The organism is Dialister micraerophilus DSM 19965 (genome assembly GCF_000194985.1).
Taxonomy (GTDB): Bacteria; Bacillota; Negativicutes; order Veillonellales; family Dialisteraceae; genus Dialister; species Dialister micraerophilus.
Genome location: NZ_GL878519.1, coordinates 259,468 through 302,518, shown reverse-complemented (window position 1 = coordinate 302,518; position 43,051 = coordinate 259,468). Strand labels below are relative to the sequence as shown.

General features: G+C 34.1%; 41 protein-coding genes, 1 tRNA gene and 1 other RNA gene. 37 read left to right on the top strand and 6 right to left on the bottom strand.

From position 1 onward, the window contains the following. Nucleotides 1-236: 236 nt before the first annotated feature. Nucleotides 237-1,193 carry a hypothetical protein gene (locus HMPREF9083_RS01450; RefSeq protein WP_256998175.1) on the bottom strand — a complete coding sequence of 319 codons (957 nt, stop codon included), beginning with the start codon at nucleotides 1,191-1,193 and terminating at the stop codon, nucleotides 237-239. 418 nt (nucleotides 1,194-1,611) lie between these two features. Between HMPREF9083_RS01450 and HMPREF9083_RS01445 the strand changes: the two genes are divergently transcribed. From HMPREF9083_RS01445 to dnaJ, 15 genes are all read left to right on the top strand, one after another. Continuing rightward, entirely contained in the window at nucleotides 1,612-2,172 is a 561-nt protein-coding gene (locus HMPREF9083_RS01445; protein WP_007555603.1) for an isochorismatase family protein, read from the top strand. After that, on the top strand, nucleotides 2,172-2,723 hold the full coding sequence (locus HMPREF9083_RS06640) for a thiamine-phosphate kinase (RefSeq protein ID WP_007555602.1): 552 nt from the start codon (nucleotides 2,172-2,174) through the stop codon (nucleotides 2,721-2,723). The genes HMPREF9083_RS01445 and HMPREF9083_RS06640 overlap by 1 nt, the downstream gene beginning before the upstream one ends. Continuing rightward, nucleotides 2,704-3,171, top strand: coding sequence for a thiamine-phosphate kinase (locus tag HMPREF9083_RS06635; RefSeq protein WP_256998174.1), 468 nt, complete (start codon nucleotides 2,704-2,706; stop codon nucleotides 3,169-3,171). The genes HMPREF9083_RS06640 and HMPREF9083_RS06635 overlap by 20 nt, the downstream gene beginning before the upstream one ends. Before the next feature lie 23 nt (nucleotides 3,172-3,194). Then, nucleotides 3,195-3,941: a 2,3-diphosphoglycerate-dependent phosphoglycerate mutase gene (gene gpmA, locus HMPREF9083_RS01435; protein WP_007555600.1), complete on the top strand. Its 747-nt coding sequence runs from the start codon at nucleotides 3,195-3,197 to the stop codon at nucleotides 3,939-3,941. 19 nt (nucleotides 3,942-3,960) lie between these two features. After that, nucleotides 3,961-4,854 (top strand): patatin-like phospholipase family protein, encoded by an 894-nt coding sequence (locus HMPREF9083_RS01430; protein ID WP_256998173.1) that lies wholly within the window; start codon nucleotides 3,961-3,963, stop codon nucleotides 4,852-4,854. Beyond that, nucleotides 4,844-5,320 carry a bifunctional tRNA (adenosine(37)-N6)-threonylcarbamoyltransferase complex ATPase subunit type 1 TsaE/phosphotransferase gene (locus HMPREF9083_RS01425; RefSeq protein ID WP_007555598.1) on the top strand — a complete coding sequence of 159 codons (477 nt, stop codon included), beginning with the start codon at nucleotides 4,844-4,846 and terminating at the stop codon, nucleotides 5,318-5,320. The genes HMPREF9083_RS01430 and HMPREF9083_RS01425 overlap by 11 nt, the downstream gene beginning before the upstream one ends. Then, a complete protein-coding gene (tsaB, locus tag HMPREF9083_RS01420) occupies nucleotides 5,304-5,996 on the top strand; it encodes a tRNA (adenosine(37)-N6)-threonylcarbamoyltransferase complex dimerization subunit type 1 TsaB (RefSeq protein ID WP_007555596.1) in 693 nt (230 codons plus the stop codon). Before HMPREF9083_RS01425 ends, tsaB begins: the two co-directional genes overlap by 17 nt. After that, a complete protein-coding gene (gene rimI / locus HMPREF9083_RS01415; protein WP_007555595.1) occupies nucleotides 5,969-6,451 on the top strand; it encodes a ribosomal protein S18-alanine N-acetyltransferase in 483 nt (160 codons plus the stop codon). Before tsaB ends, rimI begins: the two co-directional genes overlap by 28 nt. Beyond that, nucleotides 6,448-7,464 (top strand): tRNA (adenosine(37)-N6)-threonylcarbamoyltransferase complex transferase subunit TsaD, encoded by a 1,017-nt coding sequence (gene tsaD, locus HMPREF9083_RS01410; protein ID WP_007555594.1) that lies wholly within the window; start codon nucleotides 6,448-6,450, stop codon nucleotides 7,462-7,464. The genes rimI and tsaD overlap by 4 nt, the downstream gene beginning before the upstream one ends. Then, nucleotides 7,461-8,852, top strand: a complete 1,392-nt coding sequence (locus HMPREF9083_RS01405; protein WP_007555592.1) for a sensor histidine kinase — start codon at nucleotides 7,461-7,463, stop codon at nucleotides 8,850-8,852. Before tsaD ends, HMPREF9083_RS01405 begins: the two co-directional genes overlap by 4 nt. A gap of 3 nt (nucleotides 8,853-8,855) precedes the next feature. Beyond that, entirely contained in the window at nucleotides 8,856-9,443 is a 588-nt protein-coding gene (locus HMPREF9083_RS01400) for an ANTAR domain-containing response regulator (protein ID WP_007555591.1), read from the top strand. A gap of 442 nt (nucleotides 9,444-9,885) precedes the next feature. Next, on the top strand, nucleotides 9,886-10,941 hold the full coding sequence (hrcA, locus tag HMPREF9083_RS01395; protein WP_007555589.1) for a heat-inducible transcriptional repressor HrcA: 1,056 nt from the start codon (nucleotides 9,886-9,888) through the stop codon (nucleotides 10,939-10,941). An 8-nt stretch (nucleotides 10,942-10,949) separates the two neighbouring features. Beyond that, nucleotides 10,950-11,579 (top strand): nucleotide exchange factor GrpE, encoded by a 630-nt coding sequence (locus HMPREF9083_RS01390; protein ID WP_007555588.1) that lies wholly within the window; start codon nucleotides 10,950-10,952, stop codon nucleotides 11,577-11,579. 40 nt (nucleotides 11,580-11,619) lie between these two features. Further along, entirely contained in the window at nucleotides 11,620-13,491 is a 1,872-nt protein-coding gene (gene dnaK, locus HMPREF9083_RS01385; protein WP_007555587.1) for a molecular chaperone DnaK, read from the top strand. Nucleotides 13,492-13,510: 19 nt separating this feature from the next. Beyond that, the gene (gene dnaJ / locus HMPREF9083_RS01380; RefSeq protein ID WP_007555586.1) at nucleotides 13,511-14,656 is read left to right on the top strand and encodes a molecular chaperone DnaJ; all 1,146 of its coding nucleotides are present in this window, start codon (nucleotides 13,511-13,513) and stop codon (nucleotides 14,654-14,656) included. Between the two features lie 46 nt (nucleotides 14,657-14,702). Here the strand turns inward: dnaJ and HMPREF9083_RS01375 are convergent, their stop codons facing one another. From HMPREF9083_RS01375 to ffs, 5 genes are all read right to left on the bottom strand, one after another. Continuing rightward, entirely contained in the window at nucleotides 14,703-14,954 is a 252-nt protein-coding gene (locus HMPREF9083_RS01375) for a hypothetical protein (RefSeq protein ID WP_007555585.1), read from the bottom strand. 6 nt (nucleotides 14,955-14,960) lie between these two features. Beyond that, a complete protein-coding gene (gene recR, locus HMPREF9083_RS01370) occupies nucleotides 14,961-15,551 on the bottom strand; it encodes a recombination mediator RecR (RefSeq protein ID WP_007555584.1) in 591 nt (196 codons plus the stop codon). Next, nucleotides 15,551-15,877, bottom strand: a complete 327-nt coding sequence (locus HMPREF9083_RS01365) for a YbaB/EbfC family nucleoid-associated protein (RefSeq protein WP_007555200.1) — start codon at nucleotides 15,875-15,877, stop codon at nucleotides 15,551-15,553. Before HMPREF9083_RS01365 ends, recR begins: the two co-directional genes overlap by 1 nt. A 20-nt stretch (nucleotides 15,878-15,897) precedes the next feature. After that, nucleotides 15,898-17,646 (bottom strand): DNA polymerase III subunit gamma/tau, encoded by a 1,749-nt coding sequence (gene dnaX / locus HMPREF9083_RS01360; RefSeq protein ID WP_007555583.1) that lies wholly within the window; start codon nucleotides 17,644-17,646, stop codon nucleotides 15,898-15,900. Between the two features lie 44 nt (nucleotides 17,647-17,690). Then, nucleotides 17,691-17,789, bottom strand: an RNA gene (gene ffs, locus HMPREF9083_RS06815) — signal recognition particle sRNA small type. Nucleotides 17,790-17,990: 201 nt separating this feature from the next. Here ffs and fumC point away from each other — a divergent pair. The 22 genes from fumC to alr all read left to right on the top strand — a co-directional run bounded on the left by fumC (nucleotide 17,991) and on the right by alr (nucleotide 43,029). Then, nucleotides 17,991-19,376, top strand: a complete 1,386-nt coding sequence (gene fumC / locus HMPREF9083_RS01355) for a class II fumarate hydratase (RefSeq protein ID WP_007555582.1) — start codon at nucleotides 17,991-17,993, stop codon at nucleotides 19,374-19,376. Between the two features lie 27 nt (nucleotides 19,377-19,403). Further along, the gene (rbsK, locus tag HMPREF9083_RS01350) at nucleotides 19,404-20,294 is read left to right on the top strand and encodes a ribokinase (protein WP_035062549.1); all 891 of its coding nucleotides are present in this window, start codon (nucleotides 19,404-19,406) and stop codon (nucleotides 20,292-20,294) included. Continuing rightward, nucleotides 20,282-20,686, top strand: a complete 405-nt coding sequence (gene rbsD / locus HMPREF9083_RS01345; protein ID WP_007555580.1) for a D-ribose pyranase — start codon at nucleotides 20,282-20,284, stop codon at nucleotides 20,684-20,686. The genes rbsK and rbsD overlap by 13 nt, the downstream gene beginning before the upstream one ends. A 36-nt stretch (nucleotides 20,687-20,722) precedes the next feature. Then, on the top strand, nucleotides 20,723-22,201 hold the full coding sequence (locus HMPREF9083_RS01340; RefSeq protein WP_007555579.1) for a sugar ABC transporter ATP-binding protein: 1,479 nt from the start codon (nucleotides 20,723-20,725) through the stop codon (nucleotides 22,199-22,201). 1 nt (nucleotide 22,202) lies between these two features. After that, nucleotides 22,203-23,141 (top strand): ABC transporter permease subunit, encoded by a 939-nt coding sequence (locus tag HMPREF9083_RS01335; RefSeq protein ID WP_007555232.1) that lies wholly within the window; start codon nucleotides 22,203-22,205, stop codon nucleotides 23,139-23,141. 11 nt (nucleotides 23,142-23,152) lie between these two features. Continuing rightward, nucleotides 23,153-24,061, top strand: coding sequence for a ribose ABC transporter substrate-binding protein RbsB (gene rbsB / locus HMPREF9083_RS01330; RefSeq protein WP_007555577.1), 909 nt, complete (start codon nucleotides 23,153-23,155; stop codon nucleotides 24,059-24,061). A 117-nt stretch (nucleotides 24,062-24,178) separates the two neighbouring features. Beyond that, entirely contained in the window at nucleotides 24,179-25,081 is a 903-nt protein-coding gene (murB, locus tag HMPREF9083_RS01325) for a UDP-N-acetylmuramate dehydrogenase (protein ID WP_007555575.1), read from the top strand. 23 nt (nucleotides 25,082-25,104) lie between these two features. Continuing rightward, the gene (locus HMPREF9083_RS01320; protein ID WP_007555574.1) at nucleotides 25,105-25,941 is read left to right on the top strand and encodes an isopentenyl transferase family protein; all 837 of its coding nucleotides are present in this window, start codon (nucleotides 25,105-25,107) and stop codon (nucleotides 25,939-25,941) included. A gap of 97 nt (nucleotides 25,942-26,038) precedes the next feature. Continuing rightward, nucleotides 26,039-26,452 (top strand): DUF4418 family protein, encoded by a 414-nt coding sequence (locus tag HMPREF9083_RS01315; RefSeq protein ID WP_007555573.1) that lies wholly within the window; start codon nucleotides 26,039-26,041, stop codon nucleotides 26,450-26,452. Next, a complete protein-coding gene (locus HMPREF9083_RS01310; RefSeq protein ID WP_007555244.1) occupies nucleotides 26,449-27,651 on the top strand; it encodes an ABC transporter permease in 1,203 nt (400 codons plus the stop codon). The genes HMPREF9083_RS01315 and HMPREF9083_RS01310 overlap by 4 nt, the downstream gene beginning before the upstream one ends. Beyond that, the gene (locus HMPREF9083_RS01305; protein WP_007555572.1) at nucleotides 27,651-28,319 is read left to right on the top strand and encodes an ABC transporter ATP-binding protein; all 669 of its coding nucleotides are present in this window, start codon (nucleotides 27,651-27,653) and stop codon (nucleotides 28,317-28,319) included. The genes HMPREF9083_RS01310 and HMPREF9083_RS01305 overlap by 1 nt, the downstream gene beginning before the upstream one ends. 88 nt (nucleotides 28,320-28,407) lie before the next feature. Next, on the top strand, nucleotides 28,408-29,751 hold the full coding sequence (miaB, locus tag HMPREF9083_RS01300; protein ID WP_007555570.1) for a tRNA (N6-isopentenyl adenosine(37)-C2)-methylthiotransferase MiaB: 1,344 nt from the start codon (nucleotides 28,408-28,410) through the stop codon (nucleotides 29,749-29,751). A 29-nt stretch (nucleotides 29,752-29,780) separates the two neighbouring features. Beyond that, nucleotides 29,781-32,339: a DNA mismatch repair protein MutS gene (mutS, locus tag HMPREF9083_RS01295; protein ID WP_007555569.1), complete on the top strand. Its 2,559-nt coding sequence runs from the start codon at nucleotides 29,781-29,783 to the stop codon at nucleotides 32,337-32,339. Then, on the top strand, nucleotides 32,339-34,207 hold the full coding sequence (gene mutL, locus HMPREF9083_RS01290) for a DNA mismatch repair endonuclease MutL (RefSeq protein WP_007555568.1): 1,869 nt from the start codon (nucleotides 32,339-32,341) through the stop codon (nucleotides 34,205-34,207). The genes mutS and mutL overlap by 1 nt, the downstream gene beginning before the upstream one ends. Beyond that, nucleotides 34,204-34,971, top strand: a complete 768-nt coding sequence (locus HMPREF9083_RS01285; RefSeq protein ID WP_007555567.1) for a class I SAM-dependent methyltransferase — start codon at nucleotides 34,204-34,206, stop codon at nucleotides 34,969-34,971. The genes mutL and HMPREF9083_RS01285 overlap by 4 nt, the downstream gene beginning before the upstream one ends. Next, the gene (gene miaA / locus HMPREF9083_RS01280; RefSeq protein WP_007555566.1) at nucleotides 34,968-35,885 is read left to right on the top strand and encodes a tRNA (adenosine(37)-N6)-dimethylallyltransferase MiaA; all 918 of its coding nucleotides are present in this window, start codon (nucleotides 34,968-34,970) and stop codon (nucleotides 35,883-35,885) included. Before HMPREF9083_RS01285 ends, miaA begins: the two co-directional genes overlap by 4 nt. After that, entirely contained in the window at nucleotides 35,886-37,118 is a 1,233-nt protein-coding gene (locus HMPREF9083_RS01275; RefSeq protein ID WP_007555565.1) for a methionine gamma-lyase family protein, read from the top strand. A 30-nt stretch (nucleotides 37,119-37,148) separates the two neighbouring features. After that, a tRNA-Val gene (locus HMPREF9083_RS01270) sits at nucleotides 37,149-37,225 on the top strand. A gap of 205 nt (nucleotides 37,226-37,430) precedes the next feature. Further along, nucleotides 37,431-38,867 carry an APC family permease gene (locus tag HMPREF9083_RS01265; RefSeq protein ID WP_007555272.1) on the top strand — a complete coding sequence of 479 codons (1,437 nt, stop codon included), beginning with the start codon at nucleotides 37,431-37,433 and terminating at the stop codon, nucleotides 38,865-38,867. A 54-nt stretch (nucleotides 38,868-38,921) separates the two neighbouring features. Further along, nucleotides 38,922-40,718 (top strand): translation elongation factor 4, encoded by a 1,797-nt coding sequence (lepA, locus tag HMPREF9083_RS01260; RefSeq protein WP_007555563.1) that lies wholly within the window; start codon nucleotides 38,922-38,924, stop codon nucleotides 40,716-40,718. Beyond that, a complete protein-coding gene (gene hemW, locus HMPREF9083_RS01255) occupies nucleotides 40,711-41,847 on the top strand; it encodes a radical SAM family heme chaperone HemW (RefSeq protein WP_007555562.1) in 1,137 nt (378 codons plus the stop codon). The genes lepA and hemW overlap by 8 nt, the downstream gene beginning before the upstream one ends. 84 nt (nucleotides 41,848-41,931) lie before the next feature. Then, nucleotides 41,932-43,029 carry an alanine racemase gene (gene alr, locus HMPREF9083_RS01250; RefSeq protein ID WP_007555561.1) on the top strand — a complete coding sequence of 366 codons (1,098 nt, stop codon included), beginning with the start codon at nucleotides 41,932-41,934 and terminating at the stop codon, nucleotides 43,027-43,029. Nucleotides 43,030-43,051: the final 22 nt, after the last annotated feature.

Sequence of the window (43,051 nt, the reverse complement as noted above, 5' to 3'; positions counted from 1 at the left end):
CTTGGTAGTAGGAGAAATGCAACCGATTTTGGACAGATACAAAGAACTTAAAGGAAGTCCGGAATTGGATGCTATATTGGACGAAGGAAGAGAAAAGGCACATAAAAAAGCAAATGCAACATATGTAAAAGCCATTGAAGCAATGGGCTTATACAGAAAATAAATGCAATATTAAAAGCGGAGATTGAAACTCCGCTTTTAAGTTGTATAAAATCAGATATTTTATCGAACCTTACTTACATATTCAACAAGCCTTCAAAATGGAAATTACTTTGCAGTAATGAATCTACAATTTTTGCAGCATTTGTAGGATGAGGATTTGCAAGGAAAAGTATTAAAATTGCAAGTACGGTAATTGCAAGTGCGATAATATTGAATTTTCCTTTTTCTGACATTTCATAATATCCGAAGAAACGTATTCCCATTGCAGTGAAAAATGTAGTGCAAAGTCCTGACAAAGAAAACATTCCGAACAGTACATTTGACATTATAAGTGTTATGAAAAAAGTAGGGAAAACTATGAGAGATAAATTTTTATGAAAACGTGTTGATTTCAAGCGTTTCATATCCTTGAACCAATTTGTAAAATCAAATCCGAACAGTCCGGATAATATGAATGAAATAATAATTATTTTATCCCAAATATTTTGTAATCTTGTACGATTGTCACCGATCCATTTGAAAAATGCACAAGCCATAAGAGCTATAATTCCGCCTGTTATATAGTAGATGTTGTATGGAATATACTTTGTAAGCGCAAATGGAACAATCATTAAAATGCTTGAAATTGTTGTGTAAAGTACAATTTCTTTTATAGAAAATCTTTCATGCACTGGTATTTGTTCATAAGTTTGAGTCATTATTTCCAACATAAATGTAAGAATGAAAATTATAAGAGCAGCAAACGGATAAATTATCAAACTGAAAAGTATAAGAAATATAGGAAGAAGTATCAAAATCCCTTTGAATGCTCTCAAACGTTTGAAACTTATGGGATATTTTTGTGTATGAAGTGTAAGCTTTGTAAATATAAGATATGTAATCATTATGCTTGCGGTTTCCACCGGACTTGTTCCCGTATATATAAGAGCGCAAAAAACGAGAATGCTTAAATTTGCTCCGCTGAAGCGTGAAACTATGGAACTGAAAAGACCGATGCTTATGAAAGGTGCAATTGCATTAAGTATTTCCAATTTATTCATCTCCTTAATCGGTTAATTATAATTTTTTAGTTATTCGATATTATATAAATATAATACAACATAATACAACAAACAGGAAAGTAAAAGAAAATATAAATTTAAAGTAGCAAAATATGCATTTACATGCAGTGATTTGACAGTAAGATAGTTTAAGTGAATATGATTTTTTTATTTTTACGTATTTACTAAAGCAATACATGGAATAAAGTAAGAAATATATTTGCAGAAATAATATTTATAATATAGAAATATTTTGTTACAGCATTTTCGGTTTGAAGTATTCGGTAATTTAAGAAATAAAATTTATTTTCATGGAAAGCTTATTGGAAAAATACTTGTAAAATTATATCTGCAAATAAACTTTATAGATGAATAAAAAACTGATAAAATAAAAATGTGGAGGGGCAAAATGAAAAATTTAATAGTTGTTGATTGTCAATATGATTTTATTGACGGTTCTTTAGCGTGTATTCATGGATATGAAGCTGTAAAAAATATTGTTTCCTATATTAATAGTAATGATTTGAGTGTGTTTTATACATCTGATTGGCATGGTAGTAATCATTGCTCTTTTAAGGTGAACGGAGGTATTTGGCCTGTTCATTGCGTGCAAAATTCAAAGGGCGCAAAAATACATGAAGATTTTTTTTGTAAAGTTAAAAATGAATTTTGCAGACCTTCGAAGGAAAATGTTTTTTTGAAGGGGTATAAAGATGACAAGGAAGAATACTCCGGATTTTACGGTATAAATTCTAAAAAAGAAATGCTTGGAAATTCAGTTGGTAAAAAAGTATATGTTTGCGGGATTGCTACGGAATATTGCGTAAAAGAAACCGTATTGTCATTAATTGATTCGGGTAGAGAAGTTGTTTTGCTTACAGATTGCTTGGGTTATGTGAATGAAGAAAATCATAAAAATGTACTTGACGAATTGAAAGATAAAGGCGTGGTCATGTCGAGGAGTATTTGATGGAAATCAAAACCGTAAAAGATTTAGGTGAATTTGAATGTATAAAAAAAATAAGTAAAGATTTTATTTATAATCCGAAGTTCGTAAAACTCGGCAGCGGTGATGACGGTGCGGTATACATTGTACCGGAAGGTTTCGATCAAGTTATTTCTACAGATACTATGGTTGAGGGAATACATTTTTTAAAATCCACAATGAGTCCGTCAGATGTAGGATATCGTATATGTGCAGTAAATTTCAGTGATATGGCAGCTATGGGAGCTTTACCTACAGGTATAGTTTTTTCTTTAGCGTTACCGGATGATTTACCTGTAAATTGGTTGGAATTTTGTTATGACGGTATAAGAGAAGCGTGTAAAAAATATAAAGTGAATATTCTCGGCGGAGATATTACCGGCAGCAAACAAGGTGTTGTTCTGACAGGTACTGTAGTAGGTATTGTGAAAAAAAGATTCATATATTACACGTTCGGGAGCAAAAGAAGGGGATATAGTTTTTGTAACCGGAACGGTAGGCGATTCCGCTGCAGGATTGATATCTTTGTTACATAATTGTGAAAATGATTATTTGAAAAAGAGACATATAAGACCTGAACCTCAAATTGAGTGGGGTCAATATTTTTCTGAAGTAGGTGTAAACTCATTAAATGATATCTCGGACGGATTATCACGTGAATTAAATGAGATTGCAGCGGCTTCAAATGTTGTTATACAAATTGATTCAACTAAAATTCCTATCTCAAAAGAAACGTGTGAAATAAGTGAAAAATTAGGCAAAAACAGTCTTGAACTTGCACTTGACGGCGGAGAAGATTACGAATTGGTAGGCACCGCATCAAAGGAAATTTGGGAAAAAATCAAATTAAAAAAAGGTATAACTGCTATAGGAACAGTGAAAAAAGGAATAAAAAGTTCGGTAGAAATTTTACATAAAGGCAAAATAAAAAAAGTAGCGGCAAAAGGTTATGATCATTTCATAAAAAATGATTTGTATAAATAATTCGGTTAAATCTGGAGGTAAGTATGTATACGTTAGTTGTTATAAGACATGGAGAAAGTCAGTGGAATAAAAAAAATCTTTTTTGCGGTTGGACAGATGTTGATTTGACACAGCAAGGATTTGCTGAAGCAAAACAAGCAGGTAAACTTTTAAAAGACGCAGGAATAACTTTTGACTTATGTTACACGTCTGTGCTTAAGCGTGCAATACATACTGCGTATACCGTTCTTGATGAAATGGATCTGACATGGATACCTGTAATTAAAGATTATCATTTGAATGAACGTCATTACGGTAAATTGCAAGGTCTAAATAAGCGTGAAACTACTGAAAAATACGGAGAAAAACAAGTGCATTTATGGAGACGCTCATATGATGTGAGACCGCCGAGTTTGGATAAAGACGATGAAAGAAATCCCGCATTTAAAATGCCGTATTTAAAAATAAAGGCGGATAAAAATTTTCCGCTTTCAGAATGTCTGAAAGATACTGTTGAACGTGTTACTCCATACTTTGAAAGTGTAATAAAACCGCGTATTTTAAAAGGTGAAAAAGTTTTGATAACCGCACATGGTAATTCAATTCGTGCACTTATGAAACATTTGGAAAATATTTCAGACGAAGAAATTTCAAAAATAAACGTTCCTACAGGAATACCGCTGGTTTATAAAATAGATAAAGATTTTAATGTAGTAAAAAAAGAATATTTGGGAAATCAAGAAGAAATACAAAAAAAGATTAATGCAGTAAAAAATCAATCTAAAGCTTAATATGATTGAAGGTGAAAGTGTGCAAAATATAAAAATTTTCAAAGAAAATAAACCTGCTCTTATGCTTGAGGGCGGTGCCATGCGAGGTCTTTTTACAGCTGGCGTGTTGGATGCATTTATGGAGCATAAATTGTATTTTGCCAAGACTGTAGCGATATCTGCAGGCACAATGCAAGGACTGGGATATCTATCAAGACAAAAAGGAAGAAATTATAAAGCCAATGTAGTATATTCTTCAGATCGAAGGTATATGGGCTTGGAGCATTTAATATGTGAAGGAAGTTATTTTAATTTTAACTTCATATATGGAGATCTTACACATAAATTAATACCTTATGATTTTGACGAGTTTAATAATACAGATATGGAAATGCTTGCCGTTATAACACGTTGTGATACAGGAGAATGCGTTTATATATCAAATTTGGACATGGATGAAAAAAAGTATTTGAATGCATGTCGTGCAAGTTGTGCAATGCCGTTGTTTTCCAAAGCTGTAAATGTAGAAGGGATACCCTGTGTAGATGGAGGTGTAGCTATGCCGCTTGCACCTTTACCTGATGAGCTTCCGTTTGAATGTATAAAACCGGTATATATACTTACCAGAGATATTAAATATAGGAAAAAAGAAATATCATCTTTGTATTGCTCAATTATAAAAAAATTTTACGGGTCTGAATACCCCAAAATTGCTGAAATGATATGTTCTATTCCGGAGATTTATAATGAAAAAGTTGAAAAATTGTTGCAACTTGAAAAAGAAGGTAAAGCTTTCGTAATACGACCCGAACATGAAGTCGAGGTAAGTCGTGTTGAAAGAAATCGTACAAAGTTAAAAATTTTATATAAAGAAGGATATAAAATAGGTATGGACAGATTTGATGAGATGATGAGGTGGATTCGTGAAATCTGAAATAAAAATAATTTCCAAAAGTGTAGAAGAAACAATCACTTTAGGAAATATAATAGGTGAAAATGCTGTAGATGATTTATTTATTGCGATGAGTGGAGATCTCGGTGCAGGTAAAACTCATTTTGTACAAGGAATAGCAAAGGGAATGAAAATACAAGATGTTGTAACAAGTCCTACATTTACAATTATGAATTATTATGAGGGGAAATTGCCGTTAAAGCATTTTGATTTTTACAGACTCGAAAGTGAATATGATTTGTATAATATAGGTTGGGAAGAATACAGTGTTGGAGGAGTTACTGTAGTTGAATGGTCGGAATTGTTTCCTTCACTTATACCTCATGGAAGTCTTTGTGTACGAATAGAGAATGTTTCACTTACGGAAAGAAATATTTTTATAAAATGGGATGAAAAAACTCCTGAAAATATTATAAAGGAGATAAGAAAGTATGCTCTTGGCGATTGATACGTCTTCATATGTATTAAGCTGTGCTTTGGCACAAGAAGATAAATTAATTTCAGAGTGGACAGTTCAAAGAAGACTGACACACTCTGAACAACTTATTCCGCATATAGACGAAATGATGAAAGTAAGCGGAGTTTTGAGAAAAGATATAAAATATATTGCAATATCGAACGGTCCAGGATCATTTACAGGCCTTCGTATAGGATTGGCAAGTGCAAAAATGATGGCATATATATGGGATATACCTTTAATTGCCGTAGATACTTTACAAGCACTTGCATATAATTTAAAATCTGCACAAGCTTTTATTTTACCGTTAATAGATGCACAACGTAATAATGTTTATGCTTCTTTATACAGTTCGTTTAAAGATTTATGGCAAGTTTGGGAAAACAAAGCGGATTCTATTGATAATATAATAAATGAAGCCGTAAAGCACGGCGGACCTATAATAGCAACCGGTGAAGCAGCAGATTTGTATAAAGACAAATTAATATCTGCAGGTATACAAATTGCTCCGTTTCATATGAGATGTTGCAGAGCGGGGAGTGTAGCTTCTGCAGCATTTGAAAAAATTAAGAATAAACAGTTTGAAAATCCTTTGCAAATTCTTCCAAACTATATACGTCGAAGTGAGGCTGAAGTTCAGTGGGAAAAGAAACACAATCAGAAATAAAAATTCGTAAAGCTTTAAAAAAAGATGTAAATTCTATTTATGAAATAGGTAAACACAGTTTTTTTGATGCATGGAGAAAAGAAACTGTTGAATCCGATTTAGTAAAATCACATAGCTGTTACTTTGTGGCGGAATTTGAAGGACGTATAATAGGTTATGCTTGTTATTGGTTTATATTGGATGAAGCACAATTGGTAAATTTAGCAGTAGAACCTGAATACAGACGAAAAGGAACGGCAAAAGCATTGATGAATGCCGGTGAAACTGAAGCGGTAAATCGTAATATGAGATTTATATTTCTCGAAGTCAGAGTCGGAAATATTAACGCACAGGAATTATATAGAAAAATGGGATTTATCGTAGGCAGTTTGCGTAAAGGTGTATATGAAAATCCGAAAGAAGACGGATACATTATGATGAAAAAGCTTACCGATCCTATGGGGAGAAAATTATGAGAATTTTGGCATTTGAAACAAGTTGTGATGAAACCTCATGCGCAGTTATAGAAAACGGAAGAAGTATTCTGTCAAATATTATTTCAACTCAAGTACCTATACATAAAAAATTCGGAGGTGTAGTACCTGAAGTTGCATCACGTCATCATATAGAGGATGTTTTACCGGTGGCAATAGAAGCACTTGAAAAAGCCTCATGCACTTGGAACGATATAGATGCAGTTGCAGTAACAAAAGGTCCGGGGCTTGTAGGTGCCTTGCTTGTAGGAGTATCTGCAGCTAAATCTGTTGCATGGGCATTGGATAAACCTCTTATAGGTGTAAATCATATGGAAGGGCATATATTTGCAAATCTTTTGCAATATCCGGATTTGGAACCTCCTTTTTTGGCACTTGTAGTTTCAGGCGGACATACAATGCTTGTAGAAGTTAAAGGCTACAATGAATTTAATCTCATGGGTCAAACACGAGATGATGCGGCAGGAGAAGCTTTTGATAAAATTGCAAGAATTATGGGTTATCCGTACCCTGGAGGCCCTTATATAGATAAATTGGCGCAAAAAGGAAATCCAGAAGCAATACATTTTCCGGTAGCCATGCATGGAAACCATGAATTGGATTTTTCATTCAGCGGATTGAAATCTGCGGTAATAAACTATTTAAATACCGCAAAAATGAAAAAAATAGAAATATCACATGAAAATGTAGCTGCAAGCTTTCAAAAGGCGGTTATAAGTGCATTGGTAGAAAAAACCGAAGCGGCTTTAAAGATAAGCAAACAAAAAACTCTTGTACTTGCCGGCGGAGTTGCCGCAAATAGCGGAATACGCAAGGAACTTACAAGAGTTTGCAATGAAATGAATATAAGATTTTGTTATCCGGAATCCGTGCTCTGTACGGATAACGGTGCAATGATAGGATGTAGAGCTTATTATATGGCAAAAGAAGGATTATATTCAAAATGGAATTTAAATGCAAATCCAGGATTGGGATTTTGCGGAGAAGACAAATGAGTGAATTATATTCATTAGCACGTGAAAAAACCGGTTTAAACGAAGTTCAATTAAAAATACTCGGCTATATGACAGAAGCGTTGCAATTTGCAGCGGACATATCCAAATGTCAAGTTGTACTATGTACAAAAGGAAAAAATAAAGATATGTGTGTATTGCTGAGTTCATTAGTACCTTCATATTATAAAGGTCTTAAATATTTTCATGAAGGTGATGTTTTTTTAAAACAAGAATTTGCAATTGCAACCAAAGTTTTTTCAACCGGCGAAAAAGCAAAAGGAAGAAAAGAACTGGATTTGGGTAAGATGGTGGATGTTACTGCATATCCTGTATTTGACAATGCAGGAATAACATTTGCCGTTGTAGGATTTATATCAAACTCTTTGGAACAGGAAGAAATACTTACAGATACTGCCAATATGGCATTGCAGATACCGTTTAAACATGAAAATTATTATAAAATAAAACCTCAAGACGGTGTAGTTATTATAGATTCTGTAGGGAGAGTACTTTATACAAATGATATGGCGCAAGATTTGTTTTTAGATTCCGAACAAAGAACCACAATAGGACAAGGATTGTTAAACCACACATCATTTCATATTTCGATTGTAGATCGTGTAGCTTCGACAATAAAGCCGGAATTCGGAGATGAAATTTCCGGACAAATGACATTTTCTTCGTGGGCATTACCTATAGTATCAAACGGACGTGTAAACAGAACGGTATTGGTGCTTACAGACGTGACTGCAGTAAGAGAAAAAGAAAGACAATTGTTGATAAAAGACTCTGTAATAAAAGAAATACATCATAGAGTAAAAAACAGTTTAAATACTATTGCAGGAATGCTTAGAATGCAAGCGAGAAGGACAAGAGATGAAGAAGCAAAAAAAGCATTGAAATCCGCAATAAACAGAATATCCGGCATATCAAGAATTCATGATATATTGGCACATCAAAGTGAAGAAATAGTAAATTGGAAACTTATTTCCGATAAAATTTGTAACTTGTCGGTTGAAAGTTTATCTGATTGTAAAGTTGATATGATACAAAAGAACAGTAAAGAATCAATATATTTGCCGTCTGAAAAAATAGTATCATTAGGTATAGTTACAAATGAGCTTATACATAATGCTATTGAACATGGATTTGAAAATATGAGCAGCGGTTCTTGTATTCTTGAAACCGAAAAAGAAAATAATTTTTTAAAAATTATAGTTATGAATGACGGGCATTTACTTCCGGAAAATTTTAACGAAGGAAATTATGATTTAGGATTACATATTGTAAAAACTATTACAGAAATAGATTTAAAAGGAAGTTTTGAAATAAGAAACAGCGGTAAATGGGTGTCGGCAAGTATTTGTATACCTATAAATGAGGAGTAGGAAATGGGTGCATATACTATAGTAATAGCAGATGATGAAGCATTGGCAAGAATGGACTTGAAAGAAATGCTTGAAGAAGCCGGACATAAAGTGGTAGGGCAAGCATCTGACGGTGTAGAGGCATGGGAACTTGTAAAAGAAAAATTACCTGATTTAGCTATTTTGGATATAAAAATGCCTAAAATGGATGGATTGCAAGCTGCAAAATTAATTGCACATGACGGATTGGCACCTGTCTTGCTTTTAACTGCATTCGGAGATGAAGAAATTATAGAAAAAGCAAAAAATTCTATGGTTTTCGGATATGTAATAAAACCGGTTGAAGAAAAAGTTCTTTTTCCTGCAATTGAAATTGCTATAAGCCAACATAAGAAAAAATGTGAAATGGTAAATCGTGTAAAAAGTATGGAAAAGGAAATAGAAGAAAAACAAATAATCAATCGTGCAAAAGCGTTGCTTATGAAATTTTATAAAGTTACTGAAGATCAGGCACATACGCAATTACAAAAAGTAAGTATGAAACGCGGAAAGTCTATGGCGGAAGTTTCATCAATGTTAGTTAAGGAAATTTTAAACAAGAAAAACAAGTAATAGTAAGTATGAAAAAATAATATAATTGAATAAAATTCAGTATGACTGAAATAGATAACAAATTAAAATAATCATAATCAAAAATCATAAACGTTCGAACCTTTTCAAAGGTCGGGGTAAATTAATTAAATTGAATATGAACTACTTCAAGCAACCATAAATTATGGCTGCTTTTTTCTTTCGAATGAAAGAGGTCAATATCACTTCAAAATTGTGTTTTGCAAGTTTACGATTCAACTGAATATGAAAAATATTTTTTTATATTTTCAATATTTATTACAGAGGATAAATTTTTTTATCGCAAAGGGTAAGAGAATTTTATTTTGGATAAAAATATTTTATATGTTTGATGAAAAAAGTTTGACAAATATACATAATGAATGATAAACTTTGATTGTAGGTTAGCACTCGAGTATGGTGAGTGCTAATAAGGGTGATAGCTATGAATAAAAATAAAGGTCAAAATGATAAAAAAAATATGAATGAAAGGAAAAAACGTATTCTATGGGCAATAGTTCAAGATTATTCAGAAACCGCAGAGCCGGTAGGGTCTCGAACCGTTGCAAAGAAATATGATTTAGGCGTAAGCAGTGCAACTATAAGAAACGATATGCAAGATTTGGAAGATGAAGGATATCTTGAACAGCCGCATACATCGGCGGGGAGGGTACCATCAATTAAAGGATATCGTTTCTATGTAGATGAATTGATGATGCCCAATCCTGTAACACAAGAAGAGCAAAAAGTACTTCATGGTATTTTTGAAGATTCATCAAAGCGTGTAGATGAAATTTTTTGTAATATGGCAAAGATTATTGCTTCTTTGACGCATACATTATCACTTTCAGCTTCCGCAAAGGGTAAAAGCGGTAAATTTAATTATGTAAGGTTTTTACCTTTGGATAAATTACGTGCGATACTGTTGGTCGTTACCGATTCCGGCGATGTTACAGATGTAGTTGTAAAAATTCCGGAAGGAACCGATTTAGACGAATTGCAAATGCTTGCAAATAAGTTGAACAGATTTTTACATGGCAAAGAACTTAAAAAATTAGATGAAAAAACAATAATGGAATTTCAAAGAGAAATAAGTAAAAATCTTGTTTCGTATATTCCGGTTTTCAGAGCTTTAAATCAGGCAATAATGCCAAGTCGTGAAATTTATTCCGGTGGAGCCTCAGCCTTGATTGAGCAACCGGAATTCAGAGATATTGAACGTGTACAAGATCTTTTGAATTTATTGGAAGAGCGTGAATTATTGCATAGATTGCTTATGGAATCTATGGACAAGCCGATTTCGGTAAATATCGGGACTGAAAATAATATGAAATCGTTTTCAGATTTGTCTATAATTCGTGCGCAATTTACATGTAATAATCAAGTTATAGGTTCAATTGCAGTTTTAGGGCCTACAAGAATGCAATATGGAAAGATTGTGGGAATGTTGAATTTTATGCAGAAACAATTGGATTTTTTGCTTAAAGATAAGGATACATAGGAGGAAAAATGAATAAGAAGCATGAAAAAGATATAAATCGAGATGAAGTGGAAAAAAATCAAAAAAAAGTTGATTCTGTACAAAATTCCGGTAAAGAAATAAATGAAAAAGACGAAAAAATTTCAAAAGAACAAGAAACTTTGCAAAAAATGGAAATTATGACAAAAAAGTTTGTTGAAATGCAAAATAAACTTGAAGAAACTGAAAATCGTCTAAAAGTTTCGATAAATCAAAATGTACGACTTCAAGCGGATTTCGATAATTTCAGAAGACGTACCAGAGAGAATGAAGAAAATCTTACGGATAAAGTACAGTTGAAAGTTTTAAAAGATTTTTTACCGCTTATAGATAATTGTGAACTTGCACTTAAACATATGGAAAGTAAAGATGCTTCAGAAGTTTATTTGGAAGGTTACAAGTTATTACATAAGCAATTGATGAAAATTATGGATGATTTGGGTGTTAAAGAAATAGATGCAAAAAATAAACCTTTTGACCCATATTTCCATGAGGCCGTTATGCAAGTTACCTCGGATGAACTTGACTCAGATTATGTAGCCGGAGTTTTTCAAAAGGGATATATGTATAAAGATAAAGTATTGAGGCCTTCAAAAGTACAAGTAGTTCAAAATGATTAATTTATATAGATACAAAAAGTAAGAAAGGAGACATTTTAAAATGTCAAAAGTAATAGGTATTGATTTAGGTACAACAAACTCCGTAGTAGCAGTTATGGAAGGTGGAGAACCTGTAGTTATTCCAAATGCGGAAGGATCGAGATTGACTCCGTCTGTAGTAGGATTTTCAAAAACAGGAGAACGTTTGGTAGGACAACTTGCAAAACGTCAGGCTGTTTCAAATCCGTCACGTACAGTTGTTTCCATTAAAAGACATATGGGTGAAGATTACAAAGTTACAATTGATGGAAAGAGTTATACACCTCAAGAAATTTCAGCTATGATTCTCCAGAAGTTGAAAGCTGATGCAGAAGCATATTTAGGTGAAAAAGTAACCGATGCGGTAATTACATGTCCGGCATATTTTACGGACAGTCAGCGTCAAGCGACAAAAGATGCAGGTGCAATTGCAGGTTTAAATGTTTTGAGAATTATTAATGAACCTACAGCATCTTCATTGGCTTACGGTCTTGATAAAATAAAAGACGGTAAAGAACATAGATTTTTGATTTATGATTTAGGTGGCGGTACATTTGATGTTTCCATACTTAATTTGGCAGACGGAGTATTTGAAGTAGAAGCATCTCATGGTAACGGACATTTGGGGGGAGACGATTTCGATGCACGTGTAATGGAATGGATTGCAAAGAAATATAAAGAACAAAACGGTATTGATTTGAAATGTGATCCGATGACAAATCAAAGATTGAAGGAAGCTGCTGAAAAAGCAAAGATTGAATTATCCGGTGTTATGTCTACAGATATCAATTTGCCGTTTTTGTCAATTGACGCAAACGGTCAGCCTGTACATTTCAATCAGACGTTGAGTCGTGCAGAATTTGACAGTATTACCGAAGATCTTGTACGCATGACAGAAGAACCTATCGATATAGCACTTAAAGATGCAAATCTCTCAATTAATGATATAGACAAAGTTCTTCTTGTCGGTGGTTCTTCAAGAATACCGGCAGTACAAGCTTTAATCAAAAATAAATTCGGTAAAGAAGCAAGTAAGGGCGTAAATCCGGATGAATCCGTTGCAGTAGGTGCAGCTGTTCAGGCTGGTGTATTGAAGGGTGAAGTAAAAGACGTATTACTTCTTGACGTCACACCGTTGTCTTTGGGAATTGAAACTTTGGGTGGAGTATTTACTACAATGATTAAGAGAAATACTACAATTCCTACTTCAAAATCACAAGTTTTCTCAACTGCAGCAGATAATCAATCGGCAGTAGACATTCATGTTTTACAAGGTGAACGTGCAATGGCTGCGGATAATAAGACATTGGGACGTTTCCAGTTGACAGATATTCCTCTTGCTCCGCGCGGAGTACCTCAGATACAAGTAACATTTGATATTGATGCCAACGGCATAGTTCATGTATCTGCTAAAGATTTGGGAACAGGCAAAGAACAGAAGATTGAAATAAAATCATCTTCAGGATTGTCCGATGAAGAAATTGAAAAGATGCAGAACGATGCAAAAGCACATGAAGCTGAAGATAAAAAGCGTAAAGAAACTATTACTGTAAAGAACAATGCCGAATCTTTGATTTATCAGGCACAGAAAACGATTAAAGAACTCGGTGATAAAGCTGATGCACAAAAAGTTAAGGAAATTAATGATGCAATTTCAAAATTGCAGGAATCACTTAAGGGTGATGATGTTGAAAAAATTAAAGCAGATGCAGATGCATTGACAAAGCCTTTACATGAAATGAGTCAGAAAATGTATGAACAGGCTCAAAAGGCTCAACAAACACAGCAGGCAAATCAACAAGCTTCTTCAGCAGGACAGCAGCAACAAAAATCGGGAGACAAAGATAATGTAGTTGATGCCGATTACAAAGTTGTTGATGATGATAAGAAATAAAGGATAGTGGGATTCCCTCATGGCAAATCAAGATTATTATAAAATTTTGGGTGTTGAAAGAAATGCATCCGAAGCTGACATAAAAAAAGCATATAGAAAATTGGCACGTAAGTATCATCCGGATTTAAATAAGGATAATCTTAAAGAAGCCGAGGAAAAATTTAAGGAAGTTAATGAAGCTTATCATGTGCTTTCGGATGCAGATAAAAGAGCTCAATATGATCAAATGGGTCATGACGCATTCCGCAATGCCTCACAAGGTGCAGGAGCAGGTTACGGTGCAGGCGGATTTGATTTCAGCGGATTTGATATGGGCGATATATTTGATATGTTTACCGGTGGTGGAAGGGGTCGTAGGAAAAACGGCCCTGAACCCGGAAACGATTTAAGATATGACTTACAAATAACGCTTAGAGAAGCTGCTGAAGGTGTGAAGAAAACATTTTCAATTACCAAAAGAGATGTTTGCGATCGCTGCAACGGCAGTTGTGCGGAGCCCGGCACTCCGGTAGAAAGATGTCCGCATTGTCAAGGTACCGGCCAACGTCGTATGGTCAGAAACAGTCCTTTCGGACAGATGGTAAATGTAATGCCGTGTGACGGATGCAACGGTGAAGGTAAAATAGTTAAAACCAAATGCCGTCAATGTATGGGCAGCGGAGTTGTTGCAAAATCCAAGAAAATTGAAATTAATATTCCTGCAGGAGCGGATACCGGCATAAGAATGCGTGTTTCCGGTGAAGGTGAACCAGGTTTACGCGGAGGTCCCAGAGGAGATCTTTACGTATTTATTTACGTAAAAGATGACGCCGACTTCCAACGTGAAGGAAATGATTTATATTGCAGACAAGATATATCATTTTCTGTAGCTGCATTGGGAAGCGTTGTTCGTGTAAAAACATTGGAAAAAGAAGTTGAACTTAAAATTCCGTCAGGAACTCAAACCGGTACAAGATTCAGAATTCCGCATGAAGGAGTTCCGGATATACATACAAAACGTAAAGGCAATTTGTATGTAGTGGTAAATGTTGTAGTTCCCAAGAAATTAAATGATGCTCAAAAAGAAGCATTGTTGAATTATACACATTTATCCGGAGAAGATGTTTCACAATTTAAAGGAAAAAATTCTTTTTTTGATAAAATTATTGATAAATTAAAGAAATAAATGTATAAAAAAAGGAATCGGTTTATAAACCGATTCCTTTTTTGTTTTAAAAGAAATGTGAAATTGCTATCATAACAGTACCGAATACACCGAATAATGCAACTATTATTCCGTCAATTGTACTCCAATTCATATGAACGATATTTGTAGCATCAAGAATAAAATAAAGTATTCCGCCCATTAATATGTTCGTAAAAATTTTTTTAGCAAAACGACCTAAAATAAAAATTGAAATAACAATGATTATTATACTTGTAATACCGTAGCTTACAATAGGTGCACCTATTGATTCCAGCATATTGAATTAAATCTCCTTTCGATTTTCAACAGCATTTGCCAATGTAATACTGTCGGCATAACCTATGTTACTTCCTGCAGGCAGACCGCGTGCAGGCCTTGTTATTTTAATTCCCGAGGGTTTAATCAAGTCGGCAATATAATAGGCAGTTGCTTCACCTTCCGTATCAGGATCTGTTGCTATAATAACCTCATTTATATTTGAATCTTTTAATCGTGTAAGTAATTCTTTTATTTTCAAATTTTCCGGACCTATTCCGTCAAGAGGTGATAATACACCGTGAAGAACATGGTATAGACCGTTGTATTCATGACTTTGTTCCATTGCATGTACATCTTGAGGATTTTCAACAATACACAATAAAGAAGAGTTTCTTTTAGAGTCGGTGCAAATTGAACAAGGATCCGATGTTGCCAAATTGCAACAAATTGAACAGTAACAAACAGATTTTTTTGCATTCTCTATAGTTTTTAAAAATGTATCTATATCTTTTTGCGGACGCATAAGCATGAAATATGCCAAACGTTTTGCACTTTTTACACCTATACCCGGCAATTTACGAAATTGCTCGGCTACTTCTTCTAAAATATCGTCCATTAGAACATTCCGCCGGGTAATCCAAGTCCGCCGGTAACTTTGCTCATTCCTTGAGCAATCATTTCATCAGCTTTTTTTGATGCTTCGTTTACGGCAGTTGTAATTAAATCTTCCAACATTTCGGAATCGTCGGGGTTAATTGCATCTTTTGATATTTTTAATGAAGTAATTAATTTATCTCCGCTCATTGACAATGAAACCGCTCCTCCGCCTACAGATACATCTACTGTTTTTTGACGGAGTTCATCCTGCATTTTTTGCATTTCTTCCTGCATTTTTTTTGCTTTTTTTAACATGTTTTGCATTTGTGCTTTATTACCGAACATTTGAAAACCTCCTAAAATTATTAATCTTTTTCATATATATCATAGTCTGATAAGAATTTCAAGGCAGTTGATAATGTAGCATTTGCCTTATCTTTTTCCGGAATATCAGATTTTTGAATTAAATTATATTGTGAATCATTTTTTTTTACTGAAATTGAATTTAATGCCGACGTTTCTTCAGGGCTACCTTTGAGTACCGTATGTACTTCTATATTATATCCTATGATATTTTTTAGTGCATCGGAAACAGCTTTTTTATACGACGGATTATTGCACGCAAGCACAAGAAATTGCTGAGGTGCGGATATTGTGACATTTGTATTTGTTAAACGTACAATATTACATTTTTGAAAACATGAATATATATCAATTCTTTTTATACTCATAAAATAATCAAGAGTTTTTTTCCAAATCGAGTCATATTCATTGGGTGAAATTACGGATGATTCAGTCACTGTTTCGTTATTGTGCTCTTCGACTTGAGATTTTAGTGAAGTTTTATCAGTTGAAGTTTTAATTGTTGATTTTTTTACATTTGCAGGTATTTCAGTTTCAGCTTCAGCTTTGGAAGAATTATTTATATTTGAAGAGTTATTTATGATTTTGCCGTTTTTCTGTAAATCGGATATCTCTTCTTCAATTTTTGCAAGGCGACTGTGAATATCATTGTAATTTTTTATTTCTTTTACACGTGACAGATGAAGTAATCCCATTTCCGCAGTAATACGTGGAGATGCACCTTGTTTAATACTTGTTATATATGTACATAATTCGGAGAACATAATATCCAAGTAGGATTCCGATGTCAGATTTGAAAGTTTTTTTAATGTATTTTCATACGATTTATATATAGTAAGTTCAGGAGCATTCGGATTTATCTTATACAACATTAAATTTCTATAATGTTCCAATAAATTTCGTAATATTGAAATAGGCTCTTTGCCGCTTTGCATAAGATCGAAAAACAACATTAGAATTTTTCCGCTGTCATGAATTGCTATATACTCGGACAATTTTAAAATCTGTTCGGTATTTGTTATGCCTATTAGCTTATATACATCATCCGCATTGAGTGAATTTGAATCATTTGCATGCGAACATTGATCAAGTAGGGATAATGCATCTCTTAAGCCTCCGTCTGCACGAACTGCTATAAGAGCTGCGGCATCTTCAGTAAGATGGAAATTACTTTTTTTTGAAATATTCAGTAAATGCTCCTTTATAGCATCTACCGAAATTCTTCTGAATTCATAACGTTGGCAACGTGAAAGAATTGTAAGTGGTATTTTTTCAGGCTCTGTTGTTGCCAATATAAACATTATATATGACGGAGGTTCTTCCAATGTTTTGAGTAAGGCATTGAAAGCTTCTTTTGTAAGCATATGTACTTCGTCAATAATGTATACTTTTTTTCTGCATGTGGCAGGTAGTGAACATACGGATTCTTTTAAGGCGCGTATTTCTTCAATACCTCTGTTTGATGCTGCATCTATTTCGTAAACATCCAAACTGTTACCTTGGTTTATTTCATTACAGTTTGGACAGTTGTTGCAAGGATTTGAATTTTCAGGATTAAGACAATTTACAGCTTTTGCCAAAATTTTAGCCATACTTGTTTTACCGGTTCCTCGCGGACCTGAAAATAAATATGCATGTGCAACTTTATTTTGAATAAGAGCATTACATAATGGTACTGAAATATGTTTTTGTCCGACAACTTCACTGAAAGTACGCGGGCGCCATTTCCTGTAAAGTGCTAAATAAGACATATAAACCTCCGGAATAAAAAAGCCTTGCGTTGTTTACTTATGACAGCCTTCGAAGATACCGTGGCACATGAAGTTTACCGTTTACTGCTGCTTCCTCTCGGACCTGACAGGGTTCACGGGACTTCATTGCACGGGCCCGAAGACTGCCATAAATAAATAATGCAAAGCCATATAACGGTATTATACTATTACTTGTTTGCATTTGTAAAGTTCAAGTTTATTATACGTTTATTCGACAAAATTAACTGTATAGTGGTAAACTATATAAGATTAATTAGGTTAAAAGTATAATTTTTATATATGAATATATTTATAGTGTAGCGTATTTGAAGGGGTGTTGCAATATGAAGTATCGTATAGAACATGACACATTAGGTGAAGTAAAAGTTCCGGCGAATCATATGTGGGGTGCGCAAACAGAAAGATCCGTGGAAAATTTTAAAATAGGGAGCCAAATGCCGTATGAAATAATTAAGGCATTTGCTATATTGAAAAAATGCACTGCAAAAATAAATGCACAAAAAGAACTTTTGGATAATGATAAATGGACTGCGATTTGTGAAGCTTGTGACGAAATAATCGAAGGCAAGTGGAATGATGAATTTCCTCTTGTAGTATATCAAACAGGCTCGGGTACACAGAGCAATATGAATATGAATGAAGTAATAGCTCATATTGCAAATGAAAAATTGAAATGTAAAAATATCGAAAAGAAAGTTCATCCTAATGATGATGTAAATATGTCACAATCATCAAACGATACTTTTCCTACTGCAATGCATATTGCAGCTGTAAGTACATTGAGAGAATGTTTATATAAATCTTTAAAATCACTTTCTGATACATTTCACAAAAAATCAGATGATTTTAAAGATGTGGTAAAAATAGGACGTACTCATTTGCAAGATGCCGTTCCTATGACACTTGGACAGGAATTTTCAGGTTGGGCGGAAATGCTTGATAAATCAATGAGTATGATTAAAAATTCAGAAAAATATTTACTGGAACTTGCAATAGGAGGAACGGCCGTAGGTACAGGTATTAACAGTCCTGAAGATTTCGGAGAAAAAGTTTCCGAAGAGATTGCAAAAGAAACCGGTATACCGTTTGTTTCGGCTGCAAATAAATTCTATGCTTTAACGGGAAGAGATGACTTTGTATTTTCTCATGGTGCATTGGAAGCTTTAGCTATGGATTGTATGAAATTTGCAAATGATATAAGATGGCTTGCAAGTGGTCCTCGTGCAGGGTTTGGAGAAATTATAATACCTGCAAATGAACCGGGTTCTTCAATTATGCCGGGTAAAGTAAATCCTACACAATGTGAAGCTTTGACGATGGTCGCATGTCGTGTACATGGAAATCAAGCTACTATATCATTTGCATCATCTCAAGGTAATTTTGAACTTAATGTTTTTGCACCGGTAATGGCAAATTCATATATAGAAAGTGTAAAATTGCTTTCTCAATCAATTCACTCATTTAATATTCATTGTGCTACAGGTATTGAACCGAATTATGAAAGAATGAATCAATTGGTAAACAGCTCTCTTATGTTGGTAACTGCATTGTCACCGCATATCGGTTATGAAAAATCCGCAAAAATAGCAAAACAAGCGCACAAACAAAAAATTTCTTTAAAAGAAGCGGCAATAGCATCAGGGTATGTAAGTGAAGAAGATTACGATAAGTATGTAAACCCTGCTATAATGACAAACAAAGACAGATGATTAATAATGATTAACTTAGGAGGTATGATGAAACATATTTCTGTTATAGGAAGTTGCAATATGGACTTGGTTGTAGAAGTCGATCGACGTCCTATGCCGGGAGAAACGGTTTTAGGTAATAAGATGGTTCTTTCACCCGGAGGAAAAGGTGCGAACCAAGCAGTTGCTGCAGCAAGACTCGGTGCAAAAGTTTACATGATAGGATGTGTAGGTAACGATGCATACGGTCAAATGCTGAAAAAAGCAATGGAAGACAGCAATGTAAATACCGATTATGTATATGTATTGGATAATGTACATACAGGTACTGCACACATAACGGTTTCAAACGGAGAAAATACTATAATTGTTATTAAAGGTGCAAATTCCGAAGTTTCACAAAAACATATAGAAGAAGCTTGGGAGACAATATCTACATCGGACATTGTTTTGTTGCAACATGAAATTTCAAAAGAAACCATAGACTATGTAATTAAACGTTGTTACGAAGAAAATATTCCGGTATTGCTTAATCCTGCACCATATATGGATGTTCCGGAAGAGTGGATAAAAAAAGTGAAATATATAACTCCGAATGAGCATGAAGCTGCACTTATGTTTAAAGGTTATACACGTAATGAAATATTGACTTCAAATAACGGAAAAGTTATTATGACCGCCGGTAAAGAAGGCGTATTTTACGGAGAAAACAATTCAATTATAAATATCTCAGGTTTTGATGTAAAAGCGGTAGATACTACAGGTGCCGGAGATACATTTAACGGAGCATTTGCAGTTGCACGAAGCGAAGGAAAAAACATGAAAGAAAGTATAAGATTTGCAAATGCCGCGGCAGCTCTTTCTGTAACTAAATTCGGAGCACAAAGCGGTATGCCTTACCGTAAAGACGTGGAGGAATTATTGAAATGCAAAAAGTAGGAATATTAAACAGTAAAATTTCAAAAGTACTTGCAGATATGGGACATACTGATAAAATTACCGTAGGAGATTGCGGACTTCCAACACCGGAAGGTATTTCCAAGATAGATTTGGCATTAAAACTTGGAGAACCTAAGTTTATTGATGTAGTATCTGAAATAGCTAAATACATGGAAATAGAAAAAGTTTATGTAGCAAGTGAAATAAAAACAAAAAATTCGGATCAGTGGAATGCGTTGCGCAAACTATTTCCTGAAAATAAATATAAATGGATTATATTAAACAACCATGAAGAATTTAAGGAACTTACAAAATCATCCAAAGCTATAATCAGAACGGGTGAAATAACACCGTTTTCGAATATAGTATTGGAATCTGGCGTTATATTTTAAAATTTACAATACTGTTTGAGAGGAAATATTCTGATAATGGAAATAAAAATGTCGGGTATCGGTAAATCTTTCGGTACCAATAAGGTGTTAGACGATGTAAATTTTCATCTTAAATCCGGAGAAATTCATGCCTTGATGGGTGAAAACGGTGCCGGAAAATCAACACTTATGAATATTTTGACAGGTATTCATAAAGCCGATTACGGGAAAATTTTAGTTGACGGTAAAGAAGTAGTTTTCAGTTGTAATAAAGATGCTGAAAAAGCGGGGATAGCATTTGTACATCAGGAATTGAATATTTGGCCGAACATGACTCTTTTGGAAAATTTATTTTTATCCGATTTACAGAAAAATAAATTCGGAGTTGTAGATTTCAAAAAGATGCGTAAATTGGCTGAAGAAAAATGTGCAGATATAGGAGTAAACATACCTTTGGATAAAATTGCCGAAGAATGCTCCGTAGGACAGCAGCAACTGACAGAAATAGTAAGAAGTTTGATGGTAGATGCAAAAGTTATAATTATGGATGAACCTACTGCAGCACTTACTGAAAGAGAAACTGATTGTCTTTTCAGTGTTATGTCAAAATTGAAATCTCGAGGAGTTTCTATTATCTATATTTCTCATAGAATGGAAGAAGTTTTTGTAAATTGTGACACAATTACAGTCATGCGTGACGGTAAAAATATTAATACATATGCAACAAAAGAAACACGAATGGAACAATTGGTCAGCGATATGGTAGGTCGTGTAATGTCCGAGTACTATCCCGAAAGAGTCGTAACTCCCGGTGAAGAAGTACTTAGAATTGAAAATTTAACAGGTGACTCATTTGAAAATATTTCTTTCTCGGTAAGAAAAGGAGAAATATTTGGGATTTCAGGATTAATGGGTGCCGGAAGAACTGAAATAGTTCGAGCAATTTTCGGTGTAGACTCACATAAAAGCGGTAAAATATTTTTGAACGGTAAAGAAATAAAAATAAAAAAACCTACAGATGCAATTAAAAAGGGTTTTGGATTTATAACTGAAAACAGAAAATCTGAAGGACTTATATTGGACTTTTCAATTCTTAGAAATATTGCGTTGCCGAGTGAAAAAGAATTATCGAAATATGAGTATATAAATAAAAAAGATGAATATAATTTTTCTAAAACTTTGTCAGATAAACTCGGTGTAAAAACGGAAGATATAAAACTTCCGGCAGCTTCTCTTTCCGGTGGAAATCAGCAAAAAGTGGTTATTGCAAAATGGGTAGGGAGAAAACCTTCAATTTTGATTTTGGACGAGCCGACAAGAGGTATTGATATAGGTGCAAAAAAAGATATATATGATTTGATGAACGAATTGACATCTCAAGGCGTTACTATTATTATGGTATCTTCCGAGTTGCCTGAAATTATAGGCATGAGTGATCGTATTATGGTTGTTCATGAAGGTAGAATGGCAGGAATTTTAAATCGTGAAGAGGCCGATCAAAAACGAATTATGACTATGGCAACCGGAGGAGAGTAACATGAATTCAACCAAATTTAAATCATGGATTAAAGAAATGGGACCTTTGATAGGTTTAGTAATTTTATTTATCGTAATAGCTATATTGAATGACAGTTTTATAGACCCTTCAAACTTGAAAAATTTGGCAAGACAAGTATCTATAAACGCATTAATTGCTTTCGGTATGACATTTGTAATTCTTACCGGAGGAATTGATTTGTCTGTCGGAAGTATATTGGCATTATCAAGTGCTTTGATGGCAAGTATGATTGCTTCGGGCACAAATCCTCAAATGGCGATAATATACAGTGCGATAATAGGTACGATTTTGGGAATTATAAACGGAATTATAGTTTCATATGGAAAAGTAGCACCTTTTATAGCTACTTTAGCGACAATGACAATCTATAGAGGAAGTACATTAGTGTACACTAATGGTAACCCTATAAGCGGACTTACAAATGATCCTGTTTTTACTGCATTCGGACAAGGTTTCTTACTGGAGGTTCCGGTACCGGCAATAGTGATGATTATTGCATTTTTGATACTTTTATTTGTTTTGAATAAGACACCTTTAGGACGTCAAACCTATGCAGTCGGAGGTAATGAAAAGGTATCATTCATATCAGGTATAAAAATTGACAAGATAAAAATTTTTGCTTATGCTTTGACAGGATGCTTGTGTGCAATTGCAGGTGCAATCCTTACGGCACGTTTGAACTCCGCTCAACCTACCGCCGGGATGGGGTATGAACTTGATGCTATAGCTGCAGTTGTTTTAGGAGGTACAAGTTTATCCGGAGGAAAAGGTAAAATATCAGGAACGTTAATCGGTGCTTTAATCATAGGGACATTGAACAACGGATTGAATATTTTGAACGTTTCCAGCTTTTACCAGCAAGTTGTGAAAGGGATTGTAATTTTGCTGGCAGTTATTATGGATCGCAAGAAGTTATAAGGAGGTATTTCATGTTAAAGAAAGTAGCATTGGCGTGTATGATTGGTGCGGCACTCGTTTCTGTAGCGGGGTGCGGATCTTCAGATAAGAAAGATGCAGCAACTTCAGACAAAAAAATAACGGTTGGATTTTCTGTTTCGACACAGAATAACCCGTTCTTCGTTACTATGGCAAACAGCGTAAAGGTAGAAGCCGACAAATTGGGAATCAATGTAAAAATTGTTGACGCACAGAATGACTCAGCAAAACAGGCAAACGATGTTGCGGACTTAATTCAAAGTAAAGTAGATGTATTGATTGTAAATCCGGTAGATTCTGCAGCAATCTCAAACTCCGTTATTGCAGCAAATCAAGCAAAAATTCCGGTTATTACAATTGACCGTTCTTCCGATAAAGGTGATGTAGCTGTACATATTGCTTCCAACAATGTAAAGGGTGGAGAAATGGCAGCTCAATACATTATTGATAAATTAGGGGAACAAACACCGGTTGCAGAACTGGAAGGTATTCCGGGCGCATCTGCTGCACGTGAACGTGGACAAGGCTTCCATAATTTGGCAGATTCCAAACTTAAAGTTTTAGCTAAACAAAGTGCAGATTTCGATAGAGGTAAAGGCTTGACAGTTGCAGAAAACATTTTGCAGGCAAATCCTGATATTAAAGCTATCTTTGCACAAAACGATGAAATGGCATTGGGTGCAATAGGTGCTGCAAAGAGTGCAAACAAGCAAATTTTAATTGTCGGATTTGATGGAACAGATGACGGATTGGCAGCTATTAAGAGCGGTGATATGGCAGCAACAATAGCACAGCAACCTGACAAGATGGGTGAAGTCGGTATCGACACTGCAGTTAAACTTGCTAAAGGTGAAAACGTAGAAAAGAATATTGCGGTTGAATTAAAATTAATTGAAAAATAAAAATAAAAATTAAAGAGGGGATAAACCCCCTCTTTTTTTATGAAAACGTGATAAAATAATTATTGATAATAAATACAATTTGTATATTATGACAATTTATTATTGAAAGCGGTATATATGAATTATTACGAAATTTTTTCAAACATTTTAAGTGAAAATCAAATAAAATTAAATGAACCTATGAGTAAGCATACGACTTTTGGTATAGGCGGAATTGCAGATTGTTTTGTACAACCCGAAACCGTATCTCAATTACAGCAAGTTGTAAAAATCTTAAAAAAATATAACTCGCCTATTTTTATTTTAGGTGGTGGAGCAAATCTTCTTGTGCGTGATAAAGGTATAAGAGGAGTTGTAATCTCAACCGTCGGACTGAAGAATATTGAATGCAAAGGAAATAAAATAAGTGTAAACAGCGGAGTCAGTATTGCTAAAGTTGCACACTTTGCCGCTAAAAACGGACTTTCAGGGATGGAAGAATTAAGCGGTATTCCCGGAAGCATAGGTGGTGGAGTTTTTATGAATGCAGGTGCCTATGGAGGAGAAATGTCGCATATAGTAGAAAATGTTACTACATGTGATTTTGACGGAAATTTAAAAGAATACAGTAATTTTGAAATAGATTACAATTACAGACATAGTGTGTTTATGGATAACGGCGACATTATAGTAAATGTTACACTTACTTTAAAAAACGGAAATATAAATGAAATAAAACAAAAAATAAATGAATATAACAGCAGGCGCCGTGAAAAACAACCTTTGGACAAAAGAAGTGCCGGAAGTACATTTAAAAGACCGAAAGGACATTTTGTAGGAAAAATGATTGAAGAATTAGGATTAAAAGGTTTTTCAGTCGGAGATGCAAAAGTAAGTACAAAGCATGCCGGATTTTTAATTAATGACGGAAATGCAAGCTGTGAAGATATGTTGGCGCTTATCGGTGAAATACAAAGACGTGTAAAAGAAACTTACAAAGTTGATTTGTACACTGAAGTTCAAGTTATAGGAGAAGCATAGTAGTAAATGAAACAGGAGCGAATATGGATGTTATAGCTTTTGTCGGTCCTCCGGGAACAGGTAAAAGTGATCGGGCGATTGCAGTTGCACATAAAAACAAAGCGGAATGTATTATTGATGACGGAATACTGATATATGACAATCGTATTGTTGCAGGTAAATCGGCGAAAAAAGAAGAAAGCAGATTGAAAGCTGTACGGCGTGCGATATTTTTAGATGAAAATCAAGTTGAAGATGTAAAAAAATCTTTGGCTAAAATTAATCCTGCACGTATTTTGATTTTGGGAACATCCGAACGTATGATTATCAAAATAACGGAACAATTAAATTTACAAAAACCGTTTAAATACATACATATAGAAGATGTAGCAAGACCTGAAGAAATAAAAAAAGCGAATGAAGCAAGATATAAAGAAGGGAAACACGTAATTCCGGTTCCTACGGTAGAATTGAAACCTTATTTCAGAGGATACTTGGTTTATCCGTTAAGATTTTTCAGAAACAGAAACAAGAGTAATTCACCGCGTGTAAAAAATGAAGAAAGATCCGTTGTACGTCCTGTATTCAGCTATTACGGGAAATTAAGTTTTTCGGATAGAGTAATAGAAAAACTTGTAAAATATTCCGTACAAGACATTCCGTACTTGGTAATAAACAAAGTTGACAGTAAAAAGAGCAGAGAACAAATCAATGGACTTGTTTTGCGACTTGAAATTGAAATGCATAAAAAAAATCCTGACGAAATGAAAAAAATTGTTCATAAAATGAGGGATAATATTCAGAAAGAAATTGAGTATACAACAGGAATGTCCCTTGAAACGGTTAAGTTGAATATAATAACAAATGTAAGCAAGGCATAAGATTACATGCCTTGTTTTTATTTGACTTTTATAAAGAACCTGTTTATATTTTTATATGGAGTATTATTATTTTATATTATTAATTTAAGGAGTCTTTATGATTAAATATATATTCAGTCTTATTATGGCAATTGCAAGTTTGATTCTTGCAATAGGAGTAAAAACTTTTGCATCTGTTTGCCCTGCGATGCCTAACGGACGTTTTATGACGTGTCATTGGGCAGGTGAAGTAGTATTCGGATTAGGAGTATTACTGTTGATATTATCTATAATACATTTTATTTCTAAAAAAATTGAAATGAAACAAGGCATTTCAATTGCAATTTTTTTAAATTCCATTTTTACAATGCTGGTATCGGGGAATATTGTACCTCTTTGTATGAAGACAACAATGCGTTGTCATATGGTTATGAAACCGTTTGTAATGGTAGTAGCCGGAATTATTGCAGTAGTTGCAATTGTCGATTTTTTTATGCGTAGAAAATGTTTAAAGAAAGAAAATTGTAAATGAGTTACACTAATCTTCCTATAAAGAATTTAAAATCCGCACCGTTAAAAACGGCAGCCATGATTTTTTTGACTTTTCTTTTGGCTTTTTGTGTGTTTACAGGTTCGATCGTTATAATGAGCCTTCAAAACGGAATTGAAAGACTTGAAGATCGGTTGGGTGCAGATATCGTTGTTATACCTAATTCGGCAAAAAGAAAAATTGATCCTCAATTTATGCTTTTGAACGGTACACCGGGATATTTTTATATGCCTAAACAGAATTTTGACATGATAAAGCATATAGAGGGTATTGATAAAATATCTTCACAGACATTTTTAGCATCGCTAAGTGCATCCTGTTGTTCCGTACCTGTACAAATAATAGGATTTGATCCTCAAACAGATTTTATAATTCAGCCGTGGATAAAGAAAAGTTACGGAAAGCCTTTAGGATATGGAGATGTTGTTGTGGGCTCTTCGGTAAATGCAACTGTAGGAGATACAATACAGTTTTACAATAAACAATGTAAAATTGTAGCCAAACTTGAAGCGACAGGCACCGGATTCGATACCGCGGTATATACAAATTCGGAAACAATAAATATGTTGATAGATTCGTCTATAAAGATGGGACTTAATCCTGTTTTTCAAGGTAAAGCGGAAGATGTTATTTCATCCATATATATAAAGGTTAAAAAAGGTTATGATATAACTAAAGTTTCAAACGATATAAATTTGCGAGTACGCAAAGTAAAAGCAATTCCGGCAAAAAGTATGCTTTCTGGAATTGCAGGAAGTTTATCTGCAGTTTCAAAAAGTATCAAATTTTTGACTTATGCGGTTTGGTTTATGGTATTTATCATATTGATAATTGCATTTTCTTTACCTATAGGATCGCGTAAAAAGGAATTTGCAGTACTTCGTATGCTTGGTATATCAAGACGAAATTTGGCACAAATAATTATGAAAGAATCTGCCGTTATCAGTATTATAGGAGCGATTTCCGGCATTGCGGCAGGATATATTTTTGTAATACCTTTCAGCGGTTTGATAGAATCCTCATTGAACTTGCCGTTTTTGATTCCTGACTTTGCGATGATAGGTAGTTTATCAATACTGACATTTATTACCGTACTTGCAGTAGGAGTACTTGCTTCTGCATATTCTGCCTTTCGTTTGAGCCGTGTTGATACCGCTTCAATATTGAGAGGTGGAAACTGATGAAAATAACCGCAAATATGATTACAAAACAGTATAATTTAAATAATTCAAACAAAAGAATTTTTGAGGCTATATCTGCAATAAATTTTTCTGTAAATTCAGGTGAATTGGTAGTAATCACAGGAAGAAGCGGAAGCGGAAAATCAACGTTGCTTAACATAATGGCAGGATTGCTTAAACCTACTTCCGGAACTGTTCTTGCAGATCAAAGTGATATATACGGATTTACTGATAAAGAATTAAGTGATTTTCGTCATCATCATATGGGAATAATTCCACAAACCGAAGCTGCAATTTACAGTTTGAATGTAGAAGAAAATATAAAATTTTATATTTCAGAAAAAGAAAAAAATATAAATCAAAAATGTGATGATTTGTTGGAAGAATTGGGTATTTCAAACTTGAAAAAAGCATATCCGACCGAATTGTCGGGAGGAGAATTGCATCGTATGTCCGTTGCACGTGCTTTAGCTCGTTCACCCGAAATATTGTTTGCGGATGAACCGACATCCGATTTGGACAGTGAAAATGTAAAAATTGCTATAAATCTTTTACGAAAAAGTGCAGATGAAGGTGCAGCGGTATTGGTTGTAACACATGAATCTGATTTTATACCATATGCAGATAAACACTATATTATGGAAAAAGGTCACATTTCAAAAGCATGATAAAAATGCGGTACATTGTATCGCATTTTTATTTGTTTTGAGTGTATTCATGATATAATGAAAAGAAGTCAAAATTTCGGAGGATATTGTGGAAAGCATAAAGTTTACAGGGAAAAAATATTATACGATAACATATGGTTGTCAAATGAATGAATCTGATACCGAAAGAATTAACGGTCAATTGGAAGCATTGGGATATACGCCTGCAAATGTAATGGATGAGGCGGATATTGTAATTTTAAATACATGCAGCATAAGACAAAACGCTGAAGAAAAAGTCTACGGGAAAATAGGCGAAGTAAAAAAACTTAAAGAGAAAAAAGACGGTGTTCTTTTAGGTATTGCAGGATGTATGGCACAAGAAAGTAAAAAGAAGCTCATAGAACGCATGCCTATAATAGATTTCGTAATAGGGCCGTATCATATACATGATTTAAAAGATATCGTTACTGCAAGAAATGCTGAAGGTGCGCATGTTGTTTTAACTAAAATGAATCCTCAGCGAGTAAAAGATTACAGCGAATTGACAGCATCAAGAAAGAGTAATATTTTTGCATGGGTTCCTATTATGCAAGGATGTAATAAATTTTGTACATATTGTATAGTTCCTTATGTACGTGGAAGAGAAACGAGCAGACCGATAAGTGACGTGTTGAAAGAAGTAAAACAATTAGCAAAAGACGGATATAAAGAAATCACGTTGTTGGGGCAAAATGTAAATTCTTACGGACTTGATTTCAGAAACGGAACAGATTTCAGTGATTTGATAAAAGCATTGGATACGGTTGACGGTATAGAAAGAATAAGATACATGACATCGCACCCTCGTGATATGACATTTGAAATGGTAGATGCGATTGCCGAATCTCCTAAGGTTGTAACGCAAATGCACTTACCCGTTCAACATGGATCAAATGAAATGCTGAAGAAAATGAATAGAGGCTACACAATAGAGCATTATTTTGAATTATTCGACTATGTCAAGAAAAAAATTCCGGATGTGGTAGTTACAACGGATTTAATAACAGGATTTCCGGGAGAAACCGAAGAGATGCATAAAGAAACTCTTGAGATATTAAAAAGAGCACGTTTCGATTCGGCATATACATTTATTTACTCACCGCGTAAAGGTACTCCCGCTGCACGCATGACGGATACGGTACCGTCCGACATTCAGCATAGAAGACTGAATGAAATAATGGAATTACAGAACAAAATAAGTTTGGAAATAAATAAAGAAATGGAAGGAAAAACATTCCAAGTAATTGTTGAAGGACCGACAAAACAAAATAAAGATAATTGGTTCGGAAGAACATCCGGAAACAAGATGATTATGTTTCCATACAGAGAAGGTTTGAAAATAGGGCAAACATTAGACGTTACAGTAGAAACTGCACAAACATGGATACTGAAAGGGAAAGAAAAAATATAGTTATATAGTTTTAAGGCGGTAGATATCAGATGGCAAAAACTCCTTTGATGGCGCAATATCAAAGTATAAAAGATAAATATGAAGATTCGCTTTTGTTTTATCGTTTAGGCGATTTTTATGAATTGTTTTATGATGATGCAAAAGTCGTTTCGCATGAATTGGAATTGACACTTACCGGAAAAAGTGCCGGAAAAGAAGGTAGAGTTCCGATGTGCGGGGTTCCGTATCATGCTGCTGAAAATTATATCTATCGCTTAATTCAAAAAGGCTATAAAGTGGCGGTGTGTGAACAACTGGAAGAACCGAAAAAAGCAAAAGGTTTGGTAAAACGTGACGTTATACGAGTTATAACGCCCGGAACAATATTATTTGAAAATGCAATTGCAGATAAATCAAATAATTACTTAATGTATATATACGAAGAACAAGGTGAAATAGTATTGATTTTATCCGACATATCTACAGGTGAATGCAGTTGGGGGATATGGAACGCAAAAAAAGAATTATATGATATGTTCGATATGATATCTATTTATCAACCTTCGGAAACTCTATGTACAATTTCTGATGAATTATATGAAAAAACAGATTATTTTTTTACATCATCTGTAGGCGGATGTCTTTTGGTGCGTAAAGAGTATACAGATGAAGTAAAAGAAAATGATGTAATATATTCGGACAATAAAAAAGTGCAAAAAGCATTTCTTCTTTTAGTTGAATATTTAAAAGATGTAATGAAATCGGATTCCGTAAAATTTCATAACATTTATAAATTACGAGAAGATCATGTACTGCACTTATCTGAAAAAACTATAAGAAATTTAGAAATAACGAAAAACATGCGAGACGGAGGTAGAAAAGGTACATTACTCGAACTCTTGGACTATACTTCAACCGCCATGGGAGGACGTTTGCTGAAAAAATGGCTTGAACAACCTCTTACGGATGTAAATCGTATAATTTTAAGACAAAACGGAATTGAAGAATTACGTACACATGCTACCGAATTACAAAAACTCGAATCATTATTTTCAAGCATATTTGATTTTGAACGTATTCTGGCACGTATTGAAGCAAATACCACATCACCGAAAGATTTATTGTCACTTAAAGCGACATTAAAAGAAATTCCGGAGATAAAAAAAGTTCTGTCAGGTGCATCATCGGTTATTCTTAAAAATATAAACAGTAATATAAAAACACATAAATTCGTATATGAACTGTTGGATAAATCTATGAATGAAAACGGAACAGGAAGTATACGTGACGGAAAATATATAAAAAACGGATATTCAAAAGAGTTGGATGAAGTCAGATCATTGGCTGAAAACAGCAGAAAATGGATAACCGAACTTGAAAAAAGTGAAAAAGAAAAAACCGGAATAAAACTTAAAATAGGGTTTAATAATATTTTCGGATATTATTTTGAAATTACGCATGCAAATAAAATACCCATACCGGAATATTATGTAAGAAAACAGACTTTGGTAAATGCTGAAAGGTATATCACTCCTGAATTGAAGGAGTTTGAAGCTAAAGTATTGGTTGCCAAAGAAAAAATGTCCGAATTGGAATTGGAATTATATAAAGATATAAAGAAACAAATTTATCCGTACATTGCCGAAATGCAAAAAACAGCACGTACAATTGCCGGCTTGGATTGTTTATCGGGGTTGGCACGTGCGGCATTAAAAGAAAGATATATAAAACCTGTAATAGAATGTAGCAAAAATAAACATATTTCAATAAATGACGGAAGACATCCGATGGTTGAACATGCATTGAAAAATGAAATGTTTATACCCAATGATATTGAGTTGAACCATGCAAACCAAGAATTGTTAGTAATAACCGGTCCGAATATGGCAGGTAAATCTACATTTATGAGGCAAGTTGCAGTTCTTGTAATAATGGCGCAAATAGGATCGTTTATACCGGCAAAAAGTGCGGTAATAAGTCCTGTGGACAGAATTTTCACACGTGTAGGAGCAACTGACGATATTTCTACCGGACAAAGTACATTTATGGTGGAAATGCAAGAAGTTTCGCACATTCTTAAGCATGCTACGGAAAACAGCCTTGTTTTACTTGATGAAATAGGTAGAGGAACCAGCACATATGACGGAATGAGTATTGCAAAAGCGGTGGTTGAATATTTTGACAAGAACATTCACGCATACACTCTATTTGCAACTCATTACCATGAATTGTCGGATATGGCATCGACAAGTAAAAAAATCAAAAATTTTACTGTTACAGTTAAAGAAAGAGGCGAAGAAATTACATTTTTGCGCAGAATTGTTCCAGGTTGTGCCGACAGAAGTTATGGTATTCATGTTGCAAGGCTTGCAGGTTTACCTGAAAGTTTGTTGAAACAAGCATCTGCAATATTGGATAATTTGGAATCGCAAGACAATAAATCATCAAATAAGAAAATTATGGAAAAAGTTGAAAATACATCGGAAGAAAATTTATTTACATCTTCGATAATAAATGAATTATCTACATTGGATGTGATGAGCAAAACTCCGTTGGAAGCTATGGAAATTCTTTTCAGATTAAGCAAAGAAGCGAAAGGCGGAAATTGATGGCATTAATACATTTATTAGATGAAAAAACTATAAATCAAATAGCTGCGGGGGAAGTAGTAGAAAGACCGGTAAATGCCGTAAAAGAAATGGTAGAAAATTCCATAGATGCAAATGCATCCGAAATTGAGGTGGAAATAGCTGATGGAGGAATAACATATATTCGTGTAACGGACAACGGTAGCGGAATGGATAAAGAAGACGCTGAAATGTCAATAATAAGACATGCAACAAGTAAAATTTCCACCGTAGACAATATATTTCATATTTCATCATTGGGATTTAGAGGAGAAGCACTTGCCAGTATAGCTGCAGTATCTAAATGTACATTGACTACAAGACAAAAAGATAATTCGGAAGGAGTACAATTAGATATTGAAAGCGGAAAAATTACGGATTCAAAAATTGTAGGAGCACCCGTAGGGACAACAATAGAAGTAAGAGAATTATTTTATAATGTACCTGCGCGGAAAAAATTTTTAAAAACTGAAAGAACAGAAGCCGGACGAATAAATACAATTATAGGTAAAATGGCTTTGTCACATCCGACTATAGCATTCAGATTGATTAATAACGGAAGGGTAGTTATAGAAACTCCCGGTAACGGAAGACTGCTGGATGCGGTTACATCTTTGTATGGCATAGACGTATCGAATGAAATGTTTACTGTAGAACATAGTTCAGCTATGTATTTTTTAGACGGAATGATATCAAAACCGTCACTTTTGAAAAGCAGCAGACAATATCAAACGATTATCGTAAATCATAGAATTGTAGAATCACCTTTGATATCCAAAGCAATTGATAATGCATATCATTCATTACTTCCGAAAACTGGTTATCCTGTATGTATTATTAAACTTACAGTTCCTCCGGAAAGTATAGATATAAATGTTCATCCTCAAAAAAGAGAAATTAAATTTGAAAATGAAAAAGAAATTTTCAGATTGGTATATCATGCTGTATTGAAAACATTAACTGCACAATCTGAAGCGACTGAAATTGCTACAGAAATAACGTATGTACCTAAACATGAATCGGTTGATGAAAAAGATATAAACACAAAAAAAATTGAAAATAATTATTATTCGACAAAAAAAGGAAATGATTTTGTAAATTTGTATTGGAAAGATGCAACCGATACATATAATAATAAAACACAAGATAATCATTGTGAGGAAAAAAATGAATACAATCCGGAAAATGATTTAAAAAATATATATTCCGAAAATTCAATACTGGAAAATTTTCAAAATAATGAAAAACAGTCCGAAAGATTATTTGAAGATATAAAAAAAGAAGAACTTGTTATTCCTTTAGGACAAGTTGCAAATTGTTTTATTATTTGTGTAAAAGGAAAAGAATTATTTATTATAGATCAGCATGCCGCACATGAACGTGTAAGGTATGATAAATTGGCGGAACATGCAGAAAGTATTCCGGTTCAAAATATACTTATTCCTCACTTAATTACAATGGATAAACAGGATATTGAACTATTTGAAGAAAGAAGAAAAGATATAGAAAGATTGGGGATAATATTTGAACAGGCAGGAATTGATGTAATTCGTATAACGGGAGCACCGGAAGATTTTTCAGAAAGTGATATGGAAAGGGTTATACACGATTTGCTTATAGCATTTAATTCACAATCCGAACCGTCACCGGAAACGCTAAGACATAGAATGATGGCATATGCCGCATGCAGAGGTGCAATTAAAGCCGGAGACGTTCTCAATATAAGACAAATGAAAGAATTGATAAGTGATTTGTTTATGACATCACGTCCGTTTGTATGTCCGCACGGTAGACCTACAATTATAAAATTTACACCGGAAGAATTGGGGAAACTTTTCAAGAGAACATGATTGGAATAACTACAATACCGAAACCTGCAGAACAAAATATTGCCCAAGCAAGAGAAATTGCCGAAAAATTTTCCATACCTTTTTTTGAAAGAAAAGAAAGTTGTAAAAAATGTATGGAAGAGAATAATTTGGACGGACTTATAGTTTGCGGAAAAGAACTTTTTCTGAAAACGAAAGACGGAGAATATAAATTTCATTTGGGAATGGCCAAACTCAGATTGTTGCAATTGAAAAGAGGTAGTGTTGACAGACTTTGCAAATTAATACCTGAATCTGTAAATACATTTTTAGATTGTACTTTCGGTCAAGGCAATGATTCTATAGTTGTTTCCGGATTTTTAGGGGAAAAAAGCAGAATAATTTCTTTGGAAAAAAGCAAAGCTTTGTATATTATAGGTAAATACGGCATCAAAAAAATTTCTGAAACAGATGAATATCAAGATATATTAAAAAGAATTGAATTGAAAAATGAAGATTTTTTTACCTATTTGAAAAAAGCTGAAAGTAAAAGTATTGATGTAGTATATTTTGATACAATGTTTAAGCATCCGGTAAAATCTGAAAAAAATCATAGAGAAGCTTTCAGAAAATGTGCATGTTATGATAAATTGACGAAAGAAATTTTGGATGAATCTATACGAGTAGCAAAAAAACGGGTAATTATAAAAGAAAGACCGTTTTCAATTATTTTCAGAAAATATAATTTTTCATATATAGATACTAAAAAAGGACAATCAGTTGCGTATGGAGTGATTGAAACGTGAAAAAACTTAAATTAATCACAATCCTCGGTCCGACTGCTTCGGGTAAATCGGAATTGGGGATTTATTTGGCAAAAGAATATGGTAGCTCCATAATATCCGGAGATGCCTTTCAAGTTTATAAAGGTTTGGATATAGGTACTGCAAAAGTCACAAAAGAAGAATCATGCGGAATAAAACATTACCTTGTTGATTGCATGGATGTAGATGAGCCGTATTCTGCCGCAAAATTTAAACAATATGCCGAAAAATATATAAAAGAAGAAAATGAAAACGGTAGAATACCTATTCTTGTAGGTGGAACGGGACTTTATATACAAGGGCTTTTAGAAGGATATGATTTCAGACCTGAAGTAGAAAGCACGAAAAAATGGAAAAAAATTTATGAACAAGAAGGTGAAAAACCGTTAATTGAAGAAATAAAGAAATATAATTCAAATATAAAAATTCCGAAAGATAAACATAGACTTATAAGACTGTTGGAACTTTTGGAAAACGGAGTAAATAAAACTGTTGCCGGAAAATCCGATGAAATTCTTTATGACGGACCGGTGATAGGTATAGAAACCGAAAGAAACGTTTTGTATAGTAAAATAAACCTTCGTGTTCAGAAAATGATTGAAAAAGGATTGAAAAAAGAAGTTGAAAATTTAATAAATGAAGGTGTATCGACTGATTGCCAAGCTTTTAAAGCTATAGGGTACAAGGAAATGGTGTCTGCAATTAAAGGTGAAATATCTTTAGAAGACGGAATTTCTTTAATAATGAAAAATACCAGGCATTTTGCAAAACGTCAGATAACATGGTATAAAAGAATGCCTTATATACATTGGACACGACAAGGTAATAAATCTAAAGATGATTGGTATGAAGGCATAAAAAAATATGTAAATTCAACATTAAAAGAGGCAAATTAAATGAATGAACAGTTGGAAAAAATAAAATTTGAAGCATTGAAACAATGTGAACCTGTTTTTGAAACAATGAAAGAGATTTCACTTTTCAATACTGAAAAAGTATTAAATGCATTTAGAAAGCATCGTTTATCGGCATATCACTTTGCATCTACAAACGGTTACGGATACAACGATCCGGGTCGTGAAAAGTTGGAAGAAATTTGGGCAGATGTATTTCATGCAGAAGCTGCATTGGTAAGACCGCATTTTGTTTCCGGTACACACGCACTTGCAACGGTTTTACTTGCATTGTTGAAACAAGGCGATACTTTGGTGTCGGTAATGGGGAAACCTTATGATACTATGCAAAATGTAATAGGAATAACCGGAAATGCTCCGAGAAACTTAAAAGAACGCGGAGTTTTTTATAAAGAAGCGGAATTGAATTCGGATGGCGGATATAATCCGGACGCAATAGAAAAAGCCGTTGACGAAAAAACTACATTGGTTCTTATTCAACGTTCAAGAGGATACATGAACAGAAAATCTTTATATCCTGAAGATATAAAAGATATAATTAAAATAGTAAGAAGGAAAAATCCGGATGCAATTTGTTTTGTAGATAATTGTTATGGAGAATTTACTTGCAAGGAAGAACCTATTGAATGCGGAGCGGATATTACAGCCGGTTCACTGATTAAAAATGCCGGAGGCGGACTGGCGCCTACCGGAGGATATATTTGCGGAAGAGCTGATTTAGTTGAACGTTGTGCACAAGAATTGACTGCACCGGGACTTGGAAGTGAAATGGGGTCTTATGCAGGCGGATATCGCCCGTTTTTTCAAGGGTTGTTTATGGCACCTCATATAACATGTCAAGCAGTTATGGCAGCGGAATTTGCAGGAACTGTGTTTGGAAATTTAGGGTTTAATGTAGAACCTGAGGCCGGACACTTGAGAACGGATTTGATTACCGCAATAACATTAAACAGTAAAGAAAATATGCTTTCATTCGGGGAAGCAATTCAAAGCTTGTCACCGGTAGATTCATTTGCAAGACCTATACCCGGTCCTATGCCAGGATACACCGATCAAATACTTATGGCGGCAGGAACTTTTGTACAAGGTTCAACAATAGAATTATCTGCAGACGGGCCTGTACGTCCTCCGTATGTAATGTATATGCAAGGAAGTATTACATTTGAACATGCCGTACTTGCAGTTATGGGAGCAGTAGAAAAAATACTGAAATAAAAACAAAAATAGTTTAAAATAGTAAAAAAAGGGACTGTAGCTCAGCAGGTCAGAGTGCCATGTTGACATCGTGGAGGTCATCAGTTCGAATCTGATCAGTCCCACCAAATAAAACTTATAAAAACGCATTTGATAATTTGATATGAAATCAATTATTGAAAGCGTTTTATTTTTATTTCGTCAATATTGTTTTTATATTTTATAAATTTGTAAAATATTTATCTTAAGCATATAAAAATTTATTAAATATTTTTATGCTATAATTTAAATAGATTTTCTATGTAAAAATGTATTTTAATGAAAGGAAATTTTATGGAGCCGAACGACAATAAAGAACAAAATACTGTTTCCGTAAAAAAAACTTTATCAATTTTCGATTATTTTAATATAGGATTCGGTGCAATAGTCGGAATCGGATGGGTTTTGATGGTAGGAGACTGGGTTGTATTGGGAGGCGGTCCATTTGCGGCAATAATTGCTTTCATTATTGGAGGTCTTGCATTACTTCCTGTAGGAGCCGCATTTGCAGAATTAACTACTGCGATGCCTATTTCAGGTGGTATAGTTGAGTATGTAGAACGTGCTTTCGGACAAAAAGCATCATTTGTGGCAGGTTGGTTACTTGTGTTCGGTGACGGTATAGTATGTCCATGGGAAGCACTTATAGTATCCAGTATATTGACAGAACTTGTCGCTCAATATTTTCCATGGTTGAAAAGTATAGAATTATATGAAATATTTGGAGCAAAAGTTTATTTTTGGCCTTTAATTTTCGGACTTGCTATGGCAGGATATGTGATTTTGCAAAATTTTAAAGGTTCTTCACATATGGCAAAATTACAGAAATTTTTAACACGAATGTTGTTTTTGGGAATGGCCATTGCTATGATTGTTTCATTGGTAAGAGGAGGGACACAAAACTTTTATCCTATATTCGAACATGTAGTAGGTCCGTCAACTCAAACCGGTGGAAACGATTTTTGGACAGCCATGCTTTCTGTTTTGGTTTTAACTCCCTTTTTTTACACAGGACTTGATACTATACCGGATCAAGCCGAGGAAGCTGAAGAAGGAATAAACTGGAAAAATTTCGGACGTGTAATCGGAGCTACGCTTATAGCATCTGCAATATTTTATTCAATTTGCATATATTCTTTCAGTACCATTATTAAATGGACGGAATTTATAAAAATGCCTATACCGGCACTTGCAGTTTTAAAAGATATAAATATTTACCTTTCATTTGCAATGTTGTTTATTGCCATATTGGGACCTTTGGGACCTATGAATTCTCTTTTTTCCGCAACGTCACGTATAATATTGGCTATGGGACGTAAAAAACAATTACCTTACGTATTTTCAAAATTGGATAAAAGGGGTACACCGCGTGCAGCAAATATATTGCTTGCAGTTTTGACAATATCGGGACCTTTTTTGGGATATAGAATGCTTCTTCCGCTTACTGAAGTTGCAGGATTGGCATTTATATTGCCGTGCACAATGGTAACTGCAGCTTGCTTGAAATTCAGATATGATTACCCTGAATTGAAAAGACCGTATAAAGTTCCGGGAGGTAAAATCGGAATTTGGCTGGGTGTTATTATAGGAGCAATTTTATGTGCATTGTTAATTGTACCTATGAGCCCTGTTGCACTTGATTTGAAAGAATGGATAATTTTAGGAGGATGGCTGATTTTCGGAAGTATTTTATATATAATATCAAGAAGAGAAAAAGTCGAAAGCCGATAGGCTGTAAATGAAAAGAAGTATAGAATCGGATTTATATAAAATCAGGAGAATTTAATGGATACAAAACACATCAGAAATTTTTCTATTATTGCGCATATAGATCATGGTAAATCAACTTTGGCGGATCGATTGATTGAATTGACCGGTACTGTTTCCAAACGTGAAATGGAAGCACAACTTTTAGATACTATGGCTCTTGAACGTGAACGCGGAATAACTATTAAAGAACAATCTGTAAGATTGAAATATAAATATAAAGACGGCGAGATTTATGAATTAAATTTAATAGACACACCGGGTCATGTAGATTTTAATTATGAAGTATCAAGAAGTCTGTCTGCGTGTGAAGGTGCCATATTGATTATTGATGCGACACAGGGCGTTCAAGCTCAAACACTTGCAAATTTATACTTGGCTCTTGATAACGATTTGGAAATTATTCCGGTAATAAATAAAGTGGATTTGCCGAGTGCGGATCCCGAACGTGTAAAAAATGAAGTTGAAAATCTTATAGGATTGGATATGTCGGAAGCGGTTTGCGTAAGTGCAAAAACAGGTGAAAATGTAGAAGCCGTTTTGGAACAAATTGTAGAAAAAATACCTGCTCCGAAAGATAACAGTAAAGAGCCTTTACGTTGTTTGATATTCGATTCAATATTCGACTCGTATAAAGGTGCAATTGCATACGTTCGTGTAATGGACGGAGAAGTACGTGCAGGCATGGACATATGTATGATGGCTTCAGGAAAAGCTTACAAAGTTACTGAAGTAGGATATTTTTCACCGTTTCCGAAATCGTCCGATAAATTGACATGCGGCTCTGTCGGTTATATAGCTGCAAGTATTAAAAATGTACAAGATTGTGAAGTGGGAGATACTATTACAACTGCGGTGGACGGTGCAAAAAAAGCGTTGGAAGGGTACCGTAAAGCTTTGCCGATGGTTTTCTGCGGATTATATCCGATAGAAAGTAAAGATTATGATCAACTTAAAGCGGCACTTGAAAAGCTTCAGTTAAATGATGCCGCACTGGAATATGCTCCGGAAACATCGTTGGCTTTAGGATTCGGATTCAGATGCGGATTTTTGGGACTTCTGCACATGGATGTAATACAAGAAAGATTGGAACGTGAATATAAACTTAAACTTATAACTACTGCACCGTCGGTTATTTATAATGTATATAAAACAGATGGTACGATGATAACCGTAGACAATCCTGCAGCATTGCCGCCGACAAATAAAATAGATCACATAGAAGAACCGGTTGCAAGTGTGGAAATTTTGGTACCGTCCGACATGGTAGGCGCAGTTATGGAATTGGTACAAAATCGTCGTGGTGTATTTCAGACAATGACATACTTGGATGAAACTCGTGTAGATTTATCATATAAAATTCCGCTTTCGGAAATCATTTTCGATTTTTTCGACAAATTAAAATCAAGTACCAGAGGCTATGCATCGTTAGATTATAAAATAAGCGGATATCAAGAAACTGATGCTGTAAAATTGGATATTTTGTTAAACGGAGAACTTGTAGATGCGTTGTCAGTAATTGTACACAGAAGTAATGCGGCGAGTCGTGGAAGAAATTTGGCACTTAAATTAAAAGGCATTATTCCACGTCAAATGTTTGAAGTACCTATCCAAGCGGCAATAGGTAATAAGATTATCGCACGTGAAACAATTAAAGCTTATAAGAAAGATGTTCTTGCAAAATGTTATGGGGGCGACGTTTCACGTAAGAAAAAACTGCTTGAAAAGCAAAAAGAAGGTAAAAAACGAATGAAACAAGTAGGAAGTGTAGAAATACCGCAAGAAGCATTTATGGCAGTATTGAAAGATGACTGAAGATTTGGGACTTTACTTGCATATTCCGTTTTGTAAAAGCAGATGTTCATATTGCAATTTTTATTCAATCGGAATGAAAGCGGACGATAAATTTGTTAAAGCGTTTGAAAAAGAAATTGAACTTAAAAGTTGTAAATATAAAAATAAAATTTGCGACACGATTTATTTCGGTGGAGGAACACCTTCGACTTTGTCATCAACACAAGTTGAGTCAATAATGAGAAAATTGTTTCAGCATTTCAATATATCAAAAAATGCCGAAATTACAATGGAATTAAATCCATGTGATATGACAAAAGAATATTTAGCAAGTATAAGAAAAATCGGAATCAACAGAATATCGGTAGGAATTCAAACCAATTATGATTCTTTATTATTGAAAATAGGAAGAATGCATAATGCAAAACAAGCTGAAAAAGCTATTTATCAAGCGAAAAAAGAAGGATTTTCAAATATAAGTATAGACTTGATGTACGAACTTCCGATGCAAACATCAAAAGATTTTAAAAATACATTGTTATGGGCAGTTCATTTGCCGGTAAGACATATGTCTATATACAGTTTGATAATAGAAGAAGGTACAAGATTTTCTCAACTATACAAAAAAGGATTGTTGAATAGGCCGAGTGAAGAAGCAAGTTGGGAAATGTATCAATCAATGTGTCGAATTTTACCTCATTACGGATTTGAACGTTATGAAATATCGAGTTTTGCACAAAAGGGGTATAAATCCGAACACAATATGAAATATTGGAAACTTGACGATTATTTAGGGTTGGGACCTGCGGCATGTTCTAGAATAAAACACGAAAGACTAGAAAATTTACCCGGAGTAAGATTGTATCAAAAACAGTTGCTATCAGGTGAAAATCCTCCGGAAAAAATTTATAAACTTTCCATTGAAGAAGAAATGGAAGAATTTTGCTTTCTTCAATTAAGAATGAAAGAAGGAATAAATAAAGAAAAATTTGCCGAACGATATAATAAAGATATAAAAGAGATTTATAAAGATAAAATAGAAATGCTGAAAAATAAAAAATTATTGAAAGAAAGTGAAAATCATATTTTTTTAACTGAAAAAGGATTTGCTTTCGGAAATTATGTATTTGAACAATTTCTGTTGACTTGAAGGAAACACATTGAGTGTTTCCTTTTTTATGACAATTATTGTAGAATAGTATTAATAAAAATTTGTAACGGAGGTAAAAAATTAATGCCGGTTTCCTATACAAAAATAAGTTTGAAAGCATTAAGACACAATTTAAGGCTTATTCGTTCAACTGTACCCGAAAATGTTGAATTGATGGCAATACTGAAATCAGACGGATATGGACATGGATCTATAGCCACTTTAAATATAGCGTTGGAAGAAGGATACAGTTCAGCAGCTGTAGCTCGTGTAGATGAAGGAATAAAATTAAGACAACACGGATTTAATTGCCCTATATATACATTAGGATTACCGCTTCCTTATGATATGCCTGCAGGTGTAGCAAATGATATGATTATGCCTATAGATGATACTGTGGATTTAAAAACTATGGAAGCGGTTGCGGCAGTATCAAATAAAGAAGTAAAAGTAATGTTGACTGTAGATACCGGTATGAACAGATTGGGGATACATTTAGATAAAATTCCTGAATTTTTAAAAAAACTTAAACGATACCCCCATTTGAAATTACATGGTACATTTACACACATGGCAACCGCAGATGAAAAAGATAAGACTTTTGCAATTGCGCAATTAAAAGAATTTGAAAAGGCATTGGAATTATTGCCGAAAACAAAAGATTTCAGAATTTCAGCCGCAAACAGTGCAGGAATACTTGAATTGCCTCAAAGTTTATATAATTTGGCACGTCCGGGGATTATAATGTACGGTATATATCCTTCAGGAGATATGAAGAAAAATTTGGACCTACAACCGGTAATGTCATTGATAAGTCACTGCATTCATGTGCAAACTTTAAAAAAAGGTGAAACCGTAGGATATGGAGCTACATATAAAGCGGAGCATATGATGAAAACCGCAACTATACCGATAGGATACGCAGACGGATATCCGCGTAGTCTATCTAATAAAGGATACGTATTAATCGGAGGTAAAAAGAGACCGATAGTCGGACGTATTTGTATGGATCAACTTATGGTAGCTGTAGATGATACAGTCAGAACCGGAGACCAAGTGGTATTAATAGGCGAACAAGGAAATGAAAAAATTACAATTGAAGAAGTTGCAGAATTGGCAGAAACCATACCTTATGAATTGATGTGTATATTTAAGCGTATAATAAGAGTTTACGAAACATAAAAAACACACTCGTTATGATATA

Bases quoted from the DNA above. Each gene is read 5' to 3' on its own strand.
- hemW (WP_007555562.1), top strand. From the start codon at position 40,711: ATGACTGAAGATTTGGGACTTTACTTGCATATTCCGTTTTGTAAAAGC.
- rbsD (WP_007555580.1), top strand. From the start codon at position 20,282: ATGCAAAAAGTAGGAATATTAAACAGTAAAATTTCAAAAGTACTTGCA.
- HMPREF9083_RS01340 (WP_007555579.1), top strand. From the start codon at position 20,723: ATGGAAATAAAAATGTCGGGTATCGGTAAATCTTTCGGTACCAATAAG.
- rbsB (WP_007555577.1), top strand. From the start codon at position 23,153: ATGTTAAAGAAAGTAGCATTGGCGTGTATGATTGGTGCGGCACTCGTT.
- fumC (WP_007555582.1), top strand. From the start codon at position 17,991: ATGAAGTATCGTATAGAACATGACACATTAGGTGAAGTAAAAGTTCCG.
- dnaK (WP_007555587.1), top strand. From the start codon at position 11,620: ATGTCAAAAGTAATAGGTATTGATTTAGGTACAACAAACTCCGTAGTA.
- HMPREF9083_RS01400 (WP_007555591.1), top strand. From the start codon at position 8,856: ATGGGTGCATATACTATAGTAATAGCAGATGATGAAGCATTGGCAAGA.
- lepA (WP_007555563.1), top strand. From the start codon at position 38,922: ATGGATACAAAACACATCAGAAATTTTTCTATTATTGCGCATATAGAT.
- HMPREF9083_RS01390 (WP_007555588.1), top strand. From the start codon at position 10,950: ATGAATAAGAAGCATGAAAAAGATATAAATCGAGATGAAGTGGAAAAA.
- HMPREF9083_RS01310 (WP_007555244.1), top strand. From the start codon at position 26,449: ATGAGTTACACTAATCTTCCTATAAAGAATTTAAAATCCGCACCGTTA.
- HMPREF9083_RS01335 (WP_007555232.1), top strand. From the start codon at position 22,203: ATGAATTCAACCAAATTTAAATCATGGATTAAAGAAATGGGACCTTTG.
- HMPREF9083_RS01315 (WP_007555573.1), top strand. From the start codon at position 26,039: ATGATTAAATATATATTCAGTCTTATTATGGCAATTGCAAGTTTGATT.
- hrcA (WP_007555589.1), top strand. From the start codon at position 9,886: ATGAATAAAAATAAAGGTCAAAATGATAAAAAAAATATGAATGAAAGG.
- HMPREF9083_RS01405 (WP_007555592.1), top strand. From the start codon at position 7,461: ATGAGTGAATTATATTCATTAGCACGTGAAAAAACCGGTTTAAACGAA.
- tsaB (WP_007555596.1), top strand. From the start codon at position 5,304: ATGCTCTTGGCGATTGATACGTCTTCATATGTATTAAGCTGTGCTTTG.
- gpmA (WP_007555600.1), top strand. From the start codon at position 3,195: ATGTATACGTTAGTTGTTATAAGACATGGAGAAAGTCAGTGGAATAAA.
- HMPREF9083_RS01365 (WP_007555200.1), bottom strand. From the start codon at position 15,877: ATGTTCGGTAATAAAGCACAAATGCAAAACATGTTAAAAAAAGCAAAA.
- recR (WP_007555584.1), bottom strand. From the start codon at position 15,551: ATGGACGATATTTTAGAAGAAGTAGCCGAGCAATTTCGTAAATTGCCG.
- HMPREF9083_RS01305 (WP_007555572.1), top strand. From the start codon at position 27,651: ATGAAAATAACCGCAAATATGATTACAAAACAGTATAATTTAAATAAT.
- HMPREF9083_RS06640 (WP_007555602.1), top strand. From the start codon at position 2,172: ATGGAAATCAAAACCGTAAAAGATTTAGGTGAATTTGAATGTATAAAA.
- tsaD (WP_007555594.1), top strand. From the start codon at position 6,448: ATGAGAATTTTGGCATTTGAAACAAGTTGTGATGAAACCTCATGCGCA.
- HMPREF9083_RS01265 (WP_007555272.1), top strand. From the start codon at position 37,431: ATGGAGCCGAACGACAATAAAGAACAAAATACTGTTTCCGTAAAAAAA.
- rbsK (WP_035062549.1), top strand. From the start codon at position 19,404: ATGAAACATATTTCTGTTATAGGAAGTTGCAATATGGACTTGGTTGTA.
- murB (WP_007555575.1), top strand. From the start codon at position 24,179: ATGAATTATTACGAAATTTTTTCAAACATTTTAAGTGAAAATCAAATA.
- HMPREF9083_RS01285 (WP_007555567.1), top strand. From the start codon at position 34,204: ATGATTGGAATAACTACAATACCGAAACCTGCAGAACAAAATATTGCC.
- dnaX (WP_007555583.1), bottom strand. From the start codon at position 17,646: ATGTCTTATTTAGCACTTTACAGGAAATGGCGCCCGCGTACTTTCAGT.
- alr (WP_007555561.1), top strand. From the start codon at position 41,932: ATGCCGGTTTCCTATACAAAAATAAGTTTGAAAGCATTAAGACACAAT.
- dnaJ (WP_007555586.1), top strand. From the start codon at position 13,511: ATGGCAAATCAAGATTATTATAAAATTTTGGGTGTTGAAAGAAATGCA.
- HMPREF9083_RS01375 (WP_007555585.1), bottom strand. From the start codon at position 14,954: ATGCTGGAATCAATAGGTGCACCTATTGTAAGCTACGGTATTACAAGT.
- HMPREF9083_RS01320 (WP_007555574.1), top strand. From the start codon at position 25,105: ATGGATGTTATAGCTTTTGTCGGTCCTCCGGGAACAGGTAAAAGTGAT.
- mutL (WP_007555568.1), top strand. From the start codon at position 32,339: ATGGCATTAATACATTTATTAGATGAAAAAACTATAAATCAAATAGCT.
- HMPREF9083_RS01445 (WP_007555603.1), top strand. From the start codon at position 1,612: ATGAAAAATTTAATAGTTGTTGATTGTCAATATGATTTTATTGACGGT.
- HMPREF9083_RS01275 (WP_007555565.1), top strand. From the start codon at position 35,886: ATGAATGAACAGTTGGAAAAAATAAAATTTGAAGCATTGAAACAATGT.
- mutS (WP_007555569.1), top strand. From the start codon at position 29,781: ATGGCAAAAACTCCTTTGATGGCGCAATATCAAAGTATAAAAGATAAA.